The 55790-nt window shown below is 52.0% G+C and carries 65 protein-coding genes (2 of these 65 cut by a window edge); 15 read left to right on the forward strand and 50 right to left on the reverse strand.

Translation table 11 applies throughout. The features are described from left to right. Positions 1–490, reverse strand: partial view of an acetate kinase gene (locus CBW42_RS04540; protein WP_087018202.1) — the beginning only. Its footprint begins 722 nt before the window's first position; 490 of the gene's 1212 nt are visible here — the first part of the coding sequence; it begins with the start codon at positions 488–490; the stop codon falls past the left edge of the window. A 138-nt stretch (positions 491–628) separates the two neighbouring features. Here CBW42_RS04540 and CBW42_RS04545 point away from each other — a divergent pair, with 138 nt between their 5' ends. Then, positions 629–1807 (forward strand): tRNA(Met) cytidine acetate ligase, encoded by a 1179-nt coding sequence (locus tag CBW42_RS04545; protein ID WP_087018204.1) that lies wholly within the window; start codon positions 629–631, stop codon positions 1805–1807. Between the two features lie 113 nt (positions 1808–1920). Here CBW42_RS04545 and CBW42_RS04550 read toward each other — a convergent pair whose 3' ends face one another. From CBW42_RS04550 to yfmF, 9 genes are all read right to left on the reverse strand, one after another. Beyond that, on the reverse strand, positions 1921–2265 hold the full coding sequence (locus CBW42_RS04550; RefSeq protein ID WP_242969793.1) for a TIGR04076 family protein: 345 nt from the start codon (positions 2263–2265) through the stop codon (positions 1921–1923). Between the two features lie 132 nt (positions 2266–2397). Then, a complete protein-coding gene (gene obgE, locus CBW42_RS04555; protein ID WP_087018208.1) occupies positions 2398–3681 on the reverse strand; it encodes a GTPase ObgE in 1284 nt (427 codons plus the stop codon). An 80-nt stretch (positions 3682–3761) separates the two neighbouring features. Then, positions 3762–4046: a 50S ribosomal protein L27 gene (gene rpmA, locus CBW42_RS04560; RefSeq protein WP_087018210.1), complete on the reverse strand. Its 285-nt coding sequence runs from the start codon at positions 4044–4046 to the stop codon at positions 3762–3764. A gap of 3 nt (positions 4047–4049) precedes the next feature. After that, positions 4050–4379 carry a ribosomal-processing cysteine protease Prp gene (locus CBW42_RS04565; protein WP_087018212.1) on the reverse strand — a complete coding sequence of 110 codons (330 nt, stop codon included), beginning with the start codon at positions 4377–4379 and terminating at the stop codon, positions 4050–4052. Between the two features lies 1 nt (position 4380). Then, entirely contained in the window at positions 4381–4692 is a 312-nt protein-coding gene (gene rplU / locus CBW42_RS04570) for a 50S ribosomal protein L21 (protein WP_087018214.1), read from the reverse strand. Between the two features lie 140 nt (positions 4693–4832). Further along, complete coding sequence (gene folD / locus CBW42_RS04575; protein WP_087018216.1) at positions 4833–5690, reverse strand: bifunctional methylenetetrahydrofolate dehydrogenase/methenyltetrahydrofolate cyclohydrolase FolD; 858 nt, start codon at positions 5688–5690, stop codon at positions 4833–4835. After that, the gene (gene lgt, locus CBW42_RS04580; RefSeq protein ID WP_165761058.1) at positions 5687–6544 is read right to left on the reverse strand and encodes a prolipoprotein diacylglyceryl transferase; all 858 of its coding nucleotides are present in this window, start codon (positions 6542–6544) and stop codon (positions 5687–5689) included. The genes folD and lgt overlap by 4 nt, the downstream gene beginning before the upstream one ends. Next, positions 6541–7812: an EF-P 5-aminopentanol modification-associated protein YfmH gene (gene yfmH, locus CBW42_RS04585; RefSeq protein ID WP_087018220.1), complete on the reverse strand. Its 1272-nt coding sequence runs from the start codon at positions 7810–7812 to the stop codon at positions 6541–6543. Before yfmH ends, lgt begins: the two co-directional genes overlap by 4 nt. Continuing rightward, positions 7809–9080: an EF-P 5-aminopentanol modification-associated protein YfmF gene (gene yfmF / locus CBW42_RS04590; protein WP_087018222.1), complete on the reverse strand. Its 1272-nt coding sequence runs from the start codon at positions 9078–9080 to the stop codon at positions 7809–7811. The genes yfmH and yfmF overlap by 4 nt, the downstream gene beginning before the upstream one ends. Before the next feature lie 183 nt (positions 9081–9263). Between yfmF and CBW42_RS04595 the strand changes: the two genes are divergently transcribed. The 7 genes from CBW42_RS04595 to trmD all read left to right on the forward strand — a co-directional run bounded on the left by CBW42_RS04595 (position 9264) and on the right by trmD (position 13491). Further along, positions 9264–9794: a VanZ family protein gene (locus tag CBW42_RS04595; RefSeq protein WP_165761059.1), complete on the forward strand. Its 531-nt coding sequence runs from the start codon at positions 9264–9266 to the stop codon at positions 9792–9794. Between the two features lie 80 nt (positions 9795–9874). Continuing rightward, the gene (ylxM, locus tag CBW42_RS04600; protein WP_087018226.1) at positions 9875–10240 is read left to right on the forward strand and encodes a YlxM family DNA-binding protein; all 366 of its coding nucleotides are present in this window, start codon (positions 9875–9877) and stop codon (positions 10238–10240) included. A 9-nt stretch (positions 10241–10249) separates the two neighbouring features. Continuing rightward, positions 10250–11632: a signal recognition particle protein gene (gene ffh / locus CBW42_RS04605; protein WP_087018228.1), complete on the forward strand. Its 1383-nt coding sequence runs from the start codon at positions 10250–10252 to the stop codon at positions 11630–11632. A 48-nt stretch (positions 11633–11680) separates the two neighbouring features. Then, on the forward strand, positions 11681–11920 hold the full coding sequence (gene rpsP / locus CBW42_RS04610) for a 30S ribosomal protein S16 (RefSeq protein WP_087018230.1): 240 nt from the start codon (positions 11681–11683) through the stop codon (positions 11918–11920). Positions 11921–11940: 20 nt separating this feature from the next. Then, positions 11941–12171 carry a KH domain-containing protein gene (locus tag CBW42_RS04615; protein WP_087018232.1) on the forward strand — a complete coding sequence of 77 codons (231 nt, stop codon included), beginning with the start codon at positions 11941–11943 and terminating at the stop codon, positions 12169–12171. A gap of 89 nt (positions 12172–12260) precedes the next feature. Then, positions 12261–12767 carry a ribosome maturation factor RimM gene (gene rimM / locus CBW42_RS04620; protein ID WP_087018234.1) on the forward strand — a complete coding sequence of 169 codons (507 nt, stop codon included), beginning with the start codon at positions 12261–12263 and terminating at the stop codon, positions 12765–12767. Continuing rightward, a complete protein-coding gene (gene trmD, locus CBW42_RS04625) occupies positions 12757–13491 on the forward strand; it encodes a tRNA (guanosine(37)-N1)-methyltransferase TrmD (RefSeq protein ID WP_087018236.1) in 735 nt (244 codons plus the stop codon). The genes rimM and trmD overlap by 11 nt, the downstream gene beginning before the upstream one ends. 38 nt (positions 13492–13529) lie before the next feature. On the opposite strand, the gene CBW42_RS04630 is transcribed toward trmD, so the two are convergent. Next, positions 13530–14453 carry an NAD(P)/FAD-dependent oxidoreductase gene (locus tag CBW42_RS04630; RefSeq protein ID WP_087018238.1) on the reverse strand — a complete coding sequence of 308 codons (924 nt, stop codon included), beginning with the start codon at positions 14451–14453 and terminating at the stop codon, positions 13530–13532. A gap of 381 nt (positions 14454–14834) precedes the next feature. Here CBW42_RS04630 and CBW42_RS04635 point away from each other — a divergent pair, with 381 nt between their 5' ends. Next, positions 14835–15197 (forward strand): helix-turn-helix domain-containing protein, encoded by a 363-nt coding sequence (locus CBW42_RS04635; protein WP_205703611.1) that lies wholly within the window; start codon positions 14835–14837, stop codon positions 15195–15197. 114 nt (positions 15198–15311) lie between these two features. On the opposite strand, the gene pyk is transcribed toward CBW42_RS04635, so the two are convergent. The 8 genes from pyk to CBW42_RS04675 all read right to left on the reverse strand — a co-directional run bounded on the left by pyk (position 15312) and on the right by CBW42_RS04675 (position 22929). Beyond that, entirely contained in the window at positions 15312–16739 is a 1428-nt protein-coding gene (gene pyk, locus CBW42_RS04640) for a pyruvate kinase (protein WP_165761060.1), read from the reverse strand. A gap of 340 nt (positions 16740–17079) precedes the next feature. Then, the gene (locus CBW42_RS04645; protein ID WP_087018244.1) at positions 17080–17862 is read right to left on the reverse strand and encodes an HAD-IIA family hydrolase; all 783 of its coding nucleotides are present in this window, start codon (positions 17860–17862) and stop codon (positions 17080–17082) included. 149 nt (positions 17863–18011) lie between these two features. Then, positions 18012–18686 carry a winged helix-turn-helix domain-containing protein gene (locus CBW42_RS04650; RefSeq protein ID WP_087018246.1) on the reverse strand — a complete coding sequence of 225 codons (675 nt, stop codon included), beginning with the start codon at positions 18684–18686 and terminating at the stop codon, positions 18012–18014. 20 nt (positions 18687–18706) lie between these two features. Continuing rightward, on the reverse strand, positions 18707–19366 hold the full coding sequence (phoU, locus tag CBW42_RS04655) for a phosphate signaling complex protein PhoU (RefSeq protein WP_087018248.1): 660 nt from the start codon (positions 19364–19366) through the stop codon (positions 18707–18709). 13 nt (positions 19367–19379) lie between these two features. Next, the gene (gene pstB, locus CBW42_RS04660) at positions 19380–20138 is read right to left on the reverse strand and encodes a phosphate ABC transporter ATP-binding protein PstB (RefSeq protein ID WP_087018250.1); all 759 of its coding nucleotides are present in this window, start codon (positions 20136–20138) and stop codon (positions 19380–19382) included. Between the two features lie 12 nt (positions 20139–20150). Next, positions 20151–21050, reverse strand: coding sequence for a phosphate ABC transporter permease PstA (gene pstA, locus CBW42_RS04665; RefSeq protein ID WP_242969794.1), 900 nt, complete (start codon positions 21048–21050; stop codon positions 20151–20153). Then, on the reverse strand, positions 21047–21913 hold the full coding sequence (gene pstC, locus CBW42_RS04670; protein WP_087018252.1) for a phosphate ABC transporter permease subunit PstC: 867 nt from the start codon (positions 21911–21913) through the stop codon (positions 21047–21049). The genes pstA and pstC overlap by 4 nt, the downstream gene beginning before the upstream one ends. 83 nt (positions 21914–21996) lie before the next feature. After that, complete coding sequence (locus tag CBW42_RS04675; RefSeq protein ID WP_242969795.1) at positions 21997–22929, reverse strand: substrate-binding domain-containing protein; 933 nt, start codon at positions 22927–22929, stop codon at positions 21997–21999. Between the two features lie 547 nt (positions 22930–23476). On the opposite strand from CBW42_RS04675, the gene CBW42_RS04680 reads away from it, so the two are divergent. Both CBW42_RS04680 and CBW42_RS04685 read left to right on the forward strand, forming a co-directional pair. After that, entirely contained in the window at positions 23477–23866 is a 390-nt protein-coding gene (locus CBW42_RS04680) for an SdpI family protein (protein WP_087018255.1), read from the forward strand. A 167-nt stretch (positions 23867–24033) separates the two neighbouring features. Continuing rightward, positions 24034–26187 (forward strand): VanW family protein, encoded by a 2154-nt coding sequence (locus CBW42_RS04685; protein ID WP_165761061.1) that lies wholly within the window; start codon positions 24034–24036, stop codon positions 26185–26187. A gap of 97 nt (positions 26188–26284) precedes the next feature. Here the strand turns inward: CBW42_RS04685 and CBW42_RS15230 are convergent, their stop codons facing one another. Then, complete coding sequence (locus CBW42_RS15230) at positions 26285–26692, reverse strand: DMT family transporter (RefSeq protein ID WP_330395842.1); 408 nt, start codon at positions 26690–26692, stop codon at positions 26285–26287. Between the two features lie 15 nt (positions 26693–26707). Next, positions 26708–27154 carry a DMT family transporter gene (locus CBW42_RS15235; RefSeq protein WP_330395843.1) on the reverse strand — a complete coding sequence of 149 codons (447 nt, stop codon included), beginning with the start codon at positions 27152–27154 and terminating at the stop codon, positions 26708–26710. A 165-nt stretch (positions 27155–27319) separates the two neighbouring features. Between CBW42_RS15235 and CBW42_RS04695 the strand changes: the two genes are divergently transcribed. Further along, positions 27320–28186, forward strand: coding sequence for a LysR family transcriptional regulator (locus tag CBW42_RS04695; RefSeq protein ID WP_087018259.1), 867 nt, complete (start codon positions 27320–27322; stop codon positions 28184–28186). On the opposite strand, the gene moaC is transcribed toward CBW42_RS04695, so the two are convergent. Together moaC and CBW42_RS04705 are read right to left on the reverse strand one after the other, a co-directional pair. After that, positions 28172–28669, reverse strand: coding sequence for a cyclic pyranopterin monophosphate synthase MoaC (gene moaC, locus CBW42_RS04700; RefSeq protein ID WP_087018261.1), 498 nt, complete (start codon positions 28667–28669; stop codon positions 28172–28174). The genes CBW42_RS04695 and moaC overlap by 15 nt on opposite strands. Then, positions 28666–29430, reverse strand: coding sequence for a DUF1638 domain-containing protein (locus tag CBW42_RS04705; RefSeq protein WP_165761062.1), 765 nt, complete (start codon positions 29428–29430; stop codon positions 28666–28668). Before CBW42_RS04705 ends, moaC begins: the two co-directional genes overlap by 4 nt. Before the next feature lie 214 nt (positions 29431–29644). On the opposite strand from CBW42_RS04705, the gene CBW42_RS04710 reads away from it, so the two are divergent. Next, the gene (locus tag CBW42_RS04710) at positions 29645–31687 is read left to right on the forward strand and encodes a hydantoinase/oxoprolinase family protein (RefSeq protein ID WP_165761063.1); all 2043 of its coding nucleotides are present in this window, start codon (positions 29645–29647) and stop codon (positions 31685–31687) included. Then, the gene (locus tag CBW42_RS04715; RefSeq protein ID WP_087018265.1) at positions 31680–33191 is read left to right on the forward strand and encodes an ASKHA domain-containing protein; all 1512 of its coding nucleotides are present in this window, start codon (positions 31680–31682) and stop codon (positions 33189–33191) included. The genes CBW42_RS04710 and CBW42_RS04715 overlap by 8 nt, the downstream gene beginning before the upstream one ends. Before the next feature lie 206 nt (positions 33192–33397). On the opposite strand, the gene CBW42_RS04720 is transcribed toward CBW42_RS04715, so the two are convergent. The 4 genes from CBW42_RS04720 to CBW42_RS04735 all read right to left on the reverse strand — a co-directional run bounded on the left by CBW42_RS04720 (position 33398) and on the right by CBW42_RS04735 (position 37925). After that, positions 33398–34030, reverse strand: coding sequence for a corrinoid protein (locus tag CBW42_RS04720; protein ID WP_087018267.1), 633 nt, complete (start codon positions 34028–34030; stop codon positions 33398–33400). A gap of 250 nt (positions 34031–34280) precedes the next feature. Next, positions 34281–35315, reverse strand: a complete 1035-nt coding sequence (locus CBW42_RS04725) for a uroporphyrinogen decarboxylase family protein (RefSeq protein ID WP_087018269.1) — start codon at positions 35313–35315, stop codon at positions 34281–34283. A gap of 46 nt (positions 35316–35361) precedes the next feature. Further along, positions 35362–36525: a helix-turn-helix domain-containing protein gene (locus CBW42_RS04730; protein WP_165761064.1), complete on the reverse strand. Its 1164-nt coding sequence runs from the start codon at positions 36523–36525 to the stop codon at positions 35362–35364. An 80-nt stretch (positions 36526–36605) separates the two neighbouring features. Then, positions 36606–37925, reverse strand: a complete 1320-nt coding sequence (locus CBW42_RS04735; protein WP_087018273.1) for a hypothetical protein — start codon at positions 37923–37925, stop codon at positions 36606–36608. Between the two features lie 456 nt (positions 37926–38381). Here CBW42_RS04735 and CBW42_RS04740 point away from each other — a divergent pair, with 456 nt between their 5' ends. Next, positions 38382–39233, forward strand: a complete 852-nt coding sequence (locus CBW42_RS04740) for a helix-turn-helix domain-containing protein (RefSeq protein ID WP_087018275.1) — start codon at positions 38382–38384, stop codon at positions 39231–39233. Positions 39234–39284: 51 nt separating this feature from the next. On the opposite strand, the gene CBW42_RS04745 is transcribed toward CBW42_RS04740, so the two are convergent. From CBW42_RS04745 to CBW42_RS04860, 23 genes are all read right to left on the reverse strand, one after another. After that, positions 39285–40679: a hypothetical protein gene (locus CBW42_RS04745; RefSeq protein WP_087018277.1), complete on the reverse strand. Its 1395-nt coding sequence runs from the start codon at positions 40677–40679 to the stop codon at positions 39285–39287. Between the two features lie 406 nt (positions 40680–41085). Further along, entirely contained in the window at positions 41086–41490 is a 405-nt protein-coding gene (locus tag CBW42_RS04750; RefSeq protein WP_087018279.1) for an HI0074 family nucleotidyltransferase substrate-binding subunit, read from the reverse strand. Further along, complete coding sequence (locus CBW42_RS04755; RefSeq protein ID WP_087018281.1) at positions 41477–41773, reverse strand: nucleotidyltransferase family protein; 297 nt, start codon at positions 41771–41773, stop codon at positions 41477–41479. Before CBW42_RS04755 ends, CBW42_RS04750 begins: the two co-directional genes overlap by 14 nt. Positions 41774–42158: 385 nt before the next feature. Further along, positions 42159–43511, reverse strand: a complete 1353-nt coding sequence (locus CBW42_RS04760) for an ATP-binding protein (protein ID WP_087018283.1) — start codon at positions 43509–43511, stop codon at positions 42159–42161. 232 nt (positions 43512–43743) lie between these two features. After that, positions 43744–44085 carry a hypothetical protein gene (locus CBW42_RS04765; RefSeq protein WP_087018285.1) on the reverse strand — a complete coding sequence of 114 codons (342 nt, stop codon included), beginning with the start codon at positions 44083–44085 and terminating at the stop codon, positions 43744–43746. Continuing rightward, positions 44082–44396, reverse strand: coding sequence for a transposase (locus CBW42_RS04770; RefSeq protein WP_087018287.1), 315 nt, complete (start codon positions 44394–44396; stop codon positions 44082–44084). Before CBW42_RS04770 ends, CBW42_RS04765 begins: the two co-directional genes overlap by 4 nt. Positions 44397–44535: 139 nt before the next feature. After that, positions 44536–45501 (reverse strand): SHOCT domain-containing protein, encoded by a 966-nt coding sequence (locus CBW42_RS04775; protein WP_087018289.1) that lies wholly within the window; start codon positions 45499–45501, stop codon positions 44536–44538. A gap of 73 nt (positions 45502–45574) precedes the next feature. Then, positions 45575–46249: a hypothetical protein gene (locus CBW42_RS04780; RefSeq protein ID WP_205703612.1), complete on the reverse strand. Its 675-nt coding sequence runs from the start codon at positions 46247–46249 to the stop codon at positions 45575–45577. A gap of 30 nt (positions 46250–46279) precedes the next feature. Next, on the reverse strand, positions 46280–46495 hold the full coding sequence (locus CBW42_RS04785; protein ID WP_087018291.1) for a helix-turn-helix domain-containing protein: 216 nt from the start codon (positions 46493–46495) through the stop codon (positions 46280–46282). Between the two features lie 292 nt (positions 46496–46787). Then, positions 46788–47279 (reverse strand): hypothetical protein, encoded by a 492-nt coding sequence (locus CBW42_RS04790; protein WP_087018294.1) that lies wholly within the window; start codon positions 47277–47279, stop codon positions 46788–46790. A gap of 45 nt (positions 47280–47324) precedes the next feature. Next, positions 47325–47960, reverse strand: coding sequence for a hypothetical protein (locus CBW42_RS04795; RefSeq protein WP_087018295.1), 636 nt, complete (start codon positions 47958–47960; stop codon positions 47325–47327). Beyond that, entirely contained in the window at positions 47935–48249 is a 315-nt protein-coding gene (locus tag CBW42_RS04800; RefSeq protein WP_133058260.1) for a hypothetical protein, read from the reverse strand. The genes CBW42_RS04795 and CBW42_RS04800 overlap by 26 nt, the downstream gene beginning before the upstream one ends. 321 nt (positions 48250–48570) lie before the next feature. Then, on the reverse strand, positions 48571–48912 hold the full coding sequence (locus tag CBW42_RS04810) for a DUF3795 domain-containing protein (protein ID WP_087018301.1): 342 nt from the start codon (positions 48910–48912) through the stop codon (positions 48571–48573). 10 nt (positions 48913–48922) lie between these two features. After that, entirely contained in the window at positions 48923–50257 is a 1335-nt protein-coding gene (locus tag CBW42_RS04815; RefSeq protein WP_242969796.1) for an erythromycin esterase family protein, read from the reverse strand. Between the two features lie 73 nt (positions 50258–50330). After that, positions 50331–50501: a hypothetical protein gene (locus CBW42_RS14800; protein ID WP_205703613.1), complete on the reverse strand. Its 171-nt coding sequence runs from the start codon at positions 50499–50501 to the stop codon at positions 50331–50333. Between the two features lie 75 nt (positions 50502–50576). Beyond that, positions 50577–51032 carry a GNAT family N-acetyltransferase gene (locus CBW42_RS04825; RefSeq protein ID WP_087018303.1) on the reverse strand — a complete coding sequence of 152 codons (456 nt, stop codon included), beginning with the start codon at positions 51030–51032 and terminating at the stop codon, positions 50577–50579. Between the two features lie 20 nt (positions 51033–51052). After that, positions 51053–51652 carry a methyltransferase family protein gene (locus CBW42_RS04830; RefSeq protein ID WP_087018305.1) on the reverse strand — a complete coding sequence of 200 codons (600 nt, stop codon included), beginning with the start codon at positions 51650–51652 and terminating at the stop codon, positions 51053–51055. 57 nt (positions 51653–51709) lie between these two features. After that, the gene (locus CBW42_RS04835) at positions 51710–52126 is read right to left on the reverse strand and encodes a hypothetical protein (RefSeq protein ID WP_087018307.1); all 417 of its coding nucleotides are present in this window, start codon (positions 52124–52126) and stop codon (positions 51710–51712) included. 6 nt (positions 52127–52132) lie between these two features. Further along, a complete protein-coding gene (locus tag CBW42_RS04840) occupies positions 52133–52882 on the reverse strand; it encodes a CPBP family intramembrane glutamic endopeptidase (protein WP_087018309.1) in 750 nt (249 codons plus the stop codon). An 18-nt stretch (positions 52883–52900) separates the two neighbouring features. Beyond that, positions 52901–53716, reverse strand: a complete 816-nt coding sequence (locus CBW42_RS04845; protein ID WP_087018311.1) for an alpha/beta fold hydrolase — start codon at positions 53714–53716, stop codon at positions 52901–52903. 178 nt (positions 53717–53894) lie between these two features. After that, positions 53895–54389, reverse strand: a complete 495-nt coding sequence (locus tag CBW42_RS04850; RefSeq protein ID WP_133058261.1) for a hypothetical protein — start codon at positions 54387–54389, stop codon at positions 53895–53897. A gap of 13 nt (positions 54390–54402) precedes the next feature. After that, a complete protein-coding gene (locus CBW42_RS04855; protein WP_087018315.1) occupies positions 54403–55104 on the reverse strand; it encodes a hypothetical protein in 702 nt (233 codons plus the stop codon). A 222-nt stretch (positions 55105–55326) separates the two neighbouring features. Beyond that, positions 55327–55790 carry the end of a hypothetical protein gene (locus tag CBW42_RS04860; RefSeq protein ID WP_087018317.1) on the reverse strand. Its footprint extends 1138 nt past the window's final position, so the window shows 464 of its 1602 coding nt (coding positions 1139–1602); its start codon lies off the right edge, out of view; it ends in the stop codon at positions 55327–55329.

A 55790-nucleotide genomic window follows, 5' to 3' on the forward strand; every position in this document is an offset into this window, starting at 1 on the left:
AATAAATGTAATCGACTGGATCCATCGTCTGATGGAATGCGGTATCAAATACGGCAACCTGCGGAATGTCGGCACCCATGACATCCTTGCAGGCGTCGATGCCGATCAGGTTTGCGGTGTTGTGAAGCGGTGCAAGCGGGATACAGTCCTCAATTGCCTTGATAACGGAATCGTCGATAATAACGGAATCAGCAAAGTACTCGCCACCGTGTACAACGCGGTGTCCGACTGCATCGATTTCCTTCATGGACTCGATGACGCCCCACTCCTTGTCGACAAGGATGTTGATAACCGCACGGATTGCGTCCGCATGATCCTTCATCGGTACGTTTTCACAATACTTTTCCGACTTATTCGGGTTTGTATGAGTCAGACGACCGTCAATTCCGATTCTCTCACACAGACCCTTGGCAAGAACTGCCTTGTTGTCCATGTCAAACAGCTGATACTTGAGCGAAGAACTGCCCGCATTAATAACAAGTACATTCATTTCTCTCATACTCCTTTATCATAATCATAACATTGCAAGAATATCGTCATCATAGTACAATAAACTTATCAGTAATTTTATTTTACACCACCTGATAAAATTTCTCAACTACTTTCCTTAGAAATTTGTGGAGGATTTATGAATATCTGCGCGATCATAACAGAATACAATCCGTTTCATGCAGGACATGCCTATCAAATTGAAGGAGTTCGCCGACGATTGCCGGATTGTGCGGTTATTTCGCTCATGAGCGGCAATTATGTCCAGCGCGGTGAGCCTGCAATCTGGGACAAATACTTGCGCGCGGCGTGTGCCGTGGACGCAGGCGGGCCCGATCTCGTACTGGAACTGCCGTTGACGGCAGCGCTCTCCTCTGCCGAAGGATTTGCACAGGGAGGAATCCATCTAGCCGCTGCACTCGGCTGCGTGACACACCTCTCCTTTGGCTGTGAAACCGGGACAGAAGAATATCTGATGCAGCTGGCCGCCTGCCTGAACACAGATGAATTCTCTGCTCGTCTGCGCGCCCTGTTGCCGAACAGCGCCAGCTATGCGCACGCAGCAGCTGCCGCCGCACAGGAACTGTGCCCGCAGGCGGCATCCCTGCTGGACTCCCCCAACGACCTGCTCGCTGTACAATACTGCCGGTTTTTACAGCAAATCTGTCCGGGGGTTCAGCCGATTGCCGTGCGCCGGCGCGGCGCGGCACATGACGGCACGCCGGAAGACGGCATCCCATCGGCCTCGCATGTACGCCGCCTGCTGCGCGCGGGACGGGCAGATGAGGCATTCGATCTGCTCCCCTCCGCCTGCCGGGAACGCGGCAGCGTGGCACGCCGGCACAGTTGGGATGATCTTGCCTCCGCCGTGCTCCCTTATCTGCGACGCCTGACTCCGGAAGACATCCGTGCGCTGCCCGGTGTATCCGAAGGGCTGGAAAATCGGTTTTATCAGGCATGCCAGAAGGCACAAACGCTGGATGAACTGTGGGACAGAGTTCGTTCGCGCCGCCATCCGCTCAGCCGTGTGCGCCGCCTGGTGCTGTGCGCCTATCTCGGCATCACACAGGAACTCACCGCACTGCCGCCCGCCTTCGTGACTGTACTTGCCATGAACACGCGCGGCCGCGAGGTGCTGCGAACCATGAAGCAAACCTGCTCCCTCCCGGTCATTGTAAAGCCGACGCAGGCGCGCACACTGACCGGAACTGCCGCCCGCCTCTGGAACCTGACTCTGTCTGCTGATGACCAGTTTTATTTCCCCGCCCCCGCCGGAACCAGCTGGACACAGACGCCGTTTTACCGCAGGCCGTACTGACATGTGCCTGCGGTAAAAAATTCCCCAAAGTACTTTACCTGATAGAGTAATCGCGTGATCCTTCATAAAAAAGAAACACAGGAGTTAAACCAATTTCAACTCCTGTGTTTTTCCTACTCTCCGTCTATGCGCTCAATTTTGAAAATAACCGGACGGGTACCGTCGTTGCAGCACGCGATCATGACGCGCTCATCATTTGTCCAGCCGTCCATAATCGAACCACCCTGTAATGCCGCATAGACATAGCGGCTGATACAGTCCCATGCCTCCGCACAAAATTTTCCGTCCATCATGTGCCAGAAATCATCGCGCTTGTCGCTGCGTTCCAGAATAAATTCCTGTCCAACCTCGAATATCGGACAGACACCAGCGTTCGGGTCTGCCAGATATTCCTCCTGTAAATCGGTAAACAGTTCCTTTCTGAGCACTGTAATCTTACACTTGCGTTTTCTCTTCACAGAACGCTCTCCTCCTTTTCCTTCAGACGGGCAAACTGGCGGATCGTTCATCCGACATGTTTGCAGCGCGCGGGAGCGAGCCACAAGGTTTTCTTTTGCCTACTTTTCTTTTCCTCAAAAAGAAAAGTACGGTTATCTCTCGTATTCAAATTCCATCTCGCCCATGATAACCGGGTCGCCATCCTGAATGCCCATGGCTTCCAGCTTGTCGAACACACCGGCTGCGCGCAGGCGGCGGTCGAGATACTGGCGGGATTCATAGTCGTCAAAATTGACCGAACCGGTGACGCGATCAATCCACGCGCCGGATACAATATAATAGTCGCCGTCCTTCGTAATTTCGATATCGTCCTCGGTGACCGGTTTATCTGCCGGCTCCGGAATGAACTCCGGCTCATAAACGAGCACCGGCGGCAGCTCCTCGAGCGCGTGCCAAGTCTGGTTCATCAGCTCACGCACACCCTGATTGGTCGCGGCAGACATCTCCGCATAGGCAAAACCATGATCCTCTGCCCATTTGCGGATGGCTTCCAACGGCTCACGGTTGTCGCCCAGCAGGTCAATTTTGTTCGCAACGACAATCTGCGGGCGGTTTTCCAGATCAATGGAATACTGTCCCAGCTCGCTGTTGATCTTTTCCAGATCATCAATCGGGTCGCGCCCTTCACTGCCTGCCGCATCGACGATATGCAGCAGCAGGCGGCAGCGGTCAATATGACGCAGAAACGCATGTCCCAGACCGGCGCCTTCAGACGCACCTTCGATGATGCCCGGAATATCTGCCATGACGAACGATTCGCCCTCGCCAATCGATACAACGCCGAGATTCGGTACCAGCGTGGTAAAATGATAATTGGCAATCTTCGGACGCGCCGCCGATGCCATCGACAGCAGTGTGGATTTGCCCACATTCGGGAAGCCGACCAGTCCGACGTCCGCCAGCAGCTTGAGCTCCAGACGGATTTCCAGCTCCTGACCGGGCAGACCCGGCTTGGCAAACCGCGGTGCCTGACGGGTCGGGGTGGCAAAATGGACATTGCCCCATCCGCCCTTGCCGCCACGTGCCGCAACAAACGGCTCGGAATCAGACAAATCCTTGATTACCTGTCCGCTCTTCGCGTCGCGCAGAATGGTGCCGCGCGGCACGCGGATGACCAGATCCTTGCCGTCCTTGCCGGAGCAGCGCTTGCTGCCGCCCGGTTCGCCTGCGGGCGCGGTATATTTCTTTTTATAGCGGAAATCCATCAGTGTCGACAGGTTGTCATCCACCTGAAACACAATCGAACCGCCGCGGCCGCCGTCACCGCCGTCCGGACCGCCGGAAGCAATGTATTTCTCGCGGTGGAACGATACCTTTCCGTCGCCGCCCTTGCCGGAACGAATCCAGATTTTCGCGGTATCAATAAACTGTGGCATATGAACTCCTTTCCAGAGTGTTCCTGAAAAAAAGCACCTCAGACAATATGTCCGAGGTGCCTTTCGCATCAAAGAATATCTTACTGCTCGATTTCGTAAACAGAAACCTGCTTGCGGTCACGGCCGAGACGCTCGAAACGAACAACGCCGGTAACCTTTGCAAAAAGGGTGTCATCGGAACCAATGCCGACATTTACGCCCGGATGGATGTGGGTGCCGCGCTGGCGAACCAGAATGTTGCCTGCCGGTACAACCTGACCATCAGCACGCTTAACGCCAAGTCTCTTGGACTCGGAATCACGGCCGTTCTTGGTAGAACCTACGCCCTTTTTATGAGCGAAAAACTGTAAGCTAATCTGAAGCATGACTTACACCTCCATTACTTCGATAAAATCCTGATATCGTGCCTTGAGGTTGACAAAATACAGCATCAAGGCGTCAAGTGCGTTCTGCGCCTGCATCTCATCTGCTTCATCCAGCTTCTTCGGAAGCTCGATGCGGATGCGCGCCTGTTCGTCGTCGACTTCGGTCTTGATGTCCAGACCCAGAACGTCGGCAAGCAGGCAGCTTGTCAGATCCAGATTCGCAGATACCGCCGCACAGACAATGTCTTCGCCTTCCTCCGCGTAGCCCGCGTGTCCGGTTACTTCCACTGCATCAATGCGGCTGCCTGTTGTAAAAAAACGGGCGGTTGTCATCTTACGCGTTGATTGCGCCGATGGTTACCTTGGTGTAGGGCTGTCTGTGACCCTGCTTGCGGCGGTAGCCCTTCTTCGGCTTCATCTTGTAAACGATGATCTTCTTCTGCTTGCCGGTCTTCTCAGCCGTGCCAGCAACGGTAGCGCCCTCAACATACGGAGCACCAACCTTCAGGTCTGCGCCCTCGCCAACTGCCAGGACCTTGTCGAACGTTACGGAAGCACCGTCTTCTACGCCGAGCTTCTCAACGTAAATAACGTCACCTTCGGATACCTTGTACTGCTTGCCACCGGTCTCTAAAATTGCGTACATGCGGTAGCACCTCTCTTTCTTTGATAGAGTCACGCTCTCACGGGCGGTGTCATGAGGCACACTTTTCCAACCCGGTCAATGCGGCTTTTCATATAGTATCACAGCAGTCGCCCGCTGTCAATACCAAATTTCGTGTTTTTTCAGTCCTCGATGCCTGCGTGCAGCTTAGCCGCTTTCAGTGTATTTTTCATCAGCATCGTGATGGTCATCGGGCCGACACCGCCCGGTACCGGCGTCAGATATGCGGCCTTTTCATTGACCTCATCAAAGCAGACATCGCCGCACAGCTTGCCGTTCTTGCGGTTCATGCCGACATCGATGACAGTCGCGCCTTCCTTAACCATATCAGCTGTGACGAAATCCACCTTGCCGACAGCGGCAACGAGAATATCCGCCTGCGCACAGACCTCTTTCAGGTTCTGTGTGCGGGAATGGCAGATGGTCACAGTACCATGGCGGTGCAGCAGCAGCATAGCCATCGGCTTGCCGACGATGTTGGAGCGGCCGATCACGACACAGTTTTTACCCTTCGGGTCAATGTTGTATTCATCCAGCAGCTGCATGACGCCTGCCGGGGTGCACGGCAGAAAATCAAAATTGCCGACCATGATCTTGCCGACATTGACCGGATGGAACGCATCGACATCCTTGCTCGGGTCAATGGCATCAATGACAGCCTGCTCGCTGATGTGCTTCGGTACCGGCAGCTGGCACAGGATGCCGTCAATGCGCGGATTGCGATTGAGCTCATCAATCAGGCCGAGCAGCTGCTCCTGCGTCGTTTCCTCCGGCAGCGCATATTTTTCCGAGTAAAAACCGCACTCCTCACACGCGCGCTCCTTATTGCGCACATAGACCTGCGACGCCGGATCCTCACCGACGATAATAACCGCAAGACCCGGACGCACGCCGCGCTCCTTCAGTCTGTTTACCTCATCCAGAATGCTTCCGCGAACCTTCGCGGAAACCATTTTGCCGTCCATTCGAATTGCACTCATGTTGTTTCCTCCGTGTTTGTATCGTTGTCGTTGACCTCCGCAGCTGTCTCACGCAAAAACGGCATAACCCGATTGAGCAGGAAGCCGCCAAAGCCGATGATAACAGAAATCAGTGCCACCACCTGTGAGACCCGGATGCCTGTGCCCCACAGGTACAGGCTGTCCGTGCGAAGACCTTCTATGAAGAACCGCCCGAGGCCATACCACCCGAAATAGAGCAGCAGAACCTCTCCGCGGTATTTCCGCTTTTTTGAGTAAAAATACAGCAGCACAAAGCCGATGGCATTCCATGCCGATTCGTAAAAAAACGTCGGATGGTTGCCGAATTGTCCCGCCTCGTCAAGGCCCTTGCCGATGACCATGCGCCACGGAAGCGAAGTCTCACTGCCAAACGCCTCACAATTAAAGAAATTGCCCCAGCGCCCGAGCACCTGCCCGATGGGCACAGCGCCCGCAACAAGGTCAAGCATATCCATGCAGTCGATTTTCCTGACACGACAGAACACAATCGCCGTAATCAGACCGCCAATCAGGCCACCGTAAATCGCAAGACCACCGTGCCATACGGCGAAGATCTCCGCTGGGTTGTCCTTATACTTCTCCCATTCAAACGCGACATAGTACAGTCGCGCACAGATAATTGCAATGGGAAGCACAAACAGCATCATATCGAGCAGGTCGTCCGATTTGACGCCGAACTGCTGCGACCGTTTGGATGCATAGGCAATCGCGAGAAGAATGCCCAGTGTAATCACAATACCATACCAGTAAATCGGTTTGGAACCAATGGTAAATGCCACACTGGAAAAATGAAATTCAAGCCCCAGTCCGGGGAACGATACCGTCTGGCTCATGTATTGTCCTCCCTCTGCGGCGCGATAACGGCAAGCGAAGTCATGCCATCTGCCGACCACTGCCGGATACGCCGCACAATGTCCTGCTTCGTGACGGAATGGAAGACCTCCGCGAAGTCGAAACACGATGCGCCGGAAAAGCATGCTTCTGCCTGCATGCGGCACACCTCTGCCGGATCATTTGTCCTGCGGATATATTTGCCATATGCCGCCTTTTTCATGCGTGTAAACACCGCGTCCTCCAGTCCACCGTCTGCGATGCGGCGCATTTCCGCCTCCAGCGCCGCGCGCACCGCCTGCGGGTCACGGCTCTCACCACTGAACATGGCACATGCGCCGTCCGGGAACGTAAAGTAATCCGGGTCAAACGTGCGGTCAATCAATCCGTCACGGTACAAACGCTCGTACAGCGGCGCGGACTTGCCGCATACGCAAGTTGCTGCCAACTCACCAATCAGCTGACGCGCATACGGCTGCTCCGGCACGGTATCTTTACAGCCCAGGATAAACATCGGGCGCGACACCGCCATACGTCGCTCTATATAAGGTAGCATTGCCTGTTTCGGCTCCGTACCATAGTCACGCGCCGCAATGCGCGCGGATTTCTTCGGTGTCATTCGCTCTGCCATCTCCACGACGCGGTCAAAGTCGTACCGGCCGCATACAATCAGCGCAAGATTTGCAGGAGAATAAAAGGCGCGATGGCAGACGCCCAGCACCTGCGGGTCAATCGGTTCAATCGTCTGCTTGCTGCCGGCGACTGAAATGCGCACCGGATGCTCGGCATACAGCCCCTCCAGCACGCCGACATAAGCCTGCCAGCTCGGTGTATCATCCAGCATACCAATCTCCTGCCCGATGATGCCCTTTTCCTTCGCAACATTCTGATCTGTAAAATACGGTGTTGTCACAAACCGCAGCAAAATTTCCAGGCAGTCATAAAACCGATCGGTGCACGTAACATGGTATGCCGTCATCGTATGGCTGGTGAACGCGTTCGGCTGCGCGCCGAGCGCGGTAAACTTTTGCAGCGCATTGCCGTCCTCCTCCTCAAACATCTTGTGCTCAAGGAAATGTGCAATGCCCGGCGTGACGTCGTACTTTGTCCCGTCCAGTGTAAACCGGCAGTCAACCGAACCGAAATTCACGGCGAGCATGGCAAATGTCTTTGTGCCGCGCTCGCGCGGGACGCAGTAAATATGCAGGCCGTTGTCCAGAACCGTCGTCTGGATGCAGTCATCTAAATTCGGATACGAAATGGTAGTCATGCGCCCGCTCCTTTGAGAAAATATACCGTGTCCGGCACCGCTCTGCGCGCCGCACGGGTGACGTCCTCTGCCGTCACCGTCTGGATGCGCGCAATCAGCTCATCCAGTGTTTCAGTCAGACCTGCCGCTGCCTGCGTCTGGTAAAAATTTTCCAGCGACAGCGGAGAATCCTGCATCGCCCGCAGTGATGCCGTCACTGACCGGCGCGCAGCCTCGACCTCATCGACAGTCATGCCGTCCTGCATCTCCTCCAGCTGATGCAGAATCTCTGCGCGCGCCTTCGGTTCGCTTTGGTTCTCAATGCCGGAAGATACCGCCATGACGCCCTTGAGCTTGTCCGTCTGGGAAGACGCATAATAGCACAGGCTCAGCTGCTCACGTACCGTGCGGAACAGACGCGACGAGGTCGTACCGCCGAAGCAGGCGTTAAACAGCACCATCGCGGGATAGTCATCGTCAAATGCGGTGATGCCCGTGCGCAGGCCAATGGTCAGCTTGCCCTGTGCGACCGGCTCTTCCTCGGTCACTTCACGCAGCGCTGTGCCCTGCGACGCGCGCGGCGCATCAAACTGCGGGCAGATCAGTGCATTTCGCTCCGGGAACGCCTGCATCGCCTCGCGCAGCTGTTGTGCGACAGTTTCCGCCGGCAGCGAGCCGCAATAGAACAGCTCAAGCGGCGCGGTCTGAATGACGCTTTGATAGTGCATCTCCAACGCCTCCGGCGAGACCGCACGGACAGCATCGATGTCACCCAGCTCCACCGCACTGTATGCCTCCTGTGCACACATATGCTGGTACATACGCCGCACCGCCCATGACCGTTTGTCATCCGGCAGTGACGCAATGCGCGCACACAGCTGCTCTGCCTCACGGGCAACCGTCCCGGCCTCAAATCTGTCCGGTTCAAGCAACAGCGCGGAAAGCAGCTGTGCCGTCCCGGCAAACAGGCTGCCCTCACCCGGCATAGCAAATCGCTCATCAATCACATCCGCGACAAAACCCACCAGCTGTGCCTCGCCGCGCTTGCGCACAATCGGTTCCAGCCGCGCGCCATACAGGTTGTCCAGCTGTGCCGCAACTGCCTGGTGCCCCGGATAGGCGCGGCTGCTGCTGCGCAGAACATAAGGCAGCAGCGCCGATTTGCTTCTTCCCTCTGCGCCCAGCGGAAGCGCAAGCATCGCGCTCAGGCACGAGGTCTTGGACTGTTTGGTTGTCACGCAGGTCAGCCCGATCCCGTCTTTCAGTGACATTCTCGTTGTATGGTACATATTTGTCTCCGTTACATGGCAATGGCGCAGAACGCCCGTTTCTCTGTGCTATTATATCGCTGTTTTTACCTTTCGTCTACCCGTTACTGTGTCGTTTTTTGCTTTCACTGCCATTTTGATTGCATTTTCCGCCTGCGAGTGGTATGATTATAATTCAATGAAAACCGGAAAGGAGTTTTGTGCGTGTCGGTAAAAAAACGGCGCTCTCCGCTGATTACGGTGCTGCTCTGGCTGTGCCTGATTGCCTATGTGCTGCTTTTGCTCAAGGTAATTCTGTTTAAATTCGATCACGACACCATTGTCAACATATTAAATGATACTGACGAGCTGGCGTATACCCGTGTCAATCTCGTCCCGTTCCAGACCATCCGTTTTTACGCGTTCTCCGGCCGCGTTCCCGCGTCCGTCGCAGTGCGCAACCTCGCCGGAAATATCGTCGCATTTATGCCCATCGGCATTCTGATTCCGCTGGTCACGCGCAGCCTGAGCCTTGGCCGCACATTCCTCGTTGGTTTTGTGCTGAGCGCAGGCATCGAGCTGACACAATACCTCACCGGGCTGGGCTCATGTGACATCGATGATATCATCTTAAACGTCCTCGGCGCAATGTCTGTCACACTGATTCTCGCCGTGCTCGACCTGATCGGATTTTTTCTCAAAAAAATCACAAAAATTATGCGAAAATCTCTTGACAAAAAACACAGACGGGTTTAGAATACCAAAAGTGTTGTAAAGCAAAATACCTTTACAAAGGTCAAAGCCTTTACACCACAGTGTTTCATCGGAGGTGTGTCATGAAGAACAAACCGTTTGAAATGTGCATGCTCTATGATTTTTACGGTGAAATACTCACGGCGAAGCAAAAAGAGCTGTTCGACCTGTATTACAACGATGACCTCTCGCTGGCGGAAATTTCCGAACACATGGGCATTACCCGTCAGGGCGTGCGCGACGGCATCTTGCGCGCGGAACGCACGCTGCGCGACACCGAGGAAAAGCTCGGGCTGGTCGCAAAATACGGTCAGACACAATCCGATCTGGAGCGTCTGGCGGATATCGTCTGGGAGCTGCGCGGCATCAACAACGTGCGCTACCACGATCCGAAGATTGCAGAATTGTGCGAACAGGCATTCCAGATTGCCAAACAGCTTTCGGAATAAGGAGAAATCATGGCATTTGAAGGTCTTTCCGAAAAAATCACTTCTGCCTTTAAGAAGCTGAAAAGCCGCGGCCGTCTGAGCGAGGCCGACGTCAAAAGCGCAATGCGCGAAATCAAGCTGGCGCTGCTCGAAGCAGATGTCAACTTTAAGGTCGTCAAGGACTTTACCAAAACCGTGACCGAGCGAGCAACCGGTGCAGAGATTCTCGAAAGCCTCTCGCCTGCGCAGCAGGTCATCAAAATTGTCAACGAAGAGCTGACCAAGCTCATGGGCGGCTCCAACGCAAAAATTAACATCTCCCCCAATCCCCCGACTGTCGTCATGATGGTCGGCCTGCAAGGTGCCGGTAAGACAACAAACGGCGCCAAGCTCGCTGGATTGTTCAAAAAACAGCAGCAGAAGCGCCCGCTGCTCGTCGCCTGCGACGTGTACCGCCCTGCTGCCATCGATCAGCTCAAGGTTGTCGGCGAAAAGTTGGATATCCCGGTCTTTGAAATGGGACAGGGCGACCCGGTGGAAATTGCCAAGGCGGGCGTGGATTACGCAAAGAAGAATGCGTATGACATGGTCTTCCTCGACACCGCCGGACGGCTCCACATCGACGAAGCGCTGATGGATGAGCTGAAAAACATCAAGGCGGAGGTTCAGCCCTCCGAAATCATGCTGGTTGTCGACGCGATGACCGGTCAGGACGCCGTCAACGTGGCAACCGCGTTTGACGATGCACTCGGGATCGACGGCATTCTGATGGCAAAGATGGACGGTGACGCTCGCGGCGGCGCAGCCCTCTCCACCAAGGCCGTCACCGGCAAGCCGATTAAATTCATCGGCACAGGCGAAAAGCTCGCCGACATCGAACCGTTCCACCCCGACCGCATGGCATCCCGCATCCTGGGCATGGGCGACATGCTCACGCTGATTGAAAAGGCACAGGAGAATTACGACGCCAAGAAGGCCGCGGAGCTGGAAAAGAAAATGCGTGCCAACCGCCTGACGCTGACGGATTTCGCCGATCAGCTCGCGCAGTTCAAAGACCCGGAAGCCATGCAGAACATGCTCTCCATGATCCCGGGCATGGACTCCAAGGCACTTTCTGGCGCGCAGGTCGATGAAAAGGCGGTCGCACATGTCGAAGCGATCATCAGTTCCATGACGCTGAAGGAGCGGGAAAATCCCTCCATCATCAACTTCAGCCGCAAAAAGCGTATTGCGGCGGGCTGCGGCCTGAAAATTGAGGATGTCAATCGTCTGCTCAAGCAGTTTGAGATGATGCAGAAGATGACCAAGCAGCTGAACGGCATGACAAAGCGCGGCAAAAAGCGCGGCGGCATGAACTTCCCCGGCATAGGTAACTTAGGCAAACGCGGCGGCGGCTTCCGCTTCCCGTTTTAATATCGTGTAAAGAAATTTACAATAATCAATTCACAGGAGGTGAAAACCATGGTAAAAATCAGACTTCGCAGACTGGGTGCTAAGAAGGCTCCTTTCTACCGTATCGTTGTCGCTGATTCCCGTTACCCGCGTGACGGCCGTTTCATCGAGGAAATCGGCACCTACAATCCGCTGGCTAACCCGGTTGAGATCAAGATCGATGGCGAGCGCGCACAGCAGTGGATCAAGAATGGCGCACAGCCGACCGATACCGTACGTGCACTGCTGAAGAAATCCGGCGTACTGTAATGCAAGTGAGGTTGTTTTAGATGAAAGAACTTTTGACCTACATCGCAAAGAACCTTGTAAACGACCCGGACGCTGTCAGTGTGACCGAAACCACGCAGGGCGAGGAGATCATTTTTGAACTCCGCGTCGCTCCTGATGATATGGGTAAGGTTATCGGCCGTCATGGTCGCATCGCAAAGGAAATTCGTACTTTGATGAAGGCGGCCGGAAATCGTCAAAATAAAAAGGTATCTGTCGAAATCGTCGACTGAGTCTTTTCGAGAGCCGCATCGCGGCTCTTTTTTTCTGCTATTGAAATTTCGGGCGTAGCTCACGCCCTGCATTCCCCGTGGAGGATTTTATGAAGAAGCAATTTCTGGAAATCGGCAAGATTGTCAACACGCATGGCGTGCGCGGCGATGTCAAGGTGCAGCCGTGGTGCGATTCCCCCGACTTTCTCGCCGAATTCGATACGTTATACCGCAAGGATCGGACACCGGTGACCATTCTCTCCGCGAAGGTGCACAAGGGCTGTGTGCTCATGCATCTCGAGGGCGTGGACACCATGGAGCAGGCGCAGCAGCTGCGCGGCATGACACTGTATATGAACCGCGACGACGTCGAACTGGAGGAAGGCGCGTTCTTCATTCAGGATGTCATCGGCCTGCCGGTCTATGACGAACGGGTCGGCCATGAAATCGGCGTGGTTAAGGAGATCAACGACGGCCCTGCGGGCGATTTGTATGTCATTCAGGACGGCAAATCTCAGCATCTGATTCCGGGCATGCCGTTTGTCGAAAATGTCGATTTGGAAAACGGCCGGGTCACTGTCCGCACGATTGAAGGGCTGCTCAGCGATGAAGATTGATATTCTCACCCTGTTCCCCGAAATGGTGGACTGCGTGATGCACACCAGTGTCATCGGACGCGCACAGCAGGCGGGGCTGATTGAAATCAATGCTGTCAACATCCGCGATTTCACGTTGGACAAGCACAACCGCGTGGATGACACGCCCTATGGCGGCGGCAAGGGTATGGTCATGCAGGCCGATCCGCTGTACCGCTGCCACGAACACGTGACCGGCGGCACACATGTCCACACCGTCCTGATGAGTGCACAGGGCGCGCCGTTCTGCCAGAACAAGGCACGCGAGCTGTTGGCGCACGAGCATGTCATCCTCGTCTGCGGCCATTATGAAGGCATTGACCAGCGTTTTATCGACGAGTGCGTCGACGAGGAAATTTCCATCGGCGACTTTGTGCTGACTGGCGGCGAAATTCCTGCGATGGCAGTCGCAGACGCGGTCTGCCGCATGGTGCCCGGTGTACTCGCAGAAGAGGTCTGCTTCACCGAAGAGAGCCACTGGAGCGGCCTGCTGGAATATCCGCAGTATACCAAGCCTGCGATCTGGCACGACCGCGCCGTGCCGGATGTCCTGCTATCCGGGCATCACGCCAACATTGAAACCTGGCGGCGCAAAAAAAGTCTGGAACGAACCAAAAACGACCGTCCGGACCTGTTTGCGAAGTTTGAACCGCAGGATAAGCGCGACCGTAAGCTCTTGCAGGAGCTGGAAGCTGAATCAGAATAACCGCGAAATCTTTGAAAAAGCGCTCATCTGAACAGAGTTCAGATGAGCGCTTTGCTTTCTCCCTGCAAATATCGTTCCGCAGATACAACACAGCTCGCGCCGTCTGCCGCTGCCGTCACAGCCTGACGCAGCGGCTTGCTGCGGATGTCTCCTGCTGCAAACAGGCCGGGCAGATTCGTTTTGCCGTCCTCTCCCGTCAGCAGATATCCGGCCGCATCGCGTGCGGTCTCCGGCGGCAGACAATCCGTATGCGGCACGGAGCCGACTGCAATAAACACACCGTCCGTTGGGATCGTGCGTTTTACGCCCTGTGTATCTGTGGTAAATGCCGTGACCTGCTCCTTCCCGTGAATCGCCAGCACGACAGTGTTCCACAAAAAAACTACATTTTTCTTTGTGCGCAGCAATTCCTGCCGCCGCCGGTTGGCGCGCAGAGTCTCACGCCGGTGTACCAGATACACGGTTTCCGCCAAGTCGGACAGATATAAGGCATCGTCCACGGCGGTATCCCCGCCTCCGACAACCGCGACCGTCTTTCCACGAAAAAATGCGCCATCACAGGTTGCACAGTATGACACACCGTGTCCGGTATACTGTTCCTCTCCCGGCACCTCCAGCCTGCGTCGCTGCGTGCCCATGGCGGCGATGACTGCGCGCGCCTTATATCGCGTTCCATCCGCACACTGCACCTCCCAATGTGATTGCCTTTGAATAAGGCGCAATACCTCTGCGGTCTCAAACACACTGCCCAGTGCTTCCGCATGCCTGCGCATCGCCTGTGCGAGGTCAAAGCCGGATATCTGTGTCATTCCGGGATAATTTTCCACCTGCACGGCTTCTGCCAGTTGTCCGCCACCCATGCCGTCGCGTTCGAGTGTGCGCGCCTCCAGTGCTGCGCGCTGCGCATAAACGGACGCGCTCAACCCCGCGACACCTGCACCGACAATAATCAAATCCAGCATCTGCTTTCGCCTCGTTTCTGTCTGGAATATCCTTAGGTTTCCTGAAACAAGGTGAATTTATTCCATCGGAAACATAACAAAGGGCATGCCGTCCCTGTATGGAACACGGCATGCCCTTCCGCAGTGCGCCCCCGGGCGCAATCCCCCAGTGTTGACTTTTCAAATCCCCTTCAACCAGCTCGCGCAGCGCCTTGCCGCCGCAACAAACCGAACAGGTACAAGAAAAAATCAGCATATAGAAATAGGCTATTTCCTGTATCTAAGATATCATATTTCCTTCCGCCTGTCAATATCTAAAGATATTTATATATAATATCTTTAGAATTTTGATAGAGTCACAAATTTCGCATACATTATAAGTAAACCATGTGGGAAGTGATTGTGATAGATAGTCAAAAGCAAAAGATTACAGCGGAAACCGGACAGCGAATCCGCCATTTCCGCCAGCTGCGCGGCATCAGTCAGGAAGCGCTTGCGCTGAAAATTGGAATGAGTCCGGCCTATCTCGGACATTTGGAGCGTGGACTGAAATGTCCGACCATCGATACCCTTCACCGCATCACCGATGCACTGGGAATCTCGCTGTCAGATTTCTTTTCCTGCGACAACCTGGACAGCACCCGTGAACAGGAAACCCGCATCCAGCTTGCCATGCGACAGATTCCACCTCACAAAATGGAGCACATCGTTAAAATAATCGAAGAGTTAGCTGCATTGTATAAAGATGAAACCGGCACAGCCTGAACGTGACATGCACCTCATTTGCAGATAGTATCTCATACTGTCTGACAAATGGGGGCAGTTCATCTCGGGCTGTGCCGGTTTTATTTTAATAAAAATCGAAGTATTTGACGTATGTTATGCGTTGCTGCCGACAACCTGAACCTTAATCATGTTGGTCGTGCCGGAAACACCGATCGGAACACCAGACGTAATGACAGCGATGTCGCCTTCCTTCATCAGCCCCTGATCTCTGGTAGTATCCAATGCGTAATCGAACAGATCAAATACATTGTTCTTTTCCTCAACCAGAACCGGGCTGACACCCCATACGAGGTTGAGCTGGTGTGCGACCGTTTCGGACGGCGTACAGCCGATAATATCACAATCCGGACGATAGCGTGCAACCATACGCGCCGAGCGGCCGGACTTGGTTACCGTGACAATTGCGCGCGCATTCAGGTCATGCGCTGTCGTGCAGGTCGCATGGCAGATTGCATCCGTAATATCCGGATTTGCCTTTCTGTCGCGGACAAAGAAGCGCTTGCGGTAGTCGATGTCTTCCTCTGTGCGCTCCGCAATGCGCGCCATCATGGTCAGCGCCTCAACCGGGTACAGGCCGGCAGCGGTTTCGCCGGACAGCATGATTGCGCCGGTACCGTCATAAATTGCGTTTGCAACGTCGGTGACCTCCGCACGAGTCGGGCGCGGATTCTTCATCATGGAATCCAGCATCTGCGTCGCCGTGATGACCTGCTTACCTGCCAGCGTAACCTTCTTAATCAGCAGCTTCTGGATCGACGGAACATCCTCTGCCGGAATTTCAACGCCCATGTCGCCGCGGGCAATCATAACACCATCTGCCAGCGCAACAATGCCGTCGATGTTCTCAACGCCCTGCTGATTTTCAATCTTTGCAATGATGTTGATGTTTTCGCCGCCATTCTCATCCAGCAGCATGCGCAGCTGCTGTACGTCGTCCGGCGTGCGGACAAACGATGCCGCGATAAAGTCAACACCTTGCTCAATGCCGAACTTGATGTCTTCCTTATCCTTATCGCTCAGATACGGAATGGACAGATGTACGTCCGGTACATTGATGCCCTTGTGGTTGGAAACTGCGCCATCATTCAGGACACGGCACAGAATATCCTGCTCCTGCGTCTGCTCCACACGCAGCTCAATCAGACCGTCGTCGATCAGAATGCTCGTGCCCGTCTGCACATCCTTGTACAGATCCGGATAGGTAATCTGAATCTTTTCCGGCGTACCCAGGCAGGCGCGCGGGGTCAGGCGGAGCACCTCGCCCTTCTTCAGGAAAATCTTTCCGTCCTTCATATCGCCGGTACGGATTTCCGGTCCCTTGGTGTCCAGCAGGATGGCGATCGGCAGACCAGCTTCCTCACGAACTTTCTTCAGGCAGTCCATGCGCTGCTTGTGCTCCTCATGCGAGCCATGCGAAAAGTTGAAGCGCGCGACGTTCATGCCGGCCTGCGCCATCTGCCGCAAAACCTCGATGTCGTCGGTAGACGGGCCCATCGTACAAATAATTTTCGTTTTTCTCATAACCAATACCTCACAAAATACCCACGGGCATCCATTCTCAAATGCCCTCACACCGCACCAATTCAGTGCAAACGAAACCAACAATTTCCCAACAAACTACAAATTCTTTGTACTTTTATGGGTTGTTCCTATCCCCTAACATCCTAATTGGATTATACCATATTGCACAAAAACAGTCAATTGTTTTTATGCATGATTAACAAGATATTTTCGCCCGATCAATCGTATGTTTCGCCGAGGCTATTGTGTCCAATTCTGAGTGGTTTATGCCGGTTTTGAGCAAAAAAGCACCCGAACAGAGCCAAAACCTGTCCGGGCGCAATTTATAAAAATATGCAGTTTATTCTGCTGCGGGCGGAATTTCGCCGACACCGGACAGCACAAGGCGCGGACGGTACGGGAATTTATCGATATCCTCCGGAGCGGTTACACCGGACAGCACGAGAACGGTATCCAGGCCGGATTCAATGCCCGCGATCATATCAGTGTCCATGCGGTCACCCACCATTGCGGCCTCTTCAGAATGCACACCGAGCATGCGCAGGCCGGTGCGCATCATCAGCGGGTTCGGCTTTCCGACAAAGTATGCCTTCTTACCGGTCGCCCGCTCAATCGGAGCGATCAGCGCGCCGCAGCCGGGCACAATCCCGCTTTCCGTCGGGCCAGTGATATCGGAATTCGTACCGATCAGCTTTGCCCCCTTGTTGACCAGGCGGATCGCACGGACAATATTGTCATAGCTGAATGACTCCGGCTCGCCGATAACAACATAATCCGGATCAATCTCATTGACCGTGATGCCTGCGGCAAACAATGCATTCTGTAAGCCATGGTCACCGACGACATAAGCGCTGCATCCCGGCGCCTGATGGCTGAGGAAGCTCGCCGTCGCCAGTGCACTCGTATAAAAGTGTGACTCATCGACATCCAGACCCATGCGCGCCAGCTTCTGCTGAAGCTCCTTCGGCGTATAGTGGCTGGAATTGGTCAGGAACAGAAAATGCTTGTTTTCGCGCTGGAGCCAGTCGACAAACTCACGCACGCCGGGCAGAATTTTGTTCCCGTGGTAGATGACACCGTCCATATCACAGATAAAGCCGGATTTCTCTCTCAAACGATCCATACAGTCTTTTCCTTCTTTCCGTATTCAGAATGACCGTCCGCTCTGACGGCCTATATTCAAGGTATCAGAATGATGCGCACATGTCAACCATACATAAAAAAATCCCCTCATATATACCGCATATTCGCGCAAATATATGAGGGAATGCATCAGCCGATTTTATAACCCACGCCGCGGATGGTCTGAATTTTGGTGCCGTCGTCATCGATTTTCCGGCGCAGCGTATTGATATGGATATCCACCGTGCGTGTTTCGACATCATAGCCTGTGTCCCACACATGCTCCATAATGCTTTCGCGCGTGACAACGCGCCCCTGATTTTCCAGCAGAAACCACAGCAGCTTGAACTCCTTGCGTGTCAGATGGATTTCCTCACCGCGCAGGGTGACAATATGGCTGTCTCCAAAGATGGATACATCCTTATATGTATAATGTTCCTCTGTATCCTCTCCATTCGCGCCTGTTCGCCGTGCAACCGCGCGGATGCGCGAAAGCAGCTCAAGGATACCGAACGGCTTTGCCACATAATCGTCGGCGCCGAGATCCAACCCGGTCACCTTATCCATTTCCGATGCCTTTGCAGTCAGCATGATGATGGGGATGGACGCAGTCCGGTCGGATGCGCGCAGTCGCTTCAAAATGGACAGTCCATTCTCACCCGGCAGCATAATATCCAGCAGGATCATATCAGGCAGACGCGCGCGCATGGCTACATTCAGCTCCCGGCCACTTTCAAATCCGCTCGCCTCAAATCCGTTGCCGCTGAGCGCGTACAGCACCATCGTGCGGATGCTCTCATCGTCTTCGACCAGATAGATGTTCATTCCCTTTCCCTCTCTGTGCTTCAGCCCAGCACGCGCATCTTTTTATGCGTGCCGGTGATGGAAAATTCAACCCACTCGGAGATATTGACCGCGTGATCTCCAATGCGTTCAAAATACTTGGCAATCATCATGATGTCCATCGCCTGCTCTGCGTCCTCAAGCGATTCGTGGATGCGCTCCACCAGCACGGTACGTGTCTCCGAAAACAACTTGTCTACGACATCATCATACTCAACAACGGCATGTGCTGCCGCAAGGTCTCGTGCAACAAAGGCATCGATAGAATCACGTACCATTTTAATGGTCGCCTCCGCCATATACGACAGCTGCTCCGGCGCAACATACGACGGCTTTTCACACAGGAACAGCGTGACCTCTGCAATATCCTCCGCGAGGTCGCCGATCCGTTCCATATCGGTAATCATTTTGAGGGCAGTCGAAATTTCGCGCAGATCACGCGCCACCGGCTGCTGCTGAAGCAGCAGCTTGAGGCAGGCACTCTCAATTTCACGCTCCTTCTGGTCGACCTCCTTGTCGCCCGCCATCGTTATGCGTGCCAGATCAGCGTCATATTTTTTCAATGCCTCAACGGCACGGCTGATCGCTGTTTCCACAAGGGCTGCCATCGAAATCAGATCCTCGTGCATTCTGGTTAGTTCTCTGTCAAAACGGTTTCTCATGGGTACCCCTCCATCAGCCGAAACGTCCGGTGATATAATTTTCTGTTCTCTGATCCTTCGGCATGGAGAACAATTCCTCGGTGTTTTCAAATTCGATGACCTCACCCAGCAGGAAGAACGCAGTCTTATCAGATACGCGTGTCGCCTGCTGCATGTTGTGCGTTACCATGACGATGGTATAATCCTTTTTGAGCTCCTGTACCAGATCTTCGACCTTCATCGTGGAAATCGGGTCAAGTGCACTGGTTGGCTCGTCCATCAGCAAAACCTCTGGCTGGATGGCGAGCGCACGCGCGATACAAAGACGCTGCTGCTGTCCGCCGGACATACCCAGCGCACTCTTGTGCAGGCGATCCTTGACCTCGTCCCAGATTGCCGCATCGCGCAGACTCTTTTCGACAATGACATCCAGCTTTGCCTTGTTGCGGATACCGTGCGTGCGCGGGCCGAAGGCGATGTTGTCATAAATGCTCATCGGGAACGGATTCGGCTTCTGGAACACCATGCCGACGCGACGGCGCAGGACATTGACATCCATGCGGTCGAAGATATCTTCTCCGTCCAGTAAAACTGTGCCGTCGATGTGGCAGCCCTCAACCAGATCGTTCATGCGGTTGAGTGTTTTGAGCAGCGTGGATTTGCCGCAGCCGGAGGGACCGATAAATGCGGTGATTTCTTTCTCTGGCAGCTCCAGATTGATGTTCTTGAGCGCATGGAAATCGCCGTAATGCAGGTCAAGATTTTTGATGGAATATTTTGTATTCACAGCCATAACAGACTCCTCTTACTTTTTTGTCAGCTTTCGCGCAATGAGAGCGGAAACGGTATTCATAACCAGTACAATAAGCAGCAGGACAACTGCGGTTGCATATGCCTGGTCGGTATGCAGGCCCTCGCTGGACAGGCAGTACATATGGACTGCCAGCGTGCGGCCGGAAGAAAACAGGCTGGTCGGAATATCTGTCGCCGTGCCCGCTGTATACATGAGTGCAGCAGTTTCGCCGACGACACGGCCGACCGCCAGAATAATGCCCGCCAGAATACCCGGCATGGCTGACGGAAGAACAATGCGGAAAACGGTGCGCAGCTTGCCTGCACCCAGGCCAAAGCTCGCCTCACGGTACATGTCCGGCACAGCAAGCAGTGCCTCCTCTGTGCTTCGCATGATGAGCGGGAGGATCATAATGGACAGCGTCAGCGCACCGGACAGCAGCGACATTTTCCAGCCGAGCTGTGTAACGAAAAACAGCATGCCGAACAGGCCGTAAACGATCGACGGGATACCGGACAGCGTTTCGGTCGTCAGGCGCATCAGGCCGACCAGCTTGTTGCCCTTTTTCGCGTATTCAACCAGATAAACGGCGGTAAATACGCTGATTGGAATCGCAATCAGCAGCGAAAGCAGCGTCATTTCAACCGTTGTGATGATAGAAGGCATCATCGAACAGTTTTCCGATGTGTACTCCAGCGAAAACAGGTCGGGGGTCAGATACGGAATGCCCCGAATCAGGATATAACCGATCAGAAACAGAAGCACAGCAAAGGTAAAGATTGCCGCACTGTAAACAAGGACACGCAGAAGCAGAGACAAAATCCCCTGTGTCGATTTCGGTTCAGAGTCGCGCCTGCCCGTGCGCACGGTTTCGCGCGGCATGGATATTACGCCGCCAGCGGGATTGCTCATGCCTTTTCACCTCTCTTTTTAATCAGTGCAAATGCAAAGTTAATCAACAGAATAAAGATAAACAGGACAACGCCGGTCGCAATCAGAGCTTCGCGGTGCAGGCCGGTCGCATAGCCCATCTCCAGTACAATGTTGGCAGTCATGGTGCGGATTCCCTTGAAAATGCCGCGCGGCATGGCAGCCTGATTGCCGGCAACCATGATAACCGCCATGGTTTCACCGATGGCGCGGCCGATTCCGAGTACGACTGCCGCAAGCAGGCCGGACTTTGCCGCCGGAAGAACTGCAAAGAAAACCGAACGCTCATGCGTCGCACCGAGTGCCAGCGCGCCCTCATAATAGCTGTTCGGAACAGCATTGATAGACGATTCACTCAAGTTGATGACCGTCGGCAGAATCATAATGCCGAGCAGAACTGCCGCCGTCAGCATGCTGACACCGGTACAGCCCGGAATCATACGTGCGAGCGGAACCATGACAACCAGTCCGAAAAAGCCGTAAATAATAGATGGAATTCCCGCCATCAATTGAACCAGAGGTTCCAGAATGCTGTGCAGTTTTTTCGGACAGAAGCGGGACAGATATACCGCAGTCAACACGCCAATCGGCACACCGATGATGACCGCACCCAGCGTGACACACAGGCTGCCGACTATCATCGGAAGAATGCCATAGGATGCCGGTTCGTTTTTCGGTGCCCACTTGGTTCCAAACAGGAAGTCAACAAATCCGATTTCCTTCATCGCCGGAATGCCGTTTGCGAACAGGAACACACAGATCAGGACAACCGCGACAATGGACATACATGCGCACAGGGCAAACAGCCATGACATACCGCGTTCCATAATTTTTTGTCGTTTCATAAAATCCAACCTCAAAAATACGTTCAGATACAACAGTTCCCTCCGGCGGACAATACGTCCGACGGAGGGAAGCTGTGTCACATTCAGCCGATTTCGCTCCAGTCGGTGGTTTCACCGGTGAAGATGCTGCATACCTGCTCGGTGGACAGCTCCTCAATCGGGTTCTCCGGATTGACGATGACCGCAATGCCGTCCAGTGCAATCTGAACCGGGGTCAGGGTCGCCAGCTCTTCCTCGCTCAGCTCACGGGATGCCATGCCGATGTCGCATACGCCCTCAATGGTGTTGTTCATACCGGTGGTGGAGTCAGACTCCTGGATGGTGATCTTGACGTTCGGATTGACCGCTTCATATGCTTCCTTCAGCTTCTCCATAACCGGAGTGACGGAGGAGGAACCTGCAACCGTGATCTCGCCGGTGGAGCCGTCAGAGGTAAACGCGTCTGCATCCTCATTGATCTGGATGTAGCCGTTGTCGGTGACAACCTTCTGACCGTCTGCCGACAGGATGAAGTTCATGAAGTCCTTGGCTGCACCGGTCGGCTCACCCTTGGTTGCGATGTTGAACGGACGGGATACCTTGTAGCTGCCGTTCAGGACATTCTCGGTCGTTGCTTCTGCGCCGTCTATGGCGAGTACCTTGATGGAATCGTTGACAGAGCCCAGGGATGCATAGCCGATGGCATTCTTATCACCGGATACGTTCTGCATCATGACTTCCGTCTGGTTTGCGATGATCGCATCCGCGGTGGTGTTGTCGACCTTTTCATCGCCGTTCTTGGTCTGGATGCCGAACAGTTCGATAAACGCGCCGCGCGTGCCGGAACCATCCTCACGGGATACGACATCGATTGCGCCGCTCATGGAAGCTGCTGCGGAAGAACCGGAACCCTGGTCTGCCGCCGCGCTGTCGGTGCCGGCGTCAGAAGAACTGCCGCAGCCTGCAAGTGCGCTCATCAGTACGATACCTGTCAGCGTCATTGCGCCGAACTTTTTCATTGCCGTTGTAAATTTCATGTTGATTTCCTTTCATGTCTTTGTTGTTTTCGATATTTGCTTTCAACAGTGTCTATTCTAAACGCGCTGTGTAAAGTCATCTACCGGCTTTTCGTAAAATGTTTGTAAATGCAAAAAATCACTCATTTTTCGCAAAATGAATGATTTATATAAATAAAATGTATGAATTTTGTAAAATCGTTGTTGTTTCTCACTTTTCGCTGTGCGGATGCTCATCACCGAAAATCATGTCATCGATGTCCGGACGCTTCGGGTCCGCATGGTAATAATCCCAAATCTGAATCAATGCACTCACCTCCTCTGCCTATTCTATGTCTCTTTCTCTTTGTGTTTCCTGTTAGAATCTACAATACTGACCGGACAAAGTCAACCGAATTTTTCAAACTTTACCGGAGGCATACGAAGAAATTGCATTTGCTTTGCATGTTCTTCCAGTTGTCTGGTAAAGTTTACACAACTTAGCCGTCATTTTGCACGTTGCAAACAACTGCCCTATACGGTAGGATAGTATTACATACAATAACAACAATCGGAAAGGACGATTTCTATGTTTTTCTCACTCCCGTTGCTTTGTGTCTCCTGTCTGCTGCCCGTGATTATGCTGGTTCTCGGCTTCCGCTGGAAGACCTCCGTACCGGCACGCGACGCAAAGCTCAGCTACCACACCACACTCGCCTGCAAATCAGATGAAACGTGGACATTTGCACACCACTGCTTTGCTGCACGCTGCCGCAGGCAGGGAGCTATCCTGCTCATCGCCTCGCTGATCCTGCTGTTTGCATCATTTCTTTTCGTGCCGAACTGGTCGAGCATTATCGCAATGGCGCTGGTCTGCGTACAGGCACTGTCCACCCTGCTGCTGATCCTGCCGGTGGAAAATGCGATCTATGACAACTTCGGCGGCAATGCCCCCGCCGGGACAAACTCTGCTTCCTGAACCGCTTCCCCTTCGGAGACACACGCCGAAGGGGATTTTTTTCTGATACCAGACTGAAAGGAAACTGTCAGCATATTGTTATTGTCATCTTTGTCCATATGGTCTATAATATAAGAAGAAATATTAGCACATTTCACAAATCTGCTGACATACAGGGAGGTATATCCATGAAAACGAGACTACTTTCTGTTCTCCTCGCTGGTACGCTGCTTTTCAGCGGAGTCGGCGAGCTTGCAGTTTCCGCGCAGGCGGTTGAAGCCCAGTCCCCCGCGCCCTCCGTACAGGTGGCTGAAAACCAGCCTGCGGTACAGGAACAGACTGCGACCGATGCACAAAGCATCTCTATTTATCCGAATCAGCTCTGGATGCGTGCCGGCGAGCAGACACAGCTCACCGCTTCCATCCTGCCAGACGATTGCGAAGAAACCGTTTCGTGGTCGGGCAACGATTCTTCTGTCTGCTCGGTCAGCGAAGATGGCACTGTCACCGCATTGAACAACGGTACCGCTGAGATTACCGCTCAAGCGGGCAGTGTTTCGGCAACCTGCACCGTGCAGGTCGGCCTCACTGCACCGACGCTTTCCAGCATTGTCATCGATGACGAACAGCATGCATCGCTGTCCTGGGATCCTGTCCCGGACTGCGACGGCTATCGCGTTTCCCGCCGGGCATCCGAATCGGATGAATGGCAGGACATGGAAACGCTGACCGGAACGAATTGGACGGATATGACCATGACCGCTGTTACCGGTTGGCAATATGGCGTGCGCGCCTACAAGCTGCGCAACAGCCAGACCGACGATGAAGAAACACTCTGGAGCGACTATGTCTGCGCAGAGGTGCCTGTGGTCGAACAGCAGCCTGAACTCGATATTCCTGCACGGCCCGCTGCCCCGGTGCTGGTCGGAGCAGAAGCCCTGTCTTCCGGCGGCATCCGCATCAGCTGGAATGCAGTGTCCGGTGCGAGCGGCTACCGCGTTTACCGCAAAAACGGCAGCAAATGGGATCTGCTGCGCGTCATCAAGAGTCCATCCGCAACCAGCTATATCGACGCTTCGGCAGAACCCGCCACCACATATACGTATACCGTCCGCGCATTCAGCCGCGGCGGCAAAAAAATTCTGCTCAGCGATTATGACGCTGTGGGCGTTTCCGCTACAGCTGTCACAATCTCTGTTCCGCATCTCGAAGACATCTCTTCGAGCGCCTATGACCGCCTGACCGTCACCTGGACTGAGGTGCGCAAGGCCGAGGGCTATGTCCTCTACCGCCGCACCAGCCCGACTGACAGCTGGACCAAGCTCACAACCATCACCAGTGGTACAACAGACAGCTATACCGATACCACAGTGACCTGCGGACAGACCTATTATTACACACTGTCTGCCTACTGCACGGTGGGGGACAAGAAGATCTACAGCAGCTACGACGAAGCAGGCATCAGCGGAAAGGCACTTCCCGCTGCCCCGGCGCTCAAGAGTGCGGTTTCTGCGAGCGCGACCAGCATTACCCTCACCTGGGGTACAGTCAGTGGTGCAAGCGGCTACCGCATGTACCGCAGGACGAGCACCTCTGAGGCATGGACATGTATCGGCGACCTCACCGGCTCTACGCGCGACAACTACACCAACACCGGTCTGAAAACCGGTCAGCGCTATTATTATACGGTTGCGGCATTCTGCAAGCTGTCCGACGGCACCATCGTCAAGGGACCCTACAACACCACAGGCATCAGCGCCGTCCCGACGGCAAAACCATACGGCAATGTCTATGCCACATACAGCACCCAGTACAAATCCTCTCAGGTAAACCGCACGACCAATCTCAATATTGCGTGCAAAACCATCAACGGTACCATCCTCAAGCCGGGCGAAACCTTCTCCTTCAACGGTACACTCGGCGTGCGCACACCGGAAAAGGGCTACAAGCCCGCCACTATCTTTACCGGCAGCTCCGGTACTGCGCAGGAGGTCGGCGGCGGCATCTGCCAGGTCGCATCCACCATGTTCAACACCGCCCTGCTCGCCAACAGCACCATCGTCGAACGCTACCCTCATTCGCAGAAGGTCAACTATTGTCCGGTGGGACGCGATGCCGGTATTTACTACGGCTCGAAAAATTTCCAGTTCAAGAACAACACCAATTACAATATTAAGATTAAGTCGTGGATTTCCGACGGAACACTGACCGTCCAGCTGCTCACGACGGAACAGGTCAAACCGCCATCTGTCAGCCTGTCGGTTTCCAAATCCGGCAACACCTATACGCTGAAGCGTACGGTAAACGGCAAAGTCAACTACACGACCAAAAGCACATACTGATTGAAACAGAAGCAACATACGGTGTGGCCTTCGGGCTGCACCGTATTGGATTGGAACAACGTTCTCTTTGCAGCGGTCAAAAGAAAGCGCAGCTCCGTTATCCCCGGACAGACAGGTGCTTTTGTCCCATAAGTTCTCCGAACATTGCACCGCCAAGAATCAGGACTGCACCCAGAAACTGTACAGGCAGCATGGCCTCCTTCAGGAGTACCGTAGAGAAGAACACCGCCGAAAGCGGCTCCAGATAGCCACAGATCGCAACCGTCTGCACCGACAGGTTTCCAATTGATGAAAAATACAGATAACATCCTATGCCTGTATTGAGCAGGCCGAGAATACAGACCGGTGCAAGACTCTCAGCGGGAATTTCCATCGCATATCCCTGCTTCAGTCCCACAAAAACCGCAACGGTCAAAAAACCGGTCAGCAATTGCAGTGCTGCATTTTCCAGTCCCGCAATATCCTTCGCTTTCTTGTTGCAGATCACCATGAGGGAATACATCACCGCTGACAGCAGCCCTCACAAAATCCCAAACGGATCGCTGCCGCCCTGCGCAGTTCCGTTTAACATGACAACCCCGATCAGTACGGACAGAAATCCGGCTATCTTGTATCCCGTCAGTTTTTCTCCAAACACAAGCGGCGACAGCACCATGACAATGACAGGTCCGCAATAATATAACAGCGATGCGATGCCCACACCAATGCGAAAATACGCCTCATACAAAAACATCCAGCTTGTCCCCATCGCAATGCCGGAGACAGCGAGAAATATCATCTGCCTCCTGTGCCTGAAAAATGTGAACCTGCCTCCCGTCAGAACAAACAGTGCCATCAGCAGGAGACCTCCGATGCATGTGCGGAGCAACACAATGTGCAGGCTGTCCAGTTCAATATAGCTTGCGACAATGCCGTTTGTGCCAAACAACAGCAGAGCCAACAAATACTTAACAAAAGAACGCTTCATCCGGTTTCCTTTCCCTCGTGCAGCGAATGCCCTCCCCCCTGCAGTGGCATTCACTGCATTTTTTCTTGATTTTTTCCTTCGTTATTGTATCATAGATATATCTATCGAAAAAGCGAATGTTTTTCATTATAAGCATGACAAAATCAGATATCAGAAGGCCGAATCATGGACAGGAACATTCAGAAATATATGTCGTTTGTAAAAGCTGTCGAGTACGGCAGCTTTACAAAAGCGGCAGAACGACTGCATTATTCTCAGTCGGGAATCAGCCGCATGATTGGCGATCTCGAAAAGGAATGGAACATCGTTCTGTTGGAACGCCGAAAGGACGGTGTCCGTCTGACCTCTGAGGGAATGAAGCTGCTGCCGCATGCAAAAAATCTGGTTGCAGAATATGAAAAGCTGCAAATGCAGGTGGATGAGCTGAACGGGCTGCAATCCGGTCTCATCCGAATCGGCACCTTTTCCAGCGTTGCCACGCACTGGCTGCCAAACATCATTCGAGAATTCCAAAAGAGCTATCCACAGATCGAATATGAACTGCTGCTCGGAGATTACTCCGAAATTGAGACATGGATTCTGGACGGGCGGGTCGACTGCGGTTTCCTGCGGCTGCCAGCGCATCCGGAGCTCGACACAATTTTTCTCGAACAGGATCAGCTGATGGCAATTCTTCCCGAGAATCATCCGCTGAAGGACTGCGAAAAATTTCCTATTTCCGCGTTGTGCACAGAACCCTTTCTGCTGCTGGAAAAAGGGGGAAAAGCGGAGATATCAGAAATATTTGAATCAAATGGACTGGTACCGGATGTGCGGTTTACGACATGGGATGATTATGCCGTCATGTCGATGGTGGAAAGCGGCCTGGGCATCAGCATTTTACCGCAGCTGATTCTGAAGCGGGTGCCGTATCGCATTGTTGCAAAGGAACTGGATGTTCCGGCATACCGCAGCATCGGGCTCGCTCTGAGGGACAAAGAAACCGCTTCACTTGCCGTAAAGCGGTTTCTTGATTATTTACCGTATCGGTGATCCCGGTAAGGCTTCCTCCCGCCGGAATTCGCCCGACTTTCCGCCGCTTTTGTGCAGCAGATAAATTTCGTCGATGTGCATGCCCCGGTCGACCGCCTTGCACATGTCATAAATCGTCAGCGCGGCGGTCGAGGCCGCTGTCAGCGCCTCCATCTCTATACCGGTCTTCCAGGTACACCGCGCCGTCACGACAATGCGCAGCTGTGTGTCGTTTTGCGGTTCGATGTCCACGGTGACGTTGTCAATCGGAATGGCATGGCACATTGGAATCAGTTCGGCTGTGCGCTTCGCCGCCATGATGCCCGCAATGCGTGCACAACCGAGCACATCGCCTTTTTTTGTCCGGTCGGACAGAATCATGCGCAGGGTCTCCGGCTGCATCGTCACAACCGCCTGCGCCTGTGCTTCGCGCCGCGTGATGTCCTTTTCCCCGACATCCACCATATGCGCGTCGCCGTTCTCATTGATATGCGTCAGCTTCATGCCTGTCCCTCCCAGTCATCGATTTCACACGGTACGCTGCGGAATTTCCGGTCGGTATAATCCGCCTCAATGCGATTGTGCGGCGGGCACGTCAAAAAGCGCGCGTCATCCCACGGACCATTGACCAGTGCCTGCAAATACTCCATGCTCCCATTTACTTTGCGAAATTCCCAGCCGAAGTCGTCCGCTGCCTGCCGCGCATATGCCTCATGCTCCGGACAATCTCCATATGGACAGGTGATATACCCGCAGTAGGCATAATTCGTCATCCAGTTGTTCGTGCACTCCATCAGGTAATCCGCGTTTTCCTCGCCATATTCTTCCACATACTGCGCGCGCTGGATGCGATAATTCTCCTTTGACGGTGTAAAAGCCTGCTCAATCCAGCCGCGATTGTACCAGTAGGCACCCGGCATGCTGCGGAACAGCTCGCGGTAGCGCTCTGCCGAGCCAAGAAACAGCGAAATGCAATCGTCGCAGCGCGGCACGACAACCGGCAGCGTCTGGCTGCGCAGGCCGAGCACGCCATTAGAACACAGCCCGTATGCCAGCACAATCGCGTCAAATCGCAGGTTTTCCCGCAGGGCTTCATTCTCACATTCCACCGCGTCGATGGTCTTTTGCAGCTCGGCACGCAGGATATCCGGTGTGTCGTGCAGTCCCTGCCGCAGCCACCACACGCGCACAACATGTCCGCTCTCAGCCGCCAGCCTGCTGATTTCCCGATTCGTGACCATACACCCGATCAATGCTATCCTCATCACATTTTCCTCCGTTTGCTTTACTACCGCAAGTATACCGCCACTTTCTACACGCCGCAAGCGTTTTTCTCTCATTGGAGAAGATCGTTTGAAAATCAGGCAATTTTGTCATAAACCAATTGACAATCGTGCTATACAGGGAAAGCAAAAACAGAGTATAATAAGATACTACAGTATCAGGGGGAGTGTCCTCCCCCGGGAAAGGGAGATCAATATGAAGCTCGCAATCGGCATCGACACCGGCGGTACGTGTACCGACGCCGTTTTATATGATTTTGAAACCGGAGCCGTTTTGTGCCGCAACAAGGCACTGACCACCTATGACGACCTGACACGCGGCATTCTGGAAGCGCTCGACGGGCTCGACCCCGTCCTGTGCAAACAGGCTTCCGTTGCCGGACTGTCCACTACGCTCGCCACCAACGCCTGTGTTGAGGGCAAATTTCGCCGTCCCCGCCTGCTCCTGCTCGGCATTGACCGAACCGGCATCGAGCGCTATGGTGCGGATTACGGCTTTTCTGACCCGGATGACATCCGTTACCTGCCTTGCCGCACCACCATCACCGGACAGATTGAACAACAGCCGGACTGGGATTATCTGCGCGCACACGCAAAGGAATGGTTCTCCGATGTTGAGGGCTGTGCGGTCTGTGAAGTATATGGCATCCGCAACGGCGGTGTACTGGAAAAACAGGCAGCACAAATTGTCCGCGAAGAGACCGGGCTGCCGACCGTCTGCGCGAGCACACTGTTCGGCGGGCTGTCCAGCCTGGAACGCGCGGCAAGCGCTGTGCTCAATGCGGGTCTTCTCCCGCTGACACAGGACTTTCTCAATGCAGTCGCGCGCGCGTTCCGCGCGCGCGGCATTGAGGCGGAAATTTTTATTGTGCGCTCAGACAGCAGTCTGATGGGGCTGCAATATTCCGCAGAGCATGCCGTGGAAACCCTGCTGTCCGGCCCCGCTGCATCCGCTTTGGGTGGCAGCGCGCTCGCACAAGAAGAGGCCGCTGTCATTGTGGATATCGGCGGCACGACAACCGATGTCGCCCTGATCGAACATGGCGCGCCGCTGCTCTCAGAAGATGGCATCCGTGTCGGACAATGGAAAACACTGGTGCGCGGCCTGTTTGCCACTTCCTTCGCACTGGGCGGTGACAGCGCCGTGCGCTGGGACAAAAACGGTGCATTGACACTCGGCCCGGATCGTGTCATTCCGCTGTGTGTGCTCGCTTCCCGCCATCCGGAGATCACTGAAATCCTGCGCGCACAGGTGGAACGTATCCCATCTCACACCCTGCCTCTGCATGAATTTCTGACATTGAACCGCACGGACTGGAGAAAACTCCCGCTGACGAAACAGGAAATCGGTCTGTGCCTGACACTGGAGGATGGACCGAAGAGCTTCCAGCAGGCCGCGGATGCACTTGGTGTGGACAAGTATTGCCTGCGCACGCAATCACTCGAACGCGCTGGTGTCGTGCTGCGCGCAGGTCTGACGCCGACAGATATCATGCACGTGCGCGGCGATTACACCGCCTATGACCGCAAAGCTTCTCTGCTCGCCGCACGCTTTACCGCGCAGTCGCTGGGCATAAGTTTGGAAGAGCTCTGCGAAGAGGTCTATGAACACATTTCGCGCGAAGTATTTTATGCCGTAGCCCAGATGCTGCTCGAGCATGCCTCGCCGCATTTCCGGCAGAACGGACTGGATGACGGCATCCGGGAGCTGCTGCGCATGCAGTGGGAAACCCGCAACTCCGACAGCCCATCGCTGCTGCAATACGCATTCCGTTCTGTCGCACCGCTCGTTGGCATCGGCGGGCCGGTGCATCTGTTCCTTCCCGAAGCGGCCCGGGCTCTCGGTGCGCCGTGCATCATTCCTGACTGTGCTGCCGTCGCCAACGCGGTCGGCGCCGTGACCGGCCAGATGTCGGTCAAAGTCTCGGCGGAAATCCGCCCACACGGACTGTCCCCTGAGGATGACAAACAAGGGGATTTCGAGGTGCTCTGTGAAGGCGAATCCCCGGCATATTTTGCCAGCGAAGAAGATGCTGTTATCTGGAGCACAGGCCGTCTGAAAGCACTGGCGGAGCAGCGCCTGCGCGCGCAGGGTGCAGTCGGCGTGCTGTCGTTTGAAACCACAACGGATGACATAACCTCTGCCGCAGGCGGCGGATGCATCCGGCTCGCCACCCGCATTTCCGTAACCGCGGGCACCAACCTCAGCCCCGATCACAAGGAGGATCTGCATGTTTGAACTGACAATCTGTACAGGCGGTCATCGCCGCACTGTCCCGGCAGAAGCCGGACAGCTGGTAAGTGACCTGCTTCAGCGATATATCCCATCGTTCGCACTTCCCTGCGCCGGCAACCACACCTGCGGCAAATGCCGCGTCCATGTCGAGGGTGCAGTAGAACCCGCCGGAGAGAGCGAAGTGCATCTGCTCGGCGCACAGGCGCTGGCAGACGGCGTGCGCCTGGCATGTGCCTGCCGCATTCAGGGCGACGCTGTCGTGACACTGCACGACGAAGGTACGTCTAAAATCGTCGCGTGGTACAAAACTCCGGACTTTGAACGCACAGAGAGCGGCTGTGGCTTCGCCGTTGACATCGGCACGACGACGGTCGCCGTACAGCTGATCGACCGCACAAGCGGCGCGATTCTGGCGGAACGTCTCGCCGAAAATGCCCAGCGCGGCTATGGCGCAGACGTCATTTCACGCATTGAAGCGTGCAAAACCGTCGGACTTGATGTCCTGTCCGACCGCATCTCGGAGCAAATCGAGGGCATGGCACAGGAATGCCTGCGCGAAGCCGGGATTTCCCATGTAGAAGAGTCGGTTGTCACGGGCAACTCCACAATGCTGCACTTGTACGAAGGGCTTGACCCGGCATCTCTCGCCGTCGTGCCGTTTGATGTACAGTCATATTTTGGCTGTTACAGCCGCCGCACGCTCGCAGGTTCACCGGTATATCTGCCCCGCTGTGTCGGCGCCTATGTCGGCGCAGACATCACCTGCGCGATTCTTGCCGCCGACCTGATGCGCGGCGGTATCCAGCTGCTGACGGATATCGGCACCAACGGCGAGATGGCACTGGCATGGAATGGGAAGCTGCTGTGCTGTGCAACGGCAGCAGGCCCTGCCTTTGAGGGTGCCGGACTGAGCTGCGGCATGCCCGCCGCCCCCGGTGCCATCCGTACTGTAACCGAGAAAAACGGCACCGTCACATATGAGACTGTCGGAGAGGAACCCGCCTGCGGCATCTGCGGGTCAGGTATTCTGGATGCGCTGTCCGTCATGCTGAAAACCGAAATCATCGACGACTCCGGTTATTTGGAGAACGAAGACAGCGAAGAAGACGATGTCTGGGAAATCGGCGGCAGCGGCGTGAGCATCACGCAGCGCGATGTGCGCCAGATTCAGCTGGCAAAATCTGCAATCTGCGCGGGTCTGATAACCCTGCTGGAGCACGAAGGGCTGTCAGTGGACGATGTATCCCGTTTTGCCATCGCAGGCGGCTTCGGCAACACCATCAATCAGGATTCTGCCGCAGAAATCGGCCTGTTCCCCGCAGGGCTGCGCGACCACACCGTCTTTATCGGAAATGGTGCACTCGGCGGCGCAAGCATGCTGCTCATGAACCGCAGCCTGCGTGAGCAAACCGAACAGCTTGCTCAAAGTGCGGTCGAGCTGTCACTGTCCACCAGCGCGGAATTTATGGATTACTATGTCGACTGCATGGCGTTCATGCAGTTCTGAGCAAGCAGAGCAGCGGTACCCGGAAATCCCGGATACCGCTGTTTTCGCGTCATACAACTGTCTCAATCGGAATGATGATTCTGTTTCAGATTGCATGGTTAAAAATATTTTAAGCACTTTTTCACACAAATCCTCAAAATCATGCCTTGATACAGGCATAAAAATTCCTGTGGAATGATTCCACAGGGATTTCAATTGCGTGCAGATTATTCAAAATATGCAACAGCTGCGTCTGCTGCGCTTGCTGCGTCCGGAGTATAGCAATCTGCGCCGATCTGGTCACAGAAGGTCTGGGTAATCGGTGCGCCACCGATCATGACCTTAACCTTGCCCTTCATCTCAGAAGCCTGAACTGCCTCAACAACGTTGCGCATCTCACCCATCGTGGTGGTCAGCAGTGCGGAGCAGCAGATGATCTTTGCATCGTTCTCACGTGCTGCATCCAGGAACTTATCAACCGGTACGTCAACGCCCAGATCGATTACCTTCAGGCCCTTGCCTTCCATCATCATGCGGACGAGGTTCTTGCCGATATCATGCATATCGCCCTTGACGGTGCCGAGAACAACGGTGCCCTTCTCTTCTACGCCGTCTGCTACCAGATACGGACGCAGAACCTCAACGCCGCGGTTCATCGCGCGCGCTGCAACCAGAACCTCCGGTACGAATACCTCGTTATTCTTAAACTTCTGACCAATGATGTTCATGCCGTCCAGCAGACCATCCTGTAAAATTTCGCTTGCCGGAATGCCTTCATCCAGTGCCTGCTGTACGAATGCCTTTACCTTCGGTGCGCGGCCCTTTTGCAGCCATTCGCTGATTTCGCTCAATGTGCTCATTGTATTTCTCTCCTCTCAACAGTTCCTGTTTCATCAATTCCACAGGCAGTATCCTGCACTGCCCTGTTGTTGTTTTTATCATACCATGCCGTCTGTGTTTTATCTTGTACTCTGTTGCAGTTTTTGGTACATTTTTACCCACTTGTACTTTGAACAAAATGATTGTCTCAAACGCCGGATTGAACCGATTCTATCCAAAAAAGGGTACGCTGAAGCGGCGTACCCTTTGATGTATGCAACGATACTTTTGTTATCCTGCGTAGTATTCGTCCACTGCTGCAAAGAACGCATCAATGTTGTCCCAGCTGGAAAGCGGCGGAATATCGCAGCCGGAGGAAATGACAAAATTCGGATGGGAGCAGCACTTCTCCATGACATCCAGCGTTGCCTTGCGGACAGACTCCGGCGTACCATTGCGGAATTCGCCTGCCGGATCAACATTGCCCATGCAGATGGTATCCGCCGGAACCTTGGACAGAATTTCCGCCATGTCAACGGCGTTGCCGAAATGATATGCGTTTGCGCCACAGGACAGGATAGAGTCCAGTGTCACATTCGCGGTATTGCCACAGTTATGATAAATGAATGCAAAATTCTCATCGCGCACAGCTTCTACAATCTTCTTGCAGTAGTCGCCGGAAAATTCCTGCGCCAGCATCGGAGAGAGCAGACCTGCGAGCGGCTCCGCCATGACGACACCGTTTGCACCCACTGCCTTATACGCATTGATGTAGTTGATAATGAATTCCGTCGCCTTCTCGAGCACGATATGAACCATATCCGGCTCGTCATAGCAATAAATCATGGAAGAGGTGACATCCATCAGGCGGCCTGCCAGCGAGAACGGACCGATTACGCCCGCAAATACCGGTCGATCGGTGATTTCATCAACTGCCTTTGCAATCGCATCGATGTAAATCTGCGTGCGGCCTGCACCGATTTCCGGAACCTCCATGGCTTCGGCCTGTGCCATGCGCTCATCCTCATCGATTTCCGTATCGAGAACTGAGCCGACAACTGTCGGCACCTCATCATCTGCGACACGAATCGGTGCGCCAAAGCACTCTGCTTCGACAGACAGATCCATCAGGCTGACCGAACCGCCCGCCTTCGGCGTGCGGTCTGCCACTGCCTTCATGCCCTTCGCCTGAAGCACACTGTCAGAAATCAGGTCGCGTACCGTGATATCCAGCAGCTGGATGGATGGAAAGGACAGCACCGGGATTGCCTTCTTGACCGGAGCCTCCAGCAGCTCCTTTGTCCACTGTTCCATATTCATTTTCATAGTAAAGTCTCTCCTTATCGATATGCAAAATACGCATTCCGTATGGTCATGCACTCAGGTTGTTTGCACGGTATTTTCCGGGCGGCATGCCCACAACACGTTTAAAAATACGGGTAAAATAGCTCTGGTCATCAAATCCGACCGCGCAGGCAATTTCCGAAAGCGGCATGGAACTGCGGTGCAGATAGGTTTTGCTGCGCTCGATGCGCAGGCGGTTGGTGTATTCCGTAAAGGTGCAGCCCAGTTCCTCTTTCAGAATGCGGCACAGATACGATTTGGACAGATGTACCTCGCCTGCAACCTGTTCCAGCGTCAGCTTCTCGGACAAATGCTCCTGAATATAAGCCGAGATCTGCCGGATGATTGTCTGATGCTTGACATCATGAAAGTCAAACACCAGATCGAAAAAGTGGTGCAGCATCGCGCCAAGCCAGGCATCCAGGGAATCGAAATCGCGCATGCGCTCGATTTCAACCACACTGCGGTCACACAGCGCGAACACCTCTGCAACATCCGCGCCGCTGTCCGTCGCAGCACGCGACATCAGCGTAATCAGATCGCGGATGCGCAGCTTGAGCATCAGCAGATCATTTCCGCCCGCGAGATACAGCTCCAGCAGCAGATCATTGAGCAGCTGCTGTGCTTCCTTTTTCTCTCCGGAACGAATCAGCTGCTGCAAGCGACGCTCATCTTCAATCGGATAGCGAATGCGCTCCTCATGCCGTGTCATGGAATACATCGTGTGCAATGCTTTCTGCTGCACATCTGAATCGCTGACCGGCAGCTGTTTGCCGCCGACAAGAGAGCTGCAGACTGCCTGTACGGTTTCTCCCAGTGCACGCGCTTGTTCTGTTGTCAGGCATGGGATCTGTCCTGCTGCCTGTGCCGCCTCCGGCGTGCCGCTGTCCGAGAGAAGAAACGGTCCGGCAATCAATCCATATTCCGCCTGATGCAGCTGCCGGACCGATACCGCCAGAAACAGATATCCGCACGGACAGCGGTACATGTACCGCCCATCCCAGCGCCATGCCTCGGCACAGCCAGCACTGTGCACTGCGTCTGCACGGCAGCTCCCGTTTTCCAGCATACAGCTTTGCCGGAACGACGATTTACAGGAGTGCTTTGCCTGCATGTCCAGCAGCGTGCAACAGACGCCGGTTAGAATGCGGATATTCTCACACACCTGCAATGCCTGCTGTTGAAATTCCATCCAGATCACTTCCTCGCACAGTCCGGCTCCATGCATCTGCGTGGTCTGCCGTCTTCCTTTTCTATCATATAACGGTGGACTCAGCCGTAAACCTTTGCCACTTCCTCACGTGCAATCTCGACCCAACGATAGACATTTCTCGGCGTATTGGCAATGGTATGGTTGTCCTTCATAATCAATTCGACATGGTTGCCGCAGCGCTTGCAGTCGATGAGCACCTGATGCAGGCGGGTGCGGATGTGGTCTTCATCAATTTCCGGAACGGCGATATCCGTCGGGCTTACCTTGTGGCAGAAGACATAATCACTGCCGAGCATTTCGCTCATCTTCGGGATATCTGCCCACTGGGAAACCGATACGCGGCGCAGGCGCGGAATCTGCTTGACATATTCCCAACGGCGGTCAAGACCCTCACAGCAGCCATAATAGTTCAAGCCAAAACGCTCCGCCAGCTTGATCTGATACGGCAGGACAAATTCTGCAAACATCTCCGGGGAAACCTCACCGGTCTCCTGACTTTCGTGGAAGCCCCAGATATCCATTGCGCTCGTCGGAACCTCTGCCTTCGGATTCAGGCTGCCCGAAATACCCAGTCCGCCGGAACCGACATAGCAGTTGCCTGTATTGGCGGTAAACAGCTTGTTCTGTTCCAGAAAATCAATCTTTGCCAGATAGCCCTCAGTGAATCGGCCGAGAATTTCATGCATCTTTTCGGGGTAATCATAAAAGTCCATCAGCATGCTCTCAAAGCCGCGCAGATCAACATATGGGTGCGTCAGTTCGAGGCCCCACCACCACCACTGGCGGCGTTCGACTTCCAGAATGCCATCGAATACATCATGTGCAATCTCGGTGAAGGCATCCGTTGCCTCCCAGTCGATCGTGATCTGCGGAATCTGGATGAGCCCGGCAACATCAAAGTCATCCTCCATCATATCCTCTGTAATCGGGCTCTCCCAGGTATATGCCTCGCCGCCATAGAAATCGCCAATGATCTTTTTGTCAACGCCCCACTTGGTGTCATGTGCCTGATAGGGGATGTAGAACTTTGCCTCAATCGGCTTGTCACACTTGACCTTCTCCGCGTAGATGATCTCTTTGTGCAACCACATCTCCCATTCCTGCGCCATCTCACCTTCGCATTCACAGGTAAATTCCTGCGGCAGCAGCTCGTTCCAGCCATTCTCAAGGTCAAGATAGATGAGCGGACGGGTTTCCTTGAGGTCATTGTGGTCACGCCACAGCTGCATCAGCTCTTCCTGCTCCGGTTTTTCCGCATAGGAACGCATTTTCTTTGCCAGCTCCTGAAGGATTGCCTTGTCGTGCTCACTCATGACTGCCTGTTCTTTTGTCCAGCCATGCATAAAAATATTGCCGTTGGTGCACTGGTCGAATCTCATAAAACGGACTCCTTTCAACTCATTTCTCCAAATCGTCTATCCCTGTCAATCGATGGTTCATTTTGGGAAGTTTTTTTCATCTGTTTCTCATTTCAAACAGCTTTTGTGTTCCATGGCTGTATCTTATCACAGAAAATTTTCCTTTTCAACCAGTGCAAGATACTCCAAAATTTTGAATTGTGCAGTTTGACAATCATAAAATTGTCCAATTCCATTGTGCTAGTTGCCTAAAATATAGGTATTATCTTTGTTTTTTCTGGATGCTGTATTCATTTTACAGAAAAAGCCTGCGAAAAATGCGCATTTTTCTTTTTCCCCGGCAATCCCTTCAAAAACATAGGTTTTTTCCGTAGAAAAAAATGATAATTTTTCAAAGGTATTTCCTTCTCTTTCCTATTGCGCACTGCATTTCTGCGTGTTAAAATATTGGTTTAATATGACATAGGAGGAATTTCTATGCTGCGCCAAAACGAAGCCGGCGTATTATCCGGTTCCGAATTCTTTTTCAATACAATTGATTCCCATATCAGCAATCTGTTTTACTATACCAGCCTGTGCGGACACTATTACTGTGACGATCAGTATATCATCGACCGCCAATACTACGACAGCCTGCTGCTGATTCTAGTGGAAAAGGGTTCCATGCAATTCAGCTACCACGAAAAGGAATTTTCCGCCGGAGAAGGCGATATGGTCCTGATTGACTGTGCAGATCCGCAGCGCTATACTGCTGACCCCTATGCAGAGTTTTACTGGATGCATTTTGCCGGGGCAAACAGCCTCGAGCTGTGCTCCCATCTGACACGCGTGCATGGCAGTCCATTGTTTCACATGCCGAATACAAAAAATGCAGCCATACAGATACGTGCGCTGCTGCGCCAGTTCACAACAGAACAGATCATCAGCGACGCCGAGCAGTCCCGCCTGATCTACAGCGCCCTCTGTTACCTCATGCCGGGCAACCGCGACACAGGCAGCCTGTCGGAACATACACCGACACAGCAGGCTGTACAATATATCCACAACCATTTGAGCGGCGATCTGAGCCTGAAGCGACTCGCAGCAGAGGTGCATCTCAGCCCATCTCATCTGATCCGCCTGTTCCGTGCCGAGCTGCACTATTCGCCGCATGAATATGTCATCCGATGCCGGATGGATCGTGCAAAGTATCTGCTCAAAACCACTGATTTGCCGATCAAGGCCATCGCGGCAGAGGTCGGCTATGGCACGGAAACCAGCTTCACCGGAGCCTTTACCGAAAAAATTGGCATTTCTCCGCGCAAATTCCGCGATATGCCGCTTGGATAACGACACAAAGCCCGCAGCAGATGCTGCGGGCTTTTCCATACTGTTTTGCTGTTATTCAAATACAATAATACCGCGCTGATCCAGCTCCCAGACATCATCAGAGTTTTTTCTGATGCGTGCCGGACGGAAATTAACCATCTCCACATCGACAGACAGCGCAATTTCCCGCACGCCCGTGCCGACATGGCAGAAATCAAATACCATCGAGAGCTCCGAATATTCCGCCATACTGATCGGTACGCCCTGTCCCTGCGCACGCGGATGAAACCGAATCGGATTGAGCCAGATGCAATTCCTGTCCAGCAGGACAAACAGGTCATGGGAAAGATTTCTGCCCCGTTCAAAAGTACAATATCCCCGGTCAAAGCTACCAAACCGGTACGGCACAAACTGCGCCGGATTCGCGCGCCAATACGGATTCCGATACAGGTCGAACGGTTGCGCGAGCGTATATTGCTTGCGCGCAGCAGTCTTTGGTTCAGGTGTCTGCTCTGCGTCCGTCTGCATGACGTTTTCCTGATCGAACAGCTCCGGTGTGGGACGCTTCTTTGCTGTCGTCTGTTCTTGCGGCTTTGCCGCAGGTCGCGCCGACCTGCTCTGCGGTGCCGACTGTTTTTTCTGTTGCTTCACCGGCTGAGGAGCCGGACGATGTTGCCGCACCACCTTCTGCGGTTCTTTTCGCTGTACAGAAGATGCCACAGTGTGTCGGGGCGTATTCGGCCGGTTCGGTCGGACCGCACGCAATGCGATGTTTGAAGTGCGCAACGCCGCCAGCGCTACCAAATTGCTGGTCACAGCGAGCAGCATTACCAGAATGATCCAGACTGACGGAAAGGAAGCTGACGGACTGGCTTTTGTCTCCTGCTCGGATTTCTCCTCTGTGGTGTCCGTTTTTTCCCCGTCTTCTGTATCCGGTTCCACTGCATTGCTCTTTTCCAGTAAAACAGAAAAGACATTGGACTGATCGCTCCAGCCCGCAGCAACATCAGTAAAACCGTAAAAGTCACCGCTGTATTTGTAGCAGTTCACGCCGTCCAGAAATACCAGTCCATCCTGAAAGACGCAAAGCGTATAGGTCGTGTTCTTTTTCAGCTCATATTCTTCTTTGAACTTTTTATATTCCGAACCGTCAAACTGCATAACCGCGAGTGAGCCCTCATCCATGTACAGATATGTGTTTTTACCGTCTGGCATGACAATGCGAGCTACTGCACCGTTTTTCCCCGCTGTCGGATTTTCCACGCTCAACTTGCAGACCACGGCACCGTCCTGCGAGGCCGCCTCGGTATACGCATCATATTGCGCCTGATATGCGACTTCTGAACCATTAACGTCGACAGAGCCCATTCGCTGCGCGCCTGCCGGCACGCGCAGAAGCAGCAGGCATATTCCGCACAGCAGCAAAACACGGTACGCGCGTCCGTTTTTTCCCCGTTTTAATTTCAAAATAAAACAATCTCCCTTTGCATGTCAAATGCTGTAAAAGTATGTAAATTACGATACTTTTATTATAATCGCTGGCCAAGAGAATAACAAGTTTTTATGTTCTTTTTCTATTTTTTGCGTCTTGTTTTTGCGCAGCAAAAAAGACGGTTTCGTTTGAAACCGTCTTTCATGGAGGTGCCACCCTAAAGAACGCTACGTTGGGTGACATTCCCCTTTTTTCCGTCTCCGGGCAAATGAAGATGCCGCAAAGATAACTTTTTCCTGAGATAGAGCATTACAATACGTACACCCTCATAATAATTTACCACAGAATCAGCCTCGGAATCATGCTTTCCGGGCTGATTTTTGGTTCTGCGCTTCTTCCTCTGCTGTTCGCATTCTTCCTGCCATTTCTTAAACTTCCATTTCAGAGTGTTTCCACCAAAGAGGGATATCGCTTTTGCAGGTTATCCCTCAGTCGGATAAATTCCGGAATATAGCTGTCCAGAATGACATGCACCAGCTTTTGCGCTTCTATGCCGTCATAGATGTTCGTCATGCTGTTGCGGCTTTTGAGCATAGAGAGCCAGATTTCTTCATCCAAAAATCCATAGATGGAATATGCCGCTTTCAAAATCTCTCTGGGTGAGCCGGTATTGCCTTCCTGTCTGCCTTCGTATTTCAGAAGCTCTTTGAGTACCTTCCAGCCAAGCTCAAACTGAATATGGAATTTATCAATAATTCCGCCGATAATAAATTCATTGGTCAAATCCTCCTGTCCTGCGCGGGACAGGACATTCAGATTCGAGCAGTAATGTTCAAACTTTTTCATATAAAACCAAACCTTCCTTCTGAATGCGCGCCAGCAGCTCCGGAGATACCGTCTCGTCCAGGTTGACAACATCATAAGTCAATAACGTAGATGTTTCCTCCTCTACATCCAGCGAAAACCGCGTGATATCGCCGCCGGAAACCGCAAGGTCGATGTCGCTGGCTCTCCAGTAGTCCCCCCGTGCGCGGGACCCGAACAGAATGACTCGGTTCAGATGATATTTTTCGGCAAGCTGACAGATTTCGGTCTGTACTTGCGGTTTGATTCCTGTGTTGGGGAGCATGTGTATACCTCCACTCAAATGCAGTAAAGCACGTTACTCAAAGTACTTCTGCATCTATGCTTCTTTCATACCTCCAGTTTATCCAAACTCTCCTGAATTGTCAATTTTGATTTGTCGATTTTAAAATTTTAGAAAACCCCAAATTGCAATAACAAGTTGAGCATTTTCTGTGTTAGAGGGTCACCAATCTGACCTCGGCTGATGTCAAGGTCAGATTGATGACTATGCGGCATATATTGCATTCATCTCGGCTTCAAAAGCTCCTTCTGGTGTCCGATAGCCCAAAATCTTACGGGGAAGCGCATTTGCCCAAAGCACAACAGCCAGGATATCATCTGCACTATAAGAATCCATACGTCTGCCTTTTCGCAGAAAAATGATTTACTCAAGATACTGGTTGTTGTCCCTGCTTTTTCAACGCCAGTCCAATCAACCGATCTGCCTGATCTGCCATAAACAGCGGAATATTCAGCACATCATCATCCAGCTTCAGGTTATCAAGCGAGAAGCGTACACGGAGTTTTACCTTATCTGGGAATAACTCCTTAAACTTTTTGAGGCTCTTGCTGGACGTATTGGCTTCGGATTTGACCTCAACAGGGAAAATATCATTTTCCCGCTGAATCAGGAAGTCTACCTCGTACGGAGGATTGCTCTGTGTCCAGTAGCGTGGGACCACCTCAAACTGCGTAATCAAAGTTTGCAGCACATAGTTCTCGGTCAGTGCGCCCTTGAACTCGGTGAATAGGCGGTTGCCCTCTCCGAAGGCTGTAGGAGCCAACTGCGCCAGACGGCGGAGCAGACCCACGTCCACCAGATAAATCTTAAAGGCGGATAGGTCATCGTAAGCTGCCACAGGAAGGCCAGGAGCGGAGCTGCGGTAGATTTTATGAACCAGTCGGGCATCTACCAGCCACTGCAGAGCATCCTCGTATTCACGGGCTCTTGCACCCTCCTTTACAACCTTGTAGATGAACTTCTTGTTCTCTCTTGCCAGCTGAGATGGAACAGACTTCCAGATCATAGAAATCTTCGGGAACTGACTGATGTTGGGATGCTTTGCAAAGTCACGCTCATAGGCACCGATAATGCCGGACAAGGCTTCCTGCATAGCGGAAACATCACGGGCTTCCGTCCACATCAGAACGGGTTCAGGCATACCACCGGTGACATAGTACATCTTCAATTTCTCGTACAGAGGATTGAAGAACGCATCGGGGATCGGTTCAATGGTGTCCACACTTTCCAGATATGTGGCAAGGTTTTCATCACCATTGGCAATCAGGAATTCTGAGAAGGTCATAGGGTCAATCTGCATGAAGTTGACCTTGCCTACAGGGAAAGAAGATGGCTTTGCCAGAGCAATGCCCAGCAGAGAACCGGCGCAGGCAATGTGATACTGCGGAGCGTTTTCGCAGAAATACTTCATGGAGTTGATGACCTTGGGGCAATCCTGCACCTCGTCAAAGATGATAAGGGTCTTTTCCGGCATGATCTTCTGACCGCTGGCCAGCATCAGGTTCTGCAGGATGCGATCAACGTCCTTGGTGGTTTCGAAGAACTGTTTGTATTCCTCGTTCTCATCGAAGTTGAAGTAAGCAGTATTTTCATAGTAACGCTTGCCGAACTCTTTCAGAATCCAGGTCTTGCCCACCTGACGAACACCTTTTAAAATCAAAGGCTTACGGTAGGGAAAATTCTTCCAGTCCAGCAGCTTTTTCAAAATGAATCGTTCCATAAACTCACTCCTCACATTTTTATTGGAGTTTTAGTGTTTCTCAATCACATTTTTATTATATGCGGAAATCTCGGAAAATACAACTCCAATCACAAAATTATATAGGTTTTGCGGTGTGTGAATCACACTTTTATTTATGTATGTGAATTGGAGATGTAAAATCGAAAAACAAGGACAGGATTTCACGAAGAAGCGGAATCCTGTCCTTACTGAATTGGATATGAGATTTTGATTAATCTGGTTTATACAACCCCAATCCATGTTCACGATGGTAAACTGGACCTTGCGGTGTTTTACCTGCCCAATCTCTCGCACTCTTTACCTTGTCGAATAGGCCTAAAATCCGATGACAATTCTCTCGAAATGCAGTATCTAATTCTGGATTTCGAAATTGATTTTGTACGATTTCGCATTCCGTCGCCCATTGGTCATCAGATAATCCTTTTATCCATTCCAAGCTGTATTTAGATGGTTCTTTATTGATGCCCTTATATATGGCATATCCGCCGCCAATCAGCCCGATGGCTGTTAATACGATCTTTTTTACATTGGTTTTCAAGGCAATGAATTTCATTCTTTCGTTCTTGCAGACCTCCGACGGCTCGCGGCGAAAAAAGCGCTGGCTTCCTCCAGAAATTCATTTTCTTCTCTGAGCCGTTTGATTTCCTTGTTCTGCTCTTTCACCTGTTTGCGAAGCAGCTGAATTTCCTCACTCAGAGTCATGGCTCTTTGTGGTGTCTGTGTGCCGGCTCCCAGCGTCAGATTGCCCAGACGGTACTGACGCATCCATGTATGCAGGGTGTTTGCTGGAATACCAAGTTCTCTGGCTGCCTTTGTTGTACCAATTTCCAACGCCAGTTTAACCGCTTGTACTTTATATTCCATATCATATCACATCACCTTTTGATATATTCTTAAAATCTGTTCTTTGCATCATTGCAAGAACATCTTTTTCTATTGGTGTATATTCCATAGTCATCCTCCGATATTTGCTTTTTTTGTATGATTTGATGCTTTCCCCGAATTAACTATTCAAGATTTCTTGTTTTTTCTTATCAAACTCTTCCTGAGTCAATACACCCGCATCTAATAAACTTTTAATTTGTTGCAGCAAATCCATTTGTTCTTTGACAGACATTTTCGAAGTCTCCTCAGCTTGCTTTATGGTTGGGCCAGCCTTCTTTGCGTCAATCATAGCCTTTTGCTGATTTACTCTATTTTGAATCGTAGAGTTCTTCTGTTGCTGAATTTCCTGTTTTCTTCTTTTTTCTTCTAACTCTTCAAGTTCCTTTCTTTCTGCATGAGTCATTTTAGTTTTCAAACCAAATTCTTCTCTAAATTCATTTCCCATTTCAGTAAACTCGTCCTGAATATCTCTAATACCAATATCATCCAAAAATTCGTCCATCACACCTGAAAAAAGGCTCTTTTTCTTTTGCTTTCCAGCTGCCTTGGTAACAGCTTTTGTAACACCCATCGGTGTGAAATTCCCAGATTTAATCAAGTTTTTGGCAACAGATCCTGCAAATTCTAAACCAGATTCACCCGATGTTGGCATTTCATCTTGTACTTTTGCTCTAAGTTCCAAAATTCTATCAGTATCCTTAGTTTCAGTTACAATGCTTTGATAATAATTAAAATCGTAATATTCGGCATCTGCACCCATTTGGTCATTAATAGCCATAATCAATACTTGTAATTCATTATCATCACCAGACTGTAATGCAAAATCTTCAACATTTCCGTTGATATATAACTCTAACTGGTCTTCTCCATTTGAAGCCTCGCCTTTGATTGCTTGTGTAATATCTGAATAGTTATATCTTTCAATCCCTTTAAAGTTATTAAGCATACCATATTTTTCTAGTATTACACTTTGATTTGTTATTGTTAATGCGTGCGTGTATGCACCCCAAAATCCATGACGAACACAAGATGTCTTATATACAATCTTTTCTCCAGGATTCAATGCGTATTTTTGTTTTGCCATTTTATTGTCCTCCCTTTAGCTATTTGGTAGCAAATACTATTGCCATAACAGTCCTTGTAAATTTTGCGAATTTTTAACCAAGCAATGCCCTAAGCTTTGATGTTAAGATTGCTTTTCTCTTCTCATAGAACTCATCAAATTTATCAAGTTCCAATGAGACACCATCTGGGATTAATGCCTGCTCACAGAAAATCTTCTTCTGATCATCATTCATGTCATTGTAATAATCAATTAATGGCATATCGTTTTTGCTTCCATTGCTTCTTCCTTCAAGCAACTGAAGGTTAGCAAGTCTATTTCTATTTCCACGCCATCTTCTCCAGTCTTCCATTGATACCGTAATTGGCTTGCTGCCATCGAAACGGTCTGCCGGATGAAGATGGTCTTGTTCGTATTTAAAGTTCTTATTAATCCAATCCAGGCTCAAATAGTACAATGCCTCTCCTGCAACACGGCTACCCATTTCTGCATTCAGAATATCCTCAATCTTACTGTCTGTAACACGAAGGTCATTCATCTGATCTAACATATCAACAGTGATTTCATAATCATACTCATTGATGTTACTCTTCATTTGTTGCAGTTTACTTGTTGTACCTGATTGGAAATAAGTAAACAGTACGGCACGAACCAAATAAGCCTTTATGCCTACTGTATTATCTTTGTAATCAGGGTTGTAGTACATGAAATAGATGATTGGAAGAAGTACGTTCCAGCTACTTGAGAATCGACTTACTTCAATCTTCATTTCCTTTAACAGTGATTCAAGATTCTTTCATTATTTTTCCTCCCATACCTTTGAATCTACTTCAAAGGAAGTATCGTTCTTTTCACAAAAATCTTTGATTTTCTTTAATGCCTGATAATTCGGAATTGCCTTTTCATTTTCCCAACGATTTACTGTTGAAAAAGAGACACCAATCGCATCAGCGAACTCCGTTTGATTCAACAGACATTTTCTTCTAATATCTTTAATCTCACTGCTTATACTCATGAGTGACCTCCCTATCCATTTATATAGCGTTATTATAGCATATTTAACGCAAAAAGTAAATTGATTTGAGCGTAAATTCCGCACCACCAATTAAATAAATACCATAAGACGTGTGCCAAAATACGGACAGCTAAAATCAATATTTTTGTCTACCCAACCCCAAATCAATACTTCTGTCTATTCAACTATAAAAATCTGCCTCTTTGCAGCTCCCAAAACGCAAAAAATCCGAGGATCTGGATTTACTTCCAAATCCTCGGAAAAGCCTTATATTTCAAGCATTTTCACACTATCAATTATGTACTTTAGTCAACAGAACCACGCTCTCAACATGCCACGAGACAATGGCTTGAATGTCCACAGTACACGGGAATAAATCCAATGGGTATGTATGAGGGAACAAGTCAGGTCTATGCAGTGTAACCATCCGCCGAGTCTTGTTAGCAGATTTTTGATAATCAGATAAAATTTCAGCGACCTCTGTTTTCGTGCTGTACTGCATCGGCATAAACCAAAGGACATCGACAATAGGAGTTTTTTCGCGTTTTCTCTCACTCGCAAAGCTTAAAAGCTCTAACCCACAAAACCGTGATCCAACAGCCTCCTGCCGCAATGGACAGCAGCAGACAAAGAAGATTTCCCCCTGCCATCGCTTTTCCAATCCAAAAGGAAGGGAGAAGTGAAAAGCCAAAGGAAAGCGGTGCCGGAACAAAATAAGGTAAACGCCGTAGAACAGCGCCAGTACCGAGACCGCATAGGGGAGCCTGTCCCAAGTGATTTTCATGATTTTTCTCCTACAATCCAAGTTTATCTGCTTTTCTCTATTCTTTCATTTTACAACCTCATTCCACTCAACTCCGTCCTCGTCTATCCAGGTATCCGTACCGTTATAGGCAAAACGGCGTTCAATACGATCCATATAGGTGCCGTCCGCCAATTTATATACTGTTGTCGTGTCGCCACGGAGATTCACAAGCTCCACCACATCCGCTCCCGGATGAGCTGCTTCACCCGTATCTTCTCCGTCTTTTCCCGTCTCGCCCTCTCCCTGGGACCAGCACAGCAAAAGGCCCTTGTATTCCGTATACAGGAAAAGTACGCCGTCTGTTTTCTCCGCCGTAAATTCCATTTTCATGGAGCTTCCTTCAAAATCATTGGTCATATCGGCGGAGAGGATGTTTCCGCTCAGTGAATAAGTACCGATACCGCCGTCCGCGCCGATGTACCATGAGATATGGCCATCGCTTGTGATCTCCATGCTGCTGCCAAATTCCATAGCGCCGGGGATCGCCTCCATAGCGGTGGCATTGTCTTTTTCATCTTCCACCAGATGCCACGGGCCGACCAGATCGTCCGCTGTCACGGCATCCGGATTATTTTGCTCCTGCACCGGCGGCGCGATGGAAACGGAGGTGTCCGTCGTTTCCCTGGTGGGAGCCTCAGCGGGAAGGCTTTCTTCTTCCACAGCGGAATTCGACGGCTCCGTCTCCCTGATAGAGCGATGTTCCGTCCGGTGACGTGATCTTCATCTCCAGCGACCCTTTCACCGTCTCGAATAAAATTTTGAGCGTATCACCCTGCTTCAGCTCCAGGGTGTGGGTATCCGTGCCGTTCATGGTTTTGACATCCAAGTGGTAGGAATCCGCGTTCTTTGCGCTGCTGCCGTCAAAGGCGGAGCTGGACGCGCACCCGGCCAGAGATAGCAAGAGGGCACAGACGGTTATAACGATAACGAAAAATTTTTGCTGTTTCATAATGGTTTCCTTTCCGGGTTCAGATTTGGTTTGATTGAACATGATCAAGTTGCTATTTCTTATCCATATTCATCCGAATCACATTAAAAAGGTTTGACAGCAATATACTCACTACTGCGATTGTCAATGGTGTCGCGGTCTCATTTCCGTCAAAAATGCTGACGCACAGAAAGATTGCACCCGCTACGATCAAACCTAAACTTGCTATGATGAAAAGTTTATTCAGTATTTTTTTCATTTCATTTTCTCCTTCCGATTTCTCTGCCTTCTATCGCGCACGGTCAAAATATTCAAGGTTATCTCGCTTTCGCTTGTCTATCATCACCGGTCACGCTCAAGCAGCCGTGACTTTGCCTCCGAATTGCTGTTCCAGACCGCACCCACCGTGGGGCAGCCGCCCCTGTCCGGGCAGTCGCCGCAGGTGGCAAGGCCCTTTTTCAAAACGCACTGGCGGATGGGGCACAGTTTGTCGCAAAACGGTGTCTTGACTCCCTCCGTGCGGCAGCCCAGGCAGTTGATCATATCAGGGGTGATGGGAACCTCGTTCAGCCCGCTCCAGAGCTTTGCGGTCTTTTCCCGGAGTGCGTTGTCATTGTTCAGCGTAGCGACGCGGGCATCGCAGGTTTCGCAGTCCAGCCCGCAGCAGGCAATCAAATTTTTCATGGTATTTTTCTCACTTTGCTTGCTTAATTCTTGTCGGTGTTCCTTCCGAAACATAAAGCATACTGTCATAAGCCATTTCCGGATTTTCAAATACCCTGTATGACATTGGGATCGTCCTTATGATGAGGTTGTACCCCTCTCCAAGGGACCCATTATAAATATAATCTGCGGTATATTGCTTCAGGGAAGAATCCTCCGGTATTTTCGAGAAATCCAGCCAGCAGATGTTAAACCCTGCTCTCTTAGCCGCTTTTGCGAGAGGGTCATAGGAATAGAAGGTCTGATTGGTCCGGTTTCCGTTTCTGCCGCGGGGCAAATTACAGGTCGTCTTGTAGAAATCCGTCCCGATCACATAGTAATCGTCTTCCAGTTCCTCATACAAAAGGCCACCCATGTTCTCGTAGCCTGTAACCTTTTCAACATGCCCATTATGACCGGAAACAAAAATACATTCTCTCCCGAGCTTTTCCTCCTGCTCCAGGATCCACAGCGTATTCTCTTTCATAAATGAATCCCTCAGCGAGATATACTCCGCGCTGGTGCCTTCGCCAGAATTCAACTGACAATTTTGAATCAGCATTTCCGCCAGATGTACGCCAAGGTCGCTTTCCTCTTTTGCCGCTAAAAGCGCTTTGATCTGCTCGAAATGCGCTTGTCTCTGTGGGTAATCGTACTCCGGATTCCAGTCTTCACCGGTCACCAGAGGTTCGATCTTGGCAGCGGATACCCTCAGTTTTTCGCATTCTTCCAGAAGAAGCTGATAGGTGTACAGACCTCTTTGCATATCAAACCCGTAGAATCGAAGATCCTCCCCTTTCGGAGCTTTCTCATTGTATTCTCGCATATAGGAAATGAGCGCAGCCATTTCATCTGTACGGTAAATCGCAAATCCGATGTTTGCCGCCGCTTCCTCGGCAGTGCCGGTGCCGCCGTGAATATATCGGTTTACCATCTCACATCCGCCGAAATCGCCTTCCAGTGCGAATGCTTTTACGCCTTCGTTTTCTACCAGCAGTTGAAACACATCCAGCTTTAACTGCTGGAATTCGCTGTTGCCATGAGATGCCTCTCCCAGTGCGACTACCCTTACCCCTTCCGGAATTGTCAGGCTTTGGACAGTCTCTGCGTATTTTGCAAATTCTTCCGGGTCCGCACTTTCACCGGTTCCAAATCCGCCGAAATATGTAAATACCTCAGCCAAAAGAAGCACCGTGATGAAAATGCACAGGAAAACGGTACGGAACACCCGGCCCTTCTTTTTCTTTTCTGCCCGTCCGGCGAAGAACACCGCCAAAGCGATCCCGGCCACCACCAGCGGCACCGCCGCCATCATAAAGTCACGCATAAATTTTCACTCCCTTTTTCTTTTAAGACACCACTGCGCAAAGACCGCCTGACGGCTTTGTGAGGTGTTGCCTTTACTCTACAACAAAATCTGTCCAATCAATATGGTTATACACCATCACATTATTTGACTTTTTCATTCCGATTTTTTCATAAAACAGAATTGCATTCTCGTTTACACAGGTGTACATGATGCGTTTTATGTCTTGGCTGCTTAACCTTACTTTCTCAATATCAAGCCGCATCCATCATTCCTCCGAAAAAAATCTTTCATCGTGATATATTTTCGCAATATTCATCATGCATGAATTCACCCTTTCTTACAATTTCTTTACCATCTGCATTTCCCGGAATTGTCTTCCGGGAAACAAGTACGCAACCTCTTTGATCTCTTCAAAACCAATATCAGCGTACATCCCGCGCACGACCGCGTTATCCAAAGACACGCTGATATACAACTTCTCGGCGTTGTGCTTTTTCTTAAAATAGTCCAGAAAAGCCACGACCGCCTGTTTGCCATACCCTTTCCCCTGATACTGCTTTCCGATCATAAAACGACTCATAGACCATCCGGGAATGGTATCATCAAAATCATATAAGATAAACCCCACCATCGTATCTCCGTGATAGACGCCTAAAGTATATAATCCATCTTCGTAAGCGGCTTCAACCAATGACCACTTGTTGTCCGCGACAAACCATTTTTGACTGTCATCGACAGTTAGAGATATGCAATCCCAGTAGTTTGAACGATCGATTTCTCTAAATTCCATCATGTAACTCCTGTCTTTCTCCTTTATCGCCGCCCAAGATAGCGGAATGTATGCCGCTTATATTCCCGGTACGGCGTGCCGAATGTTTCCTCCAGATACCGTTCCTCCTGCAAAATCTGTAAATGCAGCATCACAATGGCAAACACCGTAAGCGGCACGGTCAGCAAGTTACAGTACATTAGTATCACACCGATATACATGAGGTCAAAGCCGAGAAAGGCCGGATTGCGGCTGAACTGATAGATGCCGGATGTGACCAGCTCTGTGCGATCCCAATCCGGGATGCCCACCCTCCAGCTATCCTTCATACTGAGAACGGAAAGGAGAAAGGTCAAGTCACCGAGCATCCCGGTGACAAAGCCGGTAAAGCGTGCGTTTGCCGCAAGGCAGCTCCAGCCGAACGCTATGGACACAAGCTGCACGATCACAACTCCCAGCGTGGCCATGCTCATCAGCAGTTCCACCGTGTGAATGGACGTTTCTTTTCGCTGTCCGATTTGCCGCGTCCGGATGCCGCGGCGCTTCTGCGCCAACATCTTGGCAAAATAAATGCCATAAAACACCGCCAGCACAAAAAGGGCAAGCAGGGGATAAGGGAGAAGTTCTTCCATCGGATATTTCATAATGCAACTCCTCAAATGAATCTTGTTTTAGCCATGAGCAAAACGCAAGGCGACCTGTTACTTTTTTTGATTCTTCCTTGTGCAGGCCACTCGGATAAACGGTACAAGCAGCAGAAGACATACCAGAATAGAACCGCCCAGCTGCCCGTAGGACATCCACACATTTGATTCCGGCGGGCAGGGATAAATCACCGCCACAACCACCCGGAAAATCCAAAGGGCCAGCAAAAAGCCGTAGAGATAGAACGCCTCCGGGTTCTGAGCAAACACCTTTTTGCCCCACAGAATGACAGTAAGGCTTAGCCCCGACAGCAAAAAGGAAAAGCATAGGTTTACATAATTGATTGGAACCACCAATGTCTCATAGGGGATATAGGAAGCCCAGCCAAACATCCACGGCACGGTAAAGTGCCACAGCCCCACCAGCAGGCTGATCGCAGCTCCCGCGTAGTACATGACCTGATACTTTTTCATCGGTTTTCACCTGCCTTTCATAGCCGGTTCCCTTTTGCGAGCAATTATTCGGAACAGATAGAGGAAATAGACCAGCAATACGATAAACTGTACCGCGCCCAGAATTATCTCAAACTGCGCGGACCCCTCTCCGCTGATAAAGGCGCAGAAGTCATGCAGAGCGTGGAGCAATACGCAGGGGAGAAGACTGCCGCTTTCCGCGAATATCAGGGCAAATATCATTCCGTAGACCAGGGCGAAGCAGATCTGAAGGATCGTCTCCACAAAGTCCGCGCCGCCTGCCAGATTCAGAATATGGCTGAACCCGAAAAGGACGGAGGAAAGCATCATCGCCTTTCCCACGCCGCGCCCCAGCCACAGGCCGCAGATGATGCCCCGAAAGAAAATTTCCTCCGCCATACCGATTCCAAGCGTCAAAAACAAGTTTGCTAAAATCAATGCCGCACCGCCGTTAAAGTTTATTCCCGCCGCAAAAGGGGAAAGGGCAATGAGCAAAAGCGGCGAAAAATAGAGCATTCTCTTTGCCGCCCCTTTTTCCGCACTTCGAAATCCCAGCTTTGAGATTCCTTTGTATCGGATGATGGAATTCGCCAATGTGATAATTACAAGCCCCCAGATCACAGCGCCCCTGATCAGCGCGGAGCGAATGCCCTCTATTCCTGTGATCACCACGATTGCTCCTTGCGCGAAAAAGAACAGCAGCAGCACAAGCATTGCCCCGGCGGTTTTCAGTACGATTCCGTCTTTCCGTTCCATTTTATCCTCTCTTTGCCGTCACCGCATTCCCTCCGCCAGCCGTTCAATCAGCCGGTTTACGATTTCCGGCTGGTCGGTGTTGGAGTTGTGCCCAGCATCTTTGATCCATTCCAGGGGAATTCCGGTGTCCTTATGCCACGCCTTGTTGTATCTAACGCAAGACCCCGCCTTGTCCTGTTCGCCGCAGATGAGCAGGGCGGGGCATTTGATTTCATACGGCAAATCCCGCTCCACCGCCTCGGCAAGGATTCGGTAGCCGTAGCCGGAAAGCTTTGCGTAGCGCTCCTGGTCGCCGTCATACACCAGCATCATGTCCCGCATCAGGTTCCTTCCGTATTCCGACAGGGCGACGCCCTTTGTCCCGGACTCTAAGAGGGCCTTCCACGGATAGTGGCGATAGACTGGCTCCATTCGTTTCAGCAGCCAAAGCTCCGGCTTTGTCATATACTTTCGTTGCAGCGGCGCGGAGTCGATGGACACAAAGCCCTTCAGCTTTTCGTGGTAAATTTGCGCATACGCCTGTCCCACATAGCCGCCCATAGACTGCCCCACGATAACGGGTTTTGTGATCCCCTCCTGCTCCAGAATTCCGTCCAGCCACCTTGCCTTGTCCATCAAATCGAAGTCAAAGGCAAAGGGCCAGGAGGCGGCGTGGCCGGGGGCGTCCCACACAAGGACATTGTATTTCCCTTCAAAATACACGATTTGTTTGTCAAACAACCGGTGATCCGCCGTCAGACCGGGCAGGAACACCAACGTTATTGCGTCCGGTGAAATCAGATGCACCCAATAATGGATTTTGCCCAATGGTGTCGAATATGTTCTCTCGTTCATGCTTCTTCTCCTTGTCGATCCCAGTTGCGGTTATATGCCCAAAACACGTATTGCTTGATTGCCATATTCCTTAACGAATGTCCCCGGCTCATCCGGTCAAAGTCTAAGGACTACGAGGCGGCGTGACCGGAGCTATTTCTCCAATCTCATCCGACAAACAGAAAGCCCTGTTCGTTCTCTATCCCAGCACCGCCACAATCAGGGCGCACAGCAAGCAGGGAACGAGACCAAGCGCCATGCCGATCACCGAGCGCACTACATGATACTTCTTCTGGTGATACGCCTTGTCCATGTGCTCCGTTCCCGGCAAACGGATGCGCTTGACGTTGGCAAACAGCACCCAGTCCAGGAAAAAGCAGTCGTACCAGTCCACCAGCAGCCATAGACCGTATGCGTACAGGAAGCCGGTCTTGAAATCCGTCGCTCCTGCCGCAAGCGCCAATGCCGTCAGAATGGATAAAGCCAGCAACACTGCAAAGCCCTTTTTCAAGAACACCGAGGCACTGAGCACCTCGGTGGGAATGCGCTCATGGGTTTCAAAATATTTTTCCTGAATGTCCTTGGGATAATCGTGGATCCACCAAACTGGATTTCTGCACAGCGGGATCATGATCAGGCAGGTAAACAGGATCAGCGCCCCAACACATTCCATCCCATAAATCGTCCAATTCACTGTTTCGTATCTCCTATAGCGCGTTCCAATAAAACACGAAGATCAGAATACATCCCCAAGCGTTTCCGGTGGCTTTTCGGACGATCAACATTCCATAGATCAAAAAGAGAGTACACAGCATCTCCGCCACCGCGTCCGGCGTCACACCCACGACCCCGTGTATCAGAATACACATGGCCGCGCAGACGAAAGCGCCCCAATCCCACAGCCTGTTTTTGGACGGATAGCGCTCGCCGATTTTATCGGAAATCACCACATAATTGAAGCCCTCAAAAAAGCCCCAGAAAAGCGCGGTGAGCAGCATGGCAAGAACGTTCTCCGGGAAACCGCTCTCAATCGCCTCCGCCGTCGTTTGCACAGCGGAAAAGGGAAGCCATGTATGCACATTTCCCGCAAAGAGGTTATACAGGAGATCCGGTACGCAGCACAGTGCGCTCAGCGCAATGGCGCTCAGCAAATGCTTACGGGTAAGGCCGTGATCTGAAAATCGTTCCTTTCTGACAATGGCCACGATGGTGATTCCCAGTCCGGCAATGCCGAACTGAAAGATGCCGCCCATGAACAAAACCCGCAGCACAATCGGGATCGCGGTGTCGGCGGCGATGTTGTCGATCTCCCTGCCGAAAACGGTATAGATGACAAGAACCAGAAGGGACACACCGGCGATGATCCACAAATCTGTATCCAGTTGTTTCTTCCGTTCTTTTGTCAGCATGACAGCTTCCTCCCTGATTCGGTTTCTATCTTGTTTGTATTCTCGTGAAGCGTTCCGAAGGAACAGCAGCTAAACTCCCATGCCTGCTGGCGCAGGCACCACCACATTGTATAAGTCCACGGATTGCTCCGCGCTTCGCTCTCACGATTCTTTTCCATGCTATTAACGGCCTGCTTCCCGCAATATTTCGTTTTGGATGTTTCATAGCAAATGCCACCCCATTTACAATGCCGCAAACACCCCGCAGCCCCGCTTCTTCAGCCACAGATACAGCACCCCGCAGAGAACAAGGTTCAGCCCGATGAACGCTCCCATGTATCCTGCAAAGCCCAGCTTCCAGCCGGGGAGCAGCAGAAAGCCCACGCAAAAGAGGATGGTGTAGGCCCAGCCGCCGAACATGGCGATCATCACTCCCATGCTCTGCTTGATGACCGTGATCTCCTGCGTCCAGTTGAGATTGGGCATCTTCAGCCCCATAAACAGCCCGAACAGCGCCGAGAGCAGCACAAAGGACAGCGTCTGAACCGCCGCAAGCGCGACATCCAGCGGGGCAAAGGGGCAGACCATCGCAAGACACAATAGGCAAAACAGCATGGGGACGCCGGTGAGCAACAGCTGCACGGAAAGCTTTGCCCGAAGCGCCTGCCAGGGCTTTACCGGCAGAGACTGCATAAGCCACAGGGATT

It is taken from the genome of Butyricicoccus porcorum (assembly GCF_002157465.1).
In the GTDB taxonomy this organism is placed as follows: Bacteria; Bacillota; Clostridia; order Oscillospirales; family Butyricicoccaceae; genus Butyricicoccus_A; species Butyricicoccus_A porcorum.

What these genes read in the sequence shown, in the direction of transcription:
- lgt (WP_165761058.1), bottom strand. Translation starts at nt 6,544, where the DNA reads ATGAGCCAGACGGTATCGTTCCCCGGACTGGGGCTTGAATTTCATTTT.
- trmD (WP_087018236.1), top strand. Translation starts at nt 12,757, where the DNA reads ATGAAGATTGATATTCTCACCCTGTTCCCCGAAATGGTGGACTGCGTG.
- CBW42_RS04615 (WP_087018232.1), top strand. Translation starts at nt 11,941, where the DNA reads ATGAAAGAACTTTTGACCTACATCGCAAAGAACCTTGTAAACGACCCG.
- CBW42_RS04785 (WP_087018291.1), bottom strand. Translation starts at nt 46,495, where the DNA reads ATGAGTATAAGCAGTGAGATTAAAGATATTAGAAGAAAATGTCTGTTG.
- CBW42_RS04730 (WP_165761064.1), bottom strand. Translation starts at nt 36,525, where the DNA reads ATGGAATTTCAACAGCAGGCATTGCAGGTGTGTGAGAATATCCGCATT.
- CBW42_RS04650 (WP_087018246.1), bottom strand. Translation starts at nt 18,686, where the DNA reads ATGAACATCTATCTGGTCGAAGACGATGAGAGCATCCGCACGATGGTG.
- CBW42_RS04645 (WP_087018244.1), bottom strand. Translation starts at nt 17,862, where the DNA reads ATGGATCGTTTGAGAGAGAAATCCGGCTTTATCTGTGATATGGACGGT.
- CBW42_RS14800 (WP_205703613.1), bottom strand. Translation starts at nt 50,501, where the DNA reads ATGCGGCTTGATATTGAGAAAGTAAGGTTAAGCAGCCAAGACATAAAA.
- yfmH (WP_087018220.1), bottom strand. Translation starts at nt 7,812, where the DNA reads ATGACTACCATTTCGTATCCGAATTTAGATGACTGCATCCAGACGACG.
- pstB (WP_087018250.1), bottom strand. Translation starts at nt 20,138, where the DNA reads ATGGCTGTGAATACAAAATATTCCATCAAAAATCTTGACCTGCATTAC.
- CBW42_RS04750 (WP_087018279.1), bottom strand. Translation starts at nt 41,490, where the DNA reads ATGAAAAAGTTTGAACATTACTGCTCGAATCTGAATGTCCTGTCCCGC.
- ylxM (WP_087018226.1), top strand. Translation starts at nt 9,875, where the DNA reads ATGAAGAACAAACCGTTTGAAATGTGCATGCTCTATGATTTTTACGGT.
- CBW42_RS04830 (WP_087018305.1), bottom strand. Translation starts at nt 51,652, where the DNA reads ATGAAATATCCGATGGAAGAACTTCTCCCTTATCCCCTGCTTGCCCTT.
- pyk (WP_165761060.1), bottom strand. Translation starts at nt 16,739, where the DNA reads ATGAGAAAAACGAAAATTATTTGTACGATGGGCCCGTCTACCGACGAC.
- ffh (WP_087018228.1), top strand. Translation starts at nt 10,250, where the DNA reads ATGGCATTTGAAGGTCTTTCCGAAAAAATCACTTCTGCCTTTAAGAAG.
- CBW42_RS04630 (WP_087018238.1), bottom strand. Translation starts at nt 14,453, where the DNA reads ATGCTGGATTTGATTATTGTCGGTGCAGGTGTCGCGGGGTTGAGCGCG.
- CBW42_RS04845 (WP_087018311.1), bottom strand. Translation starts at nt 53,716, where the DNA reads ATGAACGAGAGAACATATTCGACACCATTGGGCAAAATCCATTATTGG.
- CBW42_RS04780 (WP_205703612.1), bottom strand. Translation starts at nt 46,249, where the DNA reads ATGAAGATTGAAGTAAGTCGATTCTCAAGTAGCTGGAACGTACTTCTT.
- rimM (WP_087018234.1), top strand. Translation starts at nt 12,261, where the DNA reads ATGAAGAAGCAATTTCTGGAAATCGGCAAGATTGTCAACACGCATGGC.
- CBW42_RS04790 (WP_087018294.1), bottom strand. Translation starts at nt 47,279, where the DNA reads ATGAAAATCACTTGGGACAGGCTCCCCTATGCGGTCTCGGTACTGGCG.
- CBW42_RS04725 (WP_087018269.1), bottom strand. Translation starts at nt 35,315, where the DNA reads ATGAAAATGAATATGGAACAGTGGACAAAGGAGCTGCTGGAGGCTCCG.
- CBW42_RS04545 (WP_087018204.1), top strand. Translation starts at nt 629, where the DNA reads ATGAATATCTGCGCGATCATAACAGAATACAATCCGTTTCATGCAGGA.
- folD (WP_087018216.1), bottom strand. Translation starts at nt 5,690, where the DNA reads ATGAGTGCAATTCGAATGGACGGCAAAATGGTTTCCGCGAAGGTTCGC.
- CBW42_RS04855 (WP_087018315.1), bottom strand. Translation starts at nt 55,104, where the DNA reads ATGCTGACAAAAGAACGGAAGAAACAACTGGATACAGATTTGTGGATC.
- CBW42_RS04675 (WP_242969795.1), bottom strand. Translation starts at nt 22,929, where the DNA reads ATGAAATTTACAACGGCAATGAAAAAGTTCGGCGCAATGACGCTGACA.
- CBW42_RS04740 (WP_087018275.1), top strand. Translation starts at nt 38,382, where the DNA reads ATGCTGCGCCAAAACGAAGCCGGCGTATTATCCGGTTCCGAATTCTTT.
- CBW42_RS04760 (WP_087018283.1), bottom strand. Translation starts at nt 43,511, where the DNA reads ATGGAACGATTCATTTTGAAAAAGCTGCTGGACTGGAAGAATTTTCCC.
- CBW42_RS04685 (WP_165761061.1), top strand. Translation starts at nt 24,034, where the DNA reads ATGAAAACGAGACTACTTTCTGTTCTCCTCGCTGGTACGCTGCTTTTC.
- yfmF (WP_087018222.1), bottom strand. Translation starts at nt 9,080, where the DNA reads ATGTACCATACAACGAGAATGTCACTGAAAGACGGGATCGGGCTGACC.
- CBW42_RS04835 (WP_087018307.1), bottom strand. Translation starts at nt 52,126, where the DNA reads ATGAAAAAGTATCAGGTCATGTACTACGCGGGAGCTGCGATCAGCCTG.
- CBW42_RS04825 (WP_087018303.1), bottom strand. Translation starts at nt 51,032, where the DNA reads ATGATGGAATTTAGAGAAATCGATCGTTCAAACTACTGGGATTGCATA.
- rplU (WP_087018214.1), bottom strand. Translation starts at nt 4,692, where the DNA reads ATGTACGCAATTTTAGAGACCGGTGGCAAGCAGTACAAGGTATCCGAA.
- CBW42_RS04715 (WP_087018265.1), top strand. Translation starts at nt 31,680, where the DNA reads ATGTTTGAACTGACAATCTGTACAGGCGGTCATCGCCGCACTGTCCCG.
- CBW42_RS04840 (WP_087018309.1), bottom strand. Translation starts at nt 52,882, where the DNA reads ATGGAACGGAAAGACGGAATCGTACTGAAAACCGCCGGGGCAATGCTT.
- moaC (WP_087018261.1), bottom strand. Translation starts at nt 28,669, where the DNA reads ATGAAGCTGACGCATATCAATGAGAACGGCGACGCGCATATGGTGGAT.
- CBW42_RS04720 (WP_087018267.1), bottom strand. Translation starts at nt 34,030, where the DNA reads ATGAGCACATTGAGCGAAATCAGCGAATGGCTGCAAAAGGGCCGCGCA.
- CBW42_RS04775 (WP_087018289.1), bottom strand. Translation starts at nt 45,501, where the DNA reads ATGGCAAAACAAAAATACGCATTGAATCCTGGAGAAAAGATTGTATAT.
- CBW42_RS04765 (WP_087018285.1), bottom strand. Translation starts at nt 44,085, where the DNA reads ATGAAATTCATTGCCTTGAAAACCAATGTAAAAAAGATCGTATTAACA.
- CBW42_RS04815 (WP_242969796.1), bottom strand. Translation starts at nt 50,257, where the DNA reads ATGCGTGACTTTATGATGGCGGCGGTGCCGCTGGTGGTGGCCGGGATC.
- CBW42_RS04680 (WP_087018255.1), top strand. Translation starts at nt 23,477, where the DNA reads ATGTTTTTCTCACTCCCGTTGCTTTGTGTCTCCTGTCTGCTGCCCGTG.
- rpmA (WP_087018210.1), bottom strand. Translation starts at nt 4,046, where the DNA reads ATGCTTCAGATTAGCTTACAGTTTTTCGCTCATAAAAAGGGCGTAGGT.
- CBW42_RS04705 (WP_165761062.1), bottom strand. Translation starts at nt 29,430, where the DNA reads ATGAGGATAGCATTGATCGGGTGTATGGTCACGAATCGGGAAATCAGC.
- CBW42_RS04770 (WP_087018287.1), bottom strand. Translation starts at nt 44,396, where the DNA reads ATGGAATATAAAGTACAAGCGGTTAAACTGGCGTTGGAAATTGGTACA.
- CBW42_RS15235 (WP_330395843.1), bottom strand. Translation starts at nt 27,154, where the DNA reads ATGAAGCGTTCTTTTGTTAAGTATTTGTTGGCTCTGCTGTTGTTTGGC.
- rpsP (WP_087018230.1), top strand. Translation starts at nt 11,681, where the DNA reads ATGGTAAAAATCAGACTTCGCAGACTGGGTGCTAAGAAGGCTCCTTTC.
- phoU (WP_087018248.1), bottom strand. Translation starts at nt 19,366, where the DNA reads ATGAGAAACCGTTTTGACAGAGAACTAACCAGAATGCACGAGGATCTG.
- CBW42_RS04695 (WP_087018259.1), top strand. Translation starts at nt 27,320, where the DNA reads ATGGACAGGAACATTCAGAAATATATGTCGTTTGTAAAAGCTGTCGAG.
- CBW42_RS04755 (WP_087018281.1), bottom strand. Translation starts at nt 41,773, where the DNA reads ATGCTCCCCAACACAGGAATCAAACCGCAAGTACAGACCGAAATCTGT.
- obgE (WP_087018208.1), bottom strand. Translation starts at nt 3,681, where the DNA reads ATGCCACAGTTTATTGATACCGCGAAAATCTGGATTCGTTCCGGCAAG.
- CBW42_RS04735 (WP_087018273.1), bottom strand. Translation starts at nt 37,925, where the DNA reads ATGAGATTCGACCAGTGCACCAACGGCAATATTTTTATGCATGGCTGG.
- CBW42_RS04810 (WP_087018301.1), bottom strand. Translation starts at nt 48,912, where the DNA reads ATGAAAAATTTGATTGCCTGCTGCGGGCTGGACTGCGAAACCTGCGAT.
- CBW42_RS04800 (WP_133058260.1), bottom strand. Translation starts at nt 48,249, where the DNA reads ATGAAACAGCAAAAATTTTTCGTTATCGTTATAACCGTCTGTGCCCTC.
- pstC (WP_087018252.1), bottom strand. Translation starts at nt 21,913, where the DNA reads ATGAAACGACAAAAAATTATGGAACGCGGTATGTCATGGCTGTTTGCC.
- CBW42_RS04710 (WP_165761063.1), top strand. Translation starts at nt 29,645, where the DNA reads ATGAAGCTCGCAATCGGCATCGACACCGGCGGTACGTGTACCGACGCC.
- pstA (WP_242969794.1), bottom strand. Translation starts at nt 21,050, where the DNA reads ATGAGCAATCCCGCTGGCGGCGTAATATCCATGCCGCGCGAAACCGTG.
- CBW42_RS04565 (WP_087018212.1), bottom strand. Translation starts at nt 4,379, where the DNA reads ATGACAACCGCCCGTTTTTTTACAACAGGCAGCCGCATTGATGCAGTG.